Here is a 57671-nt window from a genome sequence, read left to right as displayed (position 1 = left end):
GCCGTGCTGCCGATCCTGCACCTGAACGGGTACAAGATCGCCAACCCGACGGTGCTCGCCCGGCTGCCCGAGGAGGAGCTGGACGCGCTGCTGCGCGGGTACGGACACGAGCCCGTCTACGTCACCGGCGACGACCCGGAGACCGTGCACCGCGAGCTGGCCGCCGCCATGGACCGTTCGCTGGACCGCATCGGCACCATCCAGCGCGCCGCCCGGGAGGGCTCCGCCGCCCCGCCCGCGCGGCAGCCCTGGCCGGTGATCGTGCTCCGTACGCCGAAGGGCTGGACCGGGCCGCGCGAGGTCGACGGCAAGCCCGTCGAGGGCACCTGGCGCGCCCACCAGGTCCCGCTGGCATCCACCCGCGAGAACCCCGACCACCTGCGCGAACTGGACCGCTGGCTGCGTTCCTACCGGCCCGAGGAGCTGTTCGACGAGCGGGGCGCGCCGCGCGAGCAGGTGCTGCGCTGGGTGCCGAAGGGCGCGCGCCGGCTGGGTTCCAACCCGCACACCAACGGCGGGCAGCTGACCCGCTCGCTGCCGATGCCGCCGCTGACCGAGTACGCGGTGCCGGTCAAGCGCCCCGGCACGGAGCTGCGCGAGCCGACCAAGGTGCTCGGCAAGCTGCTGCAACGGGTGATGGCCGACACCGCGGAGAGCCGGAACTTCCGGCTGGTGGGCCCGGACGAGACGGCTTCGAACCGGCTGCAGGCGGTGTACGAGGCCTCCGGCAAGAACTGGCAGGACAGGCTGCTGGACACCGACGAGGACCTGGACCGGCACGGCCGGGTGCTGGAGATCCTCTCCGAACACACCTGTCAGGGCTGGCTGGAGGGCTATCTGCTCACCGGCCGGCACGGCCTCTTCTCCTGCTACGAGGCCTTCGTGCACATCGTCGACTCGATGGTGAACCAGCACATCAAGTGGCTGAAGGTCACCCGCGACCTGGAGTGGCGGCGTCCCGTCCCGTCGCTGAACTACCTGCTCAGCTCGCACGTCTGGCGCCAGGACCACAACGGCTTCTCGCACCAGGACCCGGGCTTCGTCGACCACGTGCTCAACAAGTACCCGCCGGCCGTCCGGGTCTATCTGCCGCCGGACACCAACACCCTGCTCTCGGTGGCCGACCATGCGCTGCGCAGCCGGGACTACGTCAACGTCATCGTGGCGGGCAAGCAGCCCACCTTCGACTGGCTGGACATGGACCAGGCCATCGCACACTGCGCGCGGGGCGCGGGCGTGTGGGACTGGGCGGGCACCGAGCGCGGCGGCGACTCCCCTGACGTGGTGCTGGCCTGCGCGGGCGACGTGCCGACCCAGGAGGTGCTGGCGGCGGCCGCGCTGCTCCGCGAGCACCTGCCCGAGCTGGCCGTACGGGTGGTCAACGTGGTGGACATCGCGCGGCTGCTGCCCAGCGAGGACCATCCGCACGGGATGAAGGACGCCGAGTACGACGCGCTGTTCACCCCCGACAAGCCCGTGATCTTCGCGTACCACGGCTATCCGTGGCTGATCCACCGGCTGGCGTACCGCCGTACCGGCCACGCGAACCTGCACGTACGCGGCTACAAGGAGCGGGGCACCACGACGACCCCGTTCGACATGGTGGTCATCAACGACCTGGACCGGTTCCGGCTGGTCATGGACGTCATCGACCGGGTGCCGGGGCTCGCCGTACGGGCCACGGCGCTGCGCCAGGAGATGCAGGACGCGCGCCGGCGGCACCACGACCACATCCGGCAGCGCGGCACCGACATGCCGGAGGTCGCGGACTGGAAGTGGCCGTACGAGTGACCGGCACCATGACCCGCGCGTGACCGGCACCGTGGCCCACGCGTGACCGTCGGAAGGTGACGCGCCCGCCCGACGCCGCGGACCGCCGGATCCCGGCGAGCAGCCGCCGGCGCACCTGCGTTCCCGGGTGCGCGCCCGACACCGGCGGCTTCGTCGCGGAGCCGCCGGTGTCGGGCGCCTGACCGGCAGGACAGGGGCCGGCCGGGCGACGGGCGGGGCGGGCGCCGGACCGCAGTACTCCGGCGCCCGCCACCGCCCGGTCGACGGGAATGCCCGGCGAGGGCTGCCGGCCCGACGGGCATTCCCGAGTCCGGGCCGCCCGGGCGTACGGGTCCCCGGCGGGACCGGACGCCGGACGGCGCGCGGCGCATACCGGAACCGTAGCAGTTGATAATCATGTTCAACAAGGGTAGGTCGCGAACTGCGCAGATCCGGTGGAAGCGCACGTGAGGACAGAGCCGCGCTCCGGGTCCGGACACACATTCAAAAGTTCGTCCCTACGCGGAAGTTGCTCGCCGGTAGGAAGCGGATAGGGTGCAGTCGATCTTCGCTTGTCCTGCGCCCGCAGGGCTGTTTGCGACCCCGCGACCGCCCGAGGACCCGTTTGATGTCAGCTCAGACACCCACCCGTCCGCAGCCGGCGCGCTCGCCCCTGGCGGCGGCGCTCTACGCGCTCCTCGCCGCCCTCGTCGTGACCGGCGGGCTGGCGCTGTGGCCGGTGCTCGCCGGCCCGGCGGAGTCGCGGGCCTGGCTGGCGTGGTGCTGCGGCACGGCGGCGGTGGCGCTGAGCGTGCTGCTGGCGGCCACGGTGTACGCGTTCCGTACCGCCGCCCGGCACCGTGCGCGGCTCGCCGGGGTGGAGGCCGCGGCGGAGCAGCTCGCGTCCGAGACGCTGCCGGCGCTGGTGACCCGGCTGCGGGACGGCGCCTCGGTCGGCACCGCACTCGGCCACACCCCGATGCCGGAGTCCGCCGCGCACCGCCGCATCGTGGAGACGCTGGCCACCGAGGTCGGCCGGGGCGAGCGGATGCGGGCCGCCGCGATGTCCGCCTGCGCCAGCGCCGCCGGCCGGGTCCAGGCCCTGGCCACCAGCATGCTCGCCGACCTGCGCGAGATGGAGCACCGGCACGGCGAAGAGGTCCTGGGCGACCTGCTGAAGCTGGACCACAGCACCGCGCAGGCGGGCCGGCTGGCGGACAGCATCGCCGTACTGACCGGCTCCCGCTCCGGCCGCCGCTGGAACAAGCCGATCACCATGGAGAGCATCCTGCGCGGCGCGATGGGCCGGATCAGCGCCTACCGCCGTATCCGGCTGCACAGCAGCAGCACCGCGGCGGTCGCCGGGCACGCGGCCGAGGGCGTGATGCACGCGCTGGCCGAGATCATGGACAACGCCACCTCCTTCTCGCCGCCCACCTCGACGGTGCACGTGTACGTCGAGGAGGCGCAGGCCGGCGTCGTGATCAGCGTCGAGGACAGCGGCCTGGTCATGACCGAGACGGCGCTGCGCCGCGCCGAGGCGGCGGTCTCCGCGAAGACGCTGGACCTGATGTCGCTGTCCGGCACCCGTCTCGGCCTCGCCGTCGTCGGCTGCCTGGCCGGCAAGCACGGCCTGACCGTCTCCTTCCGGCCCTCGGCGCGCGGCGGCACGAGCGTCGTCGTGCTGGTCCCGCAGCACCTCATCTCCCAGCAGCCCCCGCACCGGCCGGACGACACCCGGACCGCGGCCGGCGAGGGGCGCGCCACGAGCCTGCGCGCCGCGCACGACCGGCAGGACCGCGAGGTGCACGAGCGTGACGTGCCCGAGCTGCCCGCCACCCGCGAGCGCGGCGACGCCACCGCGACGCGCGCCGTACGGGAGGCTACCGACGAGCGCTTCACCGTCCCCGACCGGGACGCGGGCACCGCGCGCGACGGGGGCGCGTCGCCGAGCCCGGACGACCCGCACGACCGGAGCACGCCCCACCGGGACGCGCCGGACGTGCCCGCGCCGCGCGGAGCCGGCCCGGCGCCCGCGACGGAGTACGGACCGAGCGGGCTGCCCAAGCGGCGGCGCGGCCAGACCCTGGCCGGCGCGCCCATCCCGCAGAACCCGTCGGCCACCGGACGCACCCGCGGCCGCTCCCACGCGGAGTCGGCGGCGCGCCTGCGCTCCTTCCGCCGGGCCGTGCAGGGCGAGGCCCCGCCCGCCCGGCCCACCACCCCCGAAGAAGCCCCGAAGGACGATCCCCGATGAACACCACCGACAACCGCCTGGACTGGATGCTGGAGAACCTCCTGCAGAAGACGCCGGGCGCGCGGCACGCACTGGTGCTGTCCCGTGACGGCCTGAAGCTCTGCCACTCCAAGGACCTCAGCGTCGACCAGGCCGATCAGCTGGCCGCCATCGCCTCCGGCATCCAGTCGCTGTCGCACGGTGCCTCCGTGGAATTCGGCGACGGCAGCGGCGGGGTGCGGCAGGCCATGACCGAGTTCCACGGCGGGATCCTCTTCATCGTCGAGGCGGGGCACGGCGCACATCTGGCCGTGGTCGCCGTCGAGGACGCCGACGTCGGCGTGATCGGCTTCAACATGAACGAACTGGTCGAGCAGATCGGCGAGTACCTCAGCGCCGCGCCCCGCGAGGACGGCGGCGCGCCGGGCCGACCGGCATGAGCCCGCTGGGCCCGGACGACGACCCGGACCGGCTCTATACCGTCACCGGCGGCCGCAGCCGGGCCACCGGCAGCTCCTTCGACCTGGTCACGCTGATCGTGGCCGAGTGCGAGCCGGCGCCCGGGATGCAGTCCGAGCACAGCCGCATCCTGGAGCTGGCGCGGCGCCCGACGGCGGTCGTCGAGCTGTCGGCGGAGCTGCGGCTGCCGGTGAGCGTCGTCCGGATCCTGCTCACCGACCTGCTCGACACGGGCCGGATCACCGCCCGCCATCCGCGCACGCCCGCCCGGGCCGAGCTGCCCGAACCCGACCTGCTGAAGGAGGTGCTCGATGCACTCCACCGCCTGTGACGACACGGCCGGGACCGCCGTGGACGAGAACGTACGGGCCCCGTTGCACCAGTCCGCCGAGAACGGCCTGAAGATCGTGATCGTCGGCGGCTTCGGCGTCGGCAAGACCACCATGGTCCGCTCGGTCAGCGAGATCCGTCCCCTCAACACCGAGGAGACGATGACCCAGGCGGGCGTGGGCGTGGACGACCCGGCCGGCGTCGAGGGCAAGTCGACGACCACCGTCGCCTTCGACTTCGGCCGCATCACGATCAACGAGCGCAACGTCCTGTACCTGTTCGGGGCGCCCGGCCAGGAGCGTTTCTGGTTCCTGTGGGACCGGCTCTTCTCCGGCACGCTGGGCGCGGTGGTGCTGGTCGACACCCGGCGGCTGGACGACTCCTGGTACGCGATAGACCGCCTGGAGGCCCACGGAATGCCGTTCGTGGTCGCGCACAACGACTTCGGCGGCGAGCGCCACACCCTGGAGCAGATACGGGACGCGCTGGACCTCTCCCCCGGCGTGCCGCTGATCGCCTGCGACGCCCGTGACCGGGAGTCCAGCAAGCAGGTGCTGATCTCCCTCGTCCGCCACCTGTACGCGCTCACCGCCCAGGAGACCACCGCATGACACATGTTCAGGAGGGTGCACCGTGACCGAAGCCCCGCAGACCGCCGGCTGCCCCGTCCCCGCCGGGGCCGTCCCGCTGTACGGCGAGGGGCTGAGCGGCGATCCGGCCCGGCTGTACCGGGAGATGCGCAGCCGGCACGGTGCGGTGGTGCCGATCCTGCTGGACGGCGGCTTCCCGGCCTGGTTCGTGATCGGCTACCGCGAGCTGCACCAGGTCACCTCCGACCCCGAGCTGTTCCCCCGCGACTCGCGCCGCTGGCACGCCTGGGACCGGGTGCCGGACGACTGGCCGCTGCTGCCGTTCGTCGGGTACCAGCCGTCGGTGATGTTCGCCGAGGGGCCCGAGCACCGGCGGCGGGCCGGCGCGATCAGCGACGCGCTGCTGGCGATCGACCAGTTCGAGCTGCGGCAGATCTGCGAGCGGGTCGCGGACCGGCTGGTCGACGCCTTCGCCGGGCGCGGCGAGGCGGACCTGGTGGCCGAGTACGCGGCGGGGCTCCCGCTGCGCGTCGTCGCCGAGCTGTACGGCGCCCCCACCGAGGAAGTCCCCGAACTGGTACGGGACATCGCCGAGTCGCTGGACGTCCACGAGGGCGCGATCGACGCGCACCGGCGGGTCGCGGAGCGGATGGCCCACCTGGTCACCGCCAAGCGCGGGCAGCCCGGACCCGACGTCCCCTCGCGGCTGCTCGCCCACACGGCGGGGCTGACCGAGGAGGAGGTGGTCATCGACCTGCTGGTGGTGATGGCCGCGGCGCAGCAGCCCACGGCCAACTGGATCGGCAACACGCTGCGGCTGATGCTGACCGACGACCGCTTCGCGGTCAGCCTGACCGGCGGGCGGCGCAGCGTCGGCCAGGCGCTGAACGAGGTGCTGTGGGAGGACACCCCCACGCAGAACTTCATCGGGCGCTTCGCGGCCCGGGACACCCAGCTCGGCGGCCACCGCATCAAGGCCGGTGACATGGTGGTCCTCGGCCTGGCGGCGGCCAACAACGACCCGCTGGTACGGCCCGACTTCACCGCGGCCGACGCCGACGGCAACCAGGCGCACATGGCGTTCAGCCACGGCGAGCACGCGTGCCCGTACCCGGCGCCGCAGCTGGCGGAGGTGATCGCGCGGGCGGCGGTGGAGGTGCTCCTGGACCGGCTGCCGGACGTGGTGCTGGCGGTGCCGGACAAGGACCTGGTCTGGCACCCGTCGGTGTGGATGCGCGGCCTGACGGGGCTGCCGGTCACCTTCACCCCGACGTACACGCCGGGGCCCGCCTGAGACACGGGACCGTACGGGGTCGCCCCCGTACGGTCCCTCGTGCTCAGCCCACCGGCGTGAACGTGACCGGCAGCGCGTCCAGGCCGCGGGTGAAGACGCCCTGCTCGCGCGGGGTGGCCCCGTCCTCGATCGCCGCGTCCGGCAGCGCGTCCAGCAGCTGCCCGATGCCGGCCGCCACCTCGGCCTTGGCCAGCAGCGCGCCGACGCAGAAGTGCCGGCCGAGCGCGAAGGCAAGGTGATCGGCGGCGGCGGAGAACGCCGTCGCCGACTTCAGGTCGTCGCGGAAGATGTCGAAGGTGTCCGGGTCCGCGTAACGCCGCTCGTCCCGTCCGGCCGCGCCGATCAGGCAGGTCACGGTGGCACCCGCCGGCACCTTGCCGCCGCCGATGAGGACGTCCTCCGCCGGCTGCCGCATGATCATGTGGACCGGGGGCGTGTACCGCAGCGTCTCGGCGAAGGCCCGCTCGATCAGCGACCGGTCCTCCCGCACGGCGGCCAGCTGCTCCGGGTGACGCAGCAGGTTGTGCATGACGCTGGATATCGCCTTGTCGGTGGTCTCCCCGCCCGCGGCCAGCAGCAGGCTGCAGAACGCCTTGATGTCCTCGTCGCTCATCGCCGTGCCGTCGATCTCCGCGGTGCACAGCGTGGAGAGCAGGTCGTCGCCGGGGTTCGCGCGCCGCTCCCGGATGATCGGCAGCATGTACGCGGCGAACTCCTGCTGCGTCCGCAGCCCCGCCTCGGCCACCTCCGGGTCCTGGCTCAGGTTGCCGAGGAAGCCGATGATCGCGGTGTACCAGCGGTGGAAACGGTCGTAGTCGCCGCGGTCCAGGCCGAGCATGTCGACGATGACGTTGACCGGGAAGCGGGTCGCGAACTGCGCGACGAGGTCGGCCCGGCCCGCGTCGCGGAAGCCGTCGATGAGCTCGCGCGCGTTGCGGTCGATGACCGGCTGGAAGGTCTCCTGGAGGGGCACGCCGCGGAAGGCGGGCGCCACCAGGGCCCGGCGTACGGAGTGTTCGCGGCCGCTCATCTGGAGGATGGTCCGGCCGTGCACCGGCTCCAGCTGCCAGTCGTAGTTGTCGGTGGTGAACGCCGGGTCCTTGAAAGCCCGCTCGACGTCCTCGTACCGGGAGACGATGTAGCTCTGGGTGGGCTCGTGGTGGAGCAGCGGGAAGTCGTCGCGCATGACGCGGTACGCGGCGTACGGGTCCGCCATGAACTCGGGCGACAGTATGTCCGGCGCTTCTCGGTTCGCGGCCAAGAACGCTCCCTGGGGGTGTGGATGGGGTTCCTGCGGTCCGTAACAAGATCGTCTCTGTCCGGCGCCCTTTCAAGACCGGCAGCGGAGATCCTTTTCGGTACGACGCGCGGGGCAGCCGCCCGCACAAGGCCCTGAGCTGCGGCGATACCCGGATGCCGGGGGAATGACAACGGGTACCGATGCAGCCTTTGGATCTTTCGCCGAAGTGCGGTTTCCTTCGGTCGAGGGCCCTTGCGGCAGCCACGCCGCCCGACCCAGGAGGGAGTGGGGCATGACGGGGCACGCCCACGCGCACGGTGATCACTCAGGCCACTCGCACGCCGTTGCGGCGGACGCGGACCGCCGCTGGCTGCGCGCCGCACTGATCCTGATCACCGCGTTCATGGCCATCGAGGTCGTGATCGGATTCATCGCCCGGTCCCTGGCCCTGATCTCGGACGCGGCACACATGCTCACCGACGCCGCCTCGATCGTCCTCGCGCTGATCGCGATGCGGCTGGCGGCCCGCCCGGCACGCGGCGGCTACACCTACGGCCTCAAGCGCGCCGAGATCCTCTCCGCCCAGGCCAACGGCGTCACGCTGCTGGTGCTGTCGGTCTGGCTCGCGTACGAGGCCATCCACCGGCTCATCGAGCCGCCCGAGGTCACCGGCGGGCTGGTGGTCGTCACCGCGCTCGCCGGAGTCGCGGTGAACCTCGTCGCGACCTGGTGCCTCTCCAAGGCCAACCGCTCCAGCCTGAACGTCGAGGGCGCCTACCAGCACATCCTCACCGACCTCTTCGGCTTCATCGCCACGGCGGTGTCCGGTGCGGTCGTGCTGACCACCGGCTTCGCCCGGGCTGACGCCATCGCGTCGCTGCTGGTGGTCGCGCTGATGCTCAAGGCGGGCATCGGACTGGTCCGCGACTCGGGCCGGATCTTCATGGAGGCCGCGCCCGCCGGCGTGGACCCGGACGCGCTGGGGGACCGGGTCGTCGCCGCCGACCGGGTCGTGGAGGTCCACGACCTGCACGTATGGGAGATCACCTCCGGCGATCCCGCGCTCTCCGCGCATGTCCTGGTCGAGCCCGGCGGCGACTGTCACAAGGTACGCCGCACGCTGCAGGAGCTGCTGGCGGCCGAGTACGGCATCACGCACGCCACGCTCCAGGTCGACCATCTCGGCGAGCAGGACGGCGAGGAACTGCTGCGCATAGGGCATCGGGCCGACCCCTCCGGCGCCCACTGTGCCGACACCCACGGGCCCGTGCACCGGGCGGGGCCGCACGACCACTGAGCCGGGAGCGACGCGACTCACGTGGCCGGATCGAGCGTCGGCGGGACGGGGCGCGGCACACTTGCGGGAGAACGGGCGCCCCTGGCGCGCCCGGGAGGTGCCGGTTTCACGTGAAACGGAGGAGACATGGCAGCGAGCGCACCGGCCCGCACCGGCGCTCCGACCGTCCTCGGACCACCGCCCCGCCACCGGCCTCGTGCCGCTCTGGCCGTCGTGCTGCTGGTGCTCGGCTGTCTCCTGGCGCCACCGGCCCTCGCCGCCGGCTGGGCACGTGCCGAACTGACCGACACGGCCCGCTACACCGCCACCACCGCGCCGCTCTCCCGCGACCCCGCCGTCCAGCGGAACATGGTCACCGCGATCACCGACGGCGTGATGCGCCGGGTGGACCTGTCGCCGCTGGTGGACGCCGTGCCACCGGCACAACGCCCCGCGGTGCGCGAGCGGTTCACCCATGGCGTCCGGGATTTCGTGGCCACCCAGATCCGCGGCGTGGTCACCTCGCGCGGCTTCCCCGCCCTGTGGAACCGCGTCAACGGCACCACCCACGCCTCCCTCGTCACCGCGCTCTCCTCGTCCGGTGAACGGACCGTGGAGCTCGACCTCCAGCCCGTCGTCGACCGTGCCCGGGCCCGCCTCGTGCACACCGTGCCGGCCGGCGCCCGGCTGATCCAGCGGGTCCATGTCTCCGGCACCACGCTCACGCTGCTGCGGTCCGACGAGGTGGCCGAGGTGCGCGGCCCGTACGCGGCGGTGCGTACGCTCGGCCGGCTGCTGCCCGTCGCCGCCGGTCTGTGCCTGGTGGCCGGGCTGCTGGTGGCGCCGCGCCGCCGCCGGGCGCTGATCGGTACCGGCCTGGGCTGTGCCGTGGGCGGCGCGCTGCTGCTCGCCGTGGTCGCCGTGGCCCGCGGCTACGCCCTGGACGTGCTGCCGCAGTCGGTGACCCCGGCGACGGGCGCCGCGGTCTTCGACACGCTCACGGCGAGCGCCCGGACCGGTGGCCTGCTGCTGGGCGCGGCGGGACTCGTCACCGCCCTGGCGGCCTGGCTGCCCGGCGTCCTCGCGGGGCGGCTGCGGGCCCGCCGGGGGCTCAGAGCCCGATGACCGTCTTGCCCTGCGCCCGGCCGCTGCGGCTGCGGGCGAGGGCCGCCGGGGCGTCCTCCAGCTGCACCTCACTGGTGATCAGCACGGTGAGCCGCCCGGCGTCGAGCTGATCGGCGAGGATCGACAGCAGCTGCGGCGAGGGCCGGTTGAGGAAGTTGAAGCCGCGCAGGTTGTGCTCGATGAGCATGTCCGTGTCGGCCGCGCCGACCGTGGACACGACCGTGCCCCCGTCCCGTACGACACCGGTCAGCTCCGCGAACGCCTCCGCCCCGCTGACCAGGTCGATCAGGATGTCCACGCCGTCCGGGTGGGCGGCCCGCACCTGATCGGCCACCGGGCCCTGGGTGTGGTCCACCGTGGCCGCCGCGCCGAACTGCCCCATCAGCTCCGCGCTGCCCGCCCGTGCGGTGGCGATCACCTCGGCGCCGCGCTGCGCGGCCAGTTGCGTGACGAAGGTGCCGACGCCGCCGGTCGCACCGACCACCAGCACCCGCTTGCCCTCCACGACCCGGGTCTCCTCGACGAGGTTGTACGCGCTCGTGCCGGCCGTCGGCACCGCGGCCGAGGTCGCGTACGTGACGTTCCGGGGCGCGGGCGCGACGGCGTCCTCCGCCGCCACGGCGTAGTCCGCGTACGAACCACCGCCCCTGCCCACCAGCTGGAACTGCCCGAACACCTGGTCACCGACCGTGCAGCGGCGCACGCCGGGCCCGATCGCGACCACCTCGCCCGCCCCGTCGGCCCCCAGGACCAGCGGGAAGGTGTGCGGCGCCGCGTCCTTGAGCATGCCGTCGGCGATCTTCCAGTCGACCGGGTTCAGGCCCGCGACCGCCATCGCGACCAGCACCTCGCCGGGCCCCGGCTCGGGCTGCGGCAGGTCCATCAGCTCGGGCTCGGCCCCGAAGGCGCTGACTGCTACGGCTCTCATCGCGGCGTCCCTTCCACTTCTCCGTACCCGGCACCTGTCCGGCCCCTGCCGCCAAGGATCGTAAGCACGCCGGTACCGCCCCGCACGGCAGGCGAACGGCCGTGGCCCGGAAGCAACTCGTACGGCCGTCCCCGGCGGCGGTCCGGGCACCGTGGCGGCGGGTTTGGCACACAGCCGGCGCGGTTACCCCTCCCCCTTATGAAGGGCGACAAGAAGGACGAGGAGACCGTACGGGCGGGCCGTCGTACTGTCGCGATCACCCGCCCCGGCAAAGTGCTCTTCCCGGACGACGGCCTCACGAAGCTGGACGTGGCCGAGCACTACCGGGCCGTCGCCCCGCGCGCGCTGCCGCACCTGCGCGGCCGCCCGCTGATGATGGAGCGCCATCCGGACGGCATCGGCGGCCGGCCCCTGATGCAGAAGAACGCGCCGGACTACTTCCCCGACTGGATCCGCACCTCCGTGCAGGAGAAGGCGGGCGGCAAGGTCACGCACGTCGTCTGCGACGAGGCCGCCACCCTCGTCTACCTCGCCGGGCAGGCCTCCCTCACCCAGCACCGCTGGCTCTCCCGGGAGGACACCCCCGACGACCCCGACCTCCTGATCTTCGACCTCGACCCCTCTGAGGGTGCGGACTTCGAGGACGTGCGCTGGGCGGCCGCCCGCGTCCGCGAACTGTGGGACGAGGTCGGGCTGCCCGTACGGCTGATGACCACCGGCTCGCGCGGCCTGCATGTCATCGCGCCGCTGGACGCCAAGCACGACTACGACACGGTGCGGGACTTCGCGCACCGCGCCGCCGGACTGCTCGCCGACCGCCACCCGGACCGGCTCACCACCGAGCAGCGCAAGGCCGACCGCCCTACGAAGGGCGGCCGGGGCCGTATCTACCTCGACGTACAGCGCAACGCCTACGCCCAGACCGCGGTCGCGCCCTACAGCGTGCGTGCCAAGCCGGGCGCGCCGGTGGCCATGCCCCTCACCCGCGACGAACTCGACGACCCCGACCTGACCGCCCAACGCTGGACGCTGCGGACCACCCCGGAACGCCTGGAGGCGGCCGATCCGTGGTCCGGTGACGGCTGGCGGGCCCGCTCGGTGAGCGCGGCGGCGAAGCGGCTGCCGGAGGAGTGAGGCGCGGCGAAGTGCCGGGCCGGGCGTACGCCGCGGAGGCGAACGCCCGGCCCGCTGTACGCCTCAGACGCCGATGTCGTCGCCGTCCTTGCGCCAGACGCTGATCACCGACGGACGGACCAGCTTGCCCGGGCCGTCCGGCCAGTGCGACGCCGGCTGCTCCACGCTCGCGCCGTCCACCTCGCCCGGGTGCTGCACCGCGACCAGTACCCGGCGCTCCTGCACGATCGGGCCGCAGGTCTCGGCGCCGGTCGGCACGGTCAGGAACTGCCGCACCTGGCCGCGCCGCGAGCCGGTGGTGGCCACGCCGAAGAGGCCGTCGTGGCTGCCCAGGGCGTTGCCGTCGGTGGAGATCCACAGGTTGCCGTGCACATCGAAGGTGATGTTGTCGGGGCAGGAGATCGGGCTGACCTGATCCTTGGGGAACCCGCCGAAGTACGTCGTCGGGTCCTCGGGGTCACCGCAGACCAGGAAGAGGTTCCACGTGAAACGTCCGGCCGCCGGGTCGTCGCGGTGCTCGGTCAGCTCCAGGATCTGGCCGTGCTTGTTGCCGTTGCGCGGGTTGGCCTCGTCGGCGGGGGCCTTGCCGTCCTTGCCCCGGTCGCTGTTGTTGGTCAGCGCCACGTAGACCTTGCCGGTACGGGGGCTGGGCTCGACGTCCTCGGGGCGGTCCATCTTCGTGGCACCCACCTTGTCGGCAGCCATCCGGGTGAAGACGTAGACCTCTTCCGCGGTCATGCCGGGCACGTGCGAGGTGGTGCCGGTGGCGAGCGGGATCCACTCGCCGTGGCCGTCGAACTCGCCGTCCGCCGGCAGCTTCCCCGATCCGTCGATCCCGTCCGCCGGGCTGTCGCCGGTGAACTTCGCGACGTACAGCGTTCCCTCGTCCAGCAGCGTGCGGTTGTGCTCACGGGCCGCCGCGCTGTTGCCGCGCTTCATCCGCTTGGCGGAGACGAACTTGTAGAAGTAGTCGAACTTTTCGTCATCACCCATGTAGAGCACAGGTCGGCCGTCAGGGGTCAGCCGCGGCTCGGCGGCCTCGTGCTTGAAGCGGCCGAGCGCGGTGAGCTTGCGCGGGGTGGAGTCGGGGTCGAACGGGTCGATCTCCACGACCCAGCCGAAGCGGTTGGTCTCGTTCGGCTCCTTCGCCACGTCGAAGCGCCGGTCGAACCGCTCCCACTTGCGCTCGCTGGCCGCGCCCTTGATGCCGTACCGCTTCAGCCGCTCCGCGGTCTTCGCGTCGCCGGCCGCGTCGCCGTTGGCGAAGTACTGGTTGAAGTTCTCCTCGCCGGACAGCACCGTGCCCCAAGGGGTGATGCCGCCGCCGCAGTTGTTGAGCGTGCCGAGGATGCGGGTGCCCTCGGGGTCGGCGGAGGTCTTCAGCAGGTCGCTGCCGGCCGCCGGGCCGGTCACCTCGAACGGCGTGGTGCCGGTGATCCGGCGGTTGAGGTGGTGGCGGCGTACCGCGGTGAGCCGGCCGCTGCGCCGCTCCTCCTGCGCGACGAGCACCGTCAGGCCGTGCGCCTGGAGGCCGATCTCCGCCTGTGCGCGGGTGGGGTTGTCCGCGTCGTACCCGGCGAACATCAGGGCCTCGTCGGTGTACTCGTGGTTGATCACCAGCAGTTGCCGGTCCCGCTCGCCCGGCAGGTCCAGCACGGCCATGTAGTCGTTGTTGTAACCGAACTGACCGGCCTGCGCCTTCGCGGACTGCCGGTCCGCGTCGAACGCCGGGGCCCCGCGCAGCACCGGGTCGCCCCAGCGGATCACGATGTTCTGCTCGTGGCCTGCCGGGACGGTCACGGAGTCGGCGGTGTTGGGCGCGACGGGCGCGAAGCGCAGGCCGCGGGCGGGGCGGCGGGCATGGCGGGTGGCGCCGGCCGCCGTGCCGGACGCGGCGCCGGACTCCGCCGCGGTGGCGGGGGCGGCGCCCGGGCCGACGAGTGCGGCACCGGTGGCCGCGGCGGCCGTGACGACGGCGCTCGCGCGCAGCACGGACCGGCGGGAGAGCGCACCTGCGATCACGTCACCGACGTAGGCGTTGTCGCTGGTGTTGGGTGTCTCGTGGAAGCAGGCGTCGCCGCAGCGGTAGCGGCAGGTCATGGCCGAACGGCCGCCGGGGTGCGAGCCGATCAACGGCAGCAGCTTGCGCACGGTGTTCCTTCCCTGGTCCGGCCGGTGTGCCGGTCCGTAGGCCTGTCGGCCGGTATGACGATGAGTCGTGTGATCAGCGGCGACGGTATGGGCACAGGTCCGACACGCGGCGACAAAAAGATGAACTGACGGTGAATCCGGGCGGCTTCGGCTCGTGCCGCAGCACGACGCGCGGGGTCCCACGATGCGATAGGGATAGGCCGCTACCCTTTGGTGTCCGTCCAGGTCAGGAACGCGCCTCGTTTTTCGGACATTCGCCGCACCCACACATGCACGACACCACACGCACGAGAGGTACGCCGATGGGCATTCGGAGTCTGCTGCGCAACGCTTTCGGTCGCTCCAAGGCGGCCCGTAACGAACCGAATGCCCCCGCGGCGACGGAGGCCACCGACGCGGCGGCCATTCCGGAGGCCCGCGAGGAGTCGGCCCCCGTGCCGGAGGCGGCGCCGGCCGCACCTGCCGCCGAGACCGAGGTACCGGCGGCCCGCACGGGACAGGAGCCGGCCCGTACGGAGGTGTACGCGGAGACCGCACCCGCCGCGGGCGCCGCGGTGGTGGCCGGCTCGGCCGCGCCCGCCACCACGGAGCCCGCCACCGGGTCCGCCGTCTCGGACGTGCCCGACGTCTCCGAACTGGTACGAGAGGCCTTCGACCGCCCGTCGCCGCAGAAGCAGGAGCGGAAGCCGGAGCCGAAGCCGGAGCCCGAGCCGAAGTCGGAGCCGGAGACGGAGACCGCGAAGGCCGCGGTCGCCGAGCCGGAGGTGGCGGAGACGGCGGTCGCCGAGCCCGAGGCCGCGGAGGATGCTGCGCCTGCTGAGGCTGCTGGGGCTGCTGACACCAAGGCCGAGGCCGCGCCTGTCGAGGCCGCGCCTGTCGAGGCCGCGCCCGAGACCAAGACCGTGATTGAGCCGGAGGCCGTGACCGAGCCGGAGGCCGAGACCAAGGTCGAGGCTGAGGACAAGGCTGAGGCCGAGCCCGAGATCGTGAGCGAGCCCGCGGCTGCCGCGCCGGTCGCAGAGCCCGAGGCCGAGCCGGTGGCCGCCGCAGCCGAGCCCGAGACGAAGCCCGAGCCCGAGGTCGAGGCCGAGGCCAAGGTCGAGGCCGAGGCCAAGGTCGAGATCGCGCCCGAGCCCGAGCCCGTGGCGCCCGCCGCCACCATCCCCGCCGCTCGTACCGAGGCCCCCGCCGAGCCGGCCACCGTCGACGAGCCGACCGCGGACCCCGAGCCCGAGCCCAAGCCCGAGCCCGTCGCAGCCACCGCCGCCGCCCCGGCGGACGGCGGGAGCGGTGCCGCGATCTCCCTCAGCAAGGTCGAGGAGGTCGCGCCCGGCCTGGTCAGCCTGTACAAGGACGCCGGTGCGGCGCTGGCGAAGCAGGGCCTCGGCACCCAGCGCGCCGCCGTCTACCTCGTGCTCGACCGCTCCGGCTCGATGCGCAACTACTACAAGGACGGCACCGTCCAGCACCTCGCCGAGCAGGCCCTCGGCCTCTCCGCGAACCTGGACGACGACGGCACCGTGCCCGTCGTCTTCTTCTCCACCGACATCGACGGCACCGCCGACATCGACCTGACCTCGTACGAGGGCCGGATCGAGGAGCTGCACGCCGGCCTCGGCCACATGGGCCGGACCAACTACCACTGGGCGATCAAGGCCGTCATCGACCACTACAAGAAGTCGAAGACGACCGCCCCGGCGTTCGTGATCTTCCAGACCGACGGCGCCCCCACCTCCAAGCCCGCCGCCGAGAAGGCGCTGTGCGAGGCGGCCGGGCTGCCGATCTTCTGGCAGTTCGTCGGCTTCGGCGACCCCGAGGCCAAGGGCTTCGACTTCCTGCGCAAGCTGGACGACCTCGCCGTGCCGGAGAAGCGCAAGGTCGACAACGCCGGCTTCTTCCACGCCGGCCGCGACCCGCGTGCCGTGGCCGACGCCGACCTCTACGCGCAGCTGATGATCGAGTTCCCGGAGTGGCTCGCCGACGCGCGCGCCGCGGGCGTGCTCAAGGACAGCTGACCGGCAGCGGGAAAGCTGACCTGCAACGGCGCGGAACCGACACGGCCCGGCGGCCCCTCACGGGGCGGCCGGGCCGTTCCGCTGCACCGGCCCACATCCGTTCATGGCTCAGTCCGCCGTCGTATGCGCGAGGAACAGCGTCCACGCCGCGACGGAGAACGTCAGCCGGGGCGCGTCCTCGTCCCCGCCCTGCCGCGAATCCCGCACGTGCACCCGTCCCGCCGCGATCGCCACTTCCACGCAGGTCGCGTCCGTGTCACAGCTGTAGCTCGACGAGACCCAGCTCCGTTGCTCTCCCATGGCCCGCCCCTCCCCCTGGCCCCTCCTTCTCACAGCATCCCCGGTCGTCCGCGCACCATGCGCACGGGCGTCCCAGCCGGTGAAAGGGGGCGCGGTGGCACCCGGTCGGGCGAGTACGATATTGGCGTTCCGTAGTGCAAAAAATCACTCACCGTAGCGACTTGGGAGCAGCCGGCAATGGCTCGACACCTCATCACCAGCGCCCTTCCGTACATCAACGGGATCAAGCACCTGGGCAACATGGTGGGGTCCATGCTCCCGGCCGACGTGTACTCCCGCTATATGCGCCAGCGCGGGCACGACGTGCTGTACATCTGCGCGACCGATGAGCACGGCACCCCCGCCGAGCTGGCCGCGAAGGACGCCGGCCAGTCCGTTGACGCGTTCTGTGCCGAGCAGCACGACGCGCAGAAGGCGATCTACGAGGGGTTCGGGCTGGCCTTCGACCACTTCGGCCGCAGCTCCTCTCAGCAGAACGTCGAGCTGACCCAGCACTTCGCGCGCAAGCTGCACGAGAACGGCTTCATCGAGGAGCGGGCGATCCGCCAGGTCTACTCGAAGGCCGACGAGCGCTTCCTGCCCGACCGCTACATCGTCGGCACGTGCCCGCACTGCGGCTACGACAAGGCCCGCGGCGACCAGTGCGAGAACTGCACCCGCGTGCTGGACCCGACCGACCTGATCGACGCCCGCTCGGCGATCAGCGGCAGCAGCGACCTGGAGGTGCGCGAGACCAAGCACCTCTTCCTGCTGCAGTCCAAACTCCAGGGCGAGGTCGAGAAGTTCATCGACGAGACCGGTGAGGAGTGGCCGACGCTGGCCTCCTCGATCGCCCGCAAGTGGCTGACCGAGGGCCTGCACGACCGCGCGATCACCCGCGACCTGGACTGGGGCGTACCGGTGCCGGCCGACGTCTGGCCGGACCTCGCCGCCGAGGGCAAGGTCTTCTACGTCTGGTTCGACGCCCCGATCGAGTACATCGGCTCGACGAAGGAGTGGGCGGACGCGGCCCCCGACGGCGAGACCCGCGACTGGAAGTCGTGGTGGTACGAGGCCGACGACGTCCGGTACACGGAGTTCATGGCCAAGGACAACGTCCCGTTCCACAGCGTGATGTTCCCGGCCACGCAGCTGGGCACCCGCGAGCCGTGGAAGAAGGTCGACTTCCTCAAGGCCTTCAACTGGCTGAACTACTACGGCGGCAAGTTCTCCACCTCGCAGCGGCGCGGCATCTTCACCGACGCGGCGCTGGAACTGCTGCCCGCCGACTACTGGCGCTACTTCCTGATCGCGAACGCGCCGGAGTCCGACGACACGTCCTTCACCTGGGAGCTGTTCTCCTCCTCGGTCAACAAGGACCTGGCCGACACCCTCGGCAACTTCGTCAACCGCGTGCTGTCCTTCTCGCGGAAGCGCTTCGGTGACGAGGTCCCGGCGGGTGCCGAGGCCGGCGAGGCCGAGGCGAAGCTGGGCGAGCAGATCGCCGAGCTGCTGGCTGAGTACGAGGGCCACATGGAGGCCCTCCAGTTCCGCAAGGCCGCCGCTTCGCTGCGCGCCCTGTGGAGCGCGGGCAACTCCTACCTGGAGGAGAAGGCCCCCTGGCTGGAGATCAAGACGGACAAGGACGCGGCCGCGCTGACGCTGCGTACGGCGATGAACCTCATCCACCTGTACTCGGTGGTCTCCGAGCCCTTCATCCCGGCGTCGGCGAAGGCGATGCGCGGCGCGTTCGACCTCGCCGACGACACGGCGCTCTGGGTCACGCAGGACGAGGCGAAGTCCCTCTCCTCCGTCCCGGCGGGCACGTCCTTCACCGTCCCCCCGGTCCTCTTCGCCAAGATCACCGAAGACGACCTGACCACCTACCGCGACCGCTTCGGCGGCGAGGAGTAAGCACGCAGTCATACTTGAGGGGCCCGGAACCGAACGGTTCCGGGCCCCTCGTTCAAGCTCGGGGTGTCAGTGCACCCAGTCCTTCAGCGGCTCAGTGTCCAGCTCGATGCCTACCGGGTCCGGGAGCGTGACAACCTTGCCGAACGGCACCGTCAGGACCATCTCGTAGCGCTTCCCATCGGGCTGTGAGTGCACCTTGACCTCACAGGTGTCCCGGTCGATCAGCAAGTACACCGGGATGCCGGACTCGGCGTACGCTCTCGGCTTCTCCTCACGGTCCCGGCGATCGGTGTCGTAGTCACGGGAAGTGACCTCGACCGTCATAAGTACTCCGTCGGCATTCGCCCACTCACCCTGACCAGTGAAGGTTCCGCGCGGAGCGAGGCAGCCGTCGGGACGAGCGTTGCCCTTGCGGTACGTTTCGACCCTCAGGCCCCGTTCCGGATAGAGCCACCAGCCCGCGTTCACCTGAATGCACATGCTGGCCAGCCATGCGATGACCTCATCGTGATCGCCATCCGGCAGAGCCTTCTCCCCGATTTTCCCGTCGATGAACTCAAGGCGTACGGCGTCGCTCAGCTGGTCCGCCATACGCGCGAGCTCCTCGAACCCGCCCTGGGTCATGGCACGTGTGCCCGGCCTGACAGCGCCCACGTCGGCCTCCTCCGGGATCGGTGGTGCCTTCCACGGTACGTGTTCCCTGTCCACCACGGCCGGATTCGCCTTGAGTCTCGTCGTGCCCGGAGCGTGGCACGCGAAAGGCCCGCGATCCGTGGATCGCGGGCCCATCACTCGTACGAACGAACTACTACTTCACCTGCGGCTTGCGGATCGAGAGGTGGAGTTCCTTCAGGCGGGACTCCTCGACCTCGCTCGGGGCGCCCATGAGGAGGTCCTGGGCGTTGCCGTTGAGCGGGAAGGCGATGGTCTCGCGGATGTTCGGCTCGTCCGCGAGGAGCATCACGATGCGGTCCACGCCCGGGGCGATGCCGCCGTGCGGCGGGGCGCCGAACTTGAACGCGCGGAGCATGCCGCCGAACTCCGCCTCGACGGTGTCCTTGTCGTAACCGGCGATCGAGAAGGCCTTGTACATGACCTCGGGCTCGTGGTTACGGATCGCGCCGGAGGACAGCTCGACGCCGTTGCAGACGATGTCGTACTGCCAGGCCAGGATGTCCAGCGGGTCCTTGGTCTCCAGCGCCTCCAGGCCGCCCTGGGGCATCGAGAAGGGGTTGTGGGAGAACTCGATCTTGCCGGTGTCCTCGTCCTTCTCGAACATCGGGAAGTCGACGATCCAGCAGAAGCGGAAGACGCCCTCCTCGAAGTGGCCGGCGCGCTTCGCGGCCTCGACGCGGACCGCGCCCATGATCTTCGAGACCTCGTCGAACTCGCCCGCGCCGAAGAAGACGGCGTGGCCGGGGGCCAGGTCCAGCTTGCTGACCAGGGCCTTCACGTCGTCCTCGGTGAGGAACTTGGCGATCGGGCCGGTCAGCGCGATGGGGGCACCTCCCTGACCCTCAAGGCCTTGGGGGACCTCGCCGACGCGGACCCAGGCCAGGCCCTTCGCGCCCTGCTCGACGGCGTAGTCGCCGAGCCCGTCGAAGAACTTGCGCGGCTGGTCGGCGGTGTCCGGCACGGCCAGCGCGCGGACGTGCTTGCCGGCGAACGCCTTGAAGCCCGAGCCCGCGAAGACGTCGGAGACGTCCACCAGCTCCAGCTTGGCGCGCAGGTCCGGCTTGTCGTTGCCGTACTTGAGCATCGACTCGCGGAACGGGATCCGCGGGAAGGGGGAGGTGACCTCGCGGCCGCCGCCGAACTCGGTGAAGAGCTCGGTCATCAGCTTCTCGACCGGGCCGAAGACGTCCTCCTGCTCGACGAAGGACATCTCGATGTCGAGCTGGTAGAACTCGCCCGGCGAGCGGTCGGCGCGGGCGTCCTCGTCGCGGAAGCACGGCGCGATCTGGAAGTACCGGTCGAAGCCCGCGATCATCAGCAGCTGCTTGAACTGCTGCGGGGCCTGCGGCAGGGCGTAGAACCGGCCGGCGTGCAGGCGCGAGGGGACCAGGAAGTCGCGCGCGCCCTCGGGGGAGGTCGCGGACAGGATCGGCGTCGCCATCTCGTTGAAGCCGAGGGAGACCATCTTGTGGCGGATGGCGGAGATGACGGCCGTGCGCAGCATGATGTTGCGGTGCATGCGCTCGCGGCGGAGGTCGAGGAAGCGGTACTCCAGGCGCTTCTCCTCGTTGACCCCGTCCTCGGCGTTGATCGTGAAGGGGATCTGCTCGGCGGCGCCGAGCACCTCGACGGCGGAGACCTCGATCTCGACCTCGCCGGTCGGCAGGTCGGGGTTGACGTTGTCCGTGCCGCGGGCGCTGACCTTGCCGTCGATGCGGACGACGGTCTCCTTGGTCAGGGAGCCGAGCGCTTCGTTGGCGGGGGTGCCGGGGCGGGCGACGAGCTGCGTGATGCCGTAGTGGTCGCGCAGATCGATGAAGAGGATGCCGCCCAGGTCACGTCGATTGTGCAGCCAGCCGCTGAGGCGGACGTCCGTGTCGACGTCCGCGGCCCGGAGCTCGCCGCAGTTATGGGACCGGTACCGATGCATCGCTCATCCAAGTCGTCGCGAGTCGAGGTGGGGCAACGGGGGCGGGAGGCCGGGTCGGCTCCCGGGCGACACCCGATGATCACCCCAGGATTGGCATAACCGCTCCAGGTTACCGCTCCGCCCCCTCGTCACGGGTTGCCATATACACGTCAAGAAACTCGCGGGGATCCCCCCGGGAAGTACCGGAGGACTTCCTGTCGGCACACCATGGGACCAGGGTCACGTCCTTCTCACTGGTGGGCCTCCGTGAAACCCACATAAAGTGATGCAATGCGCACCAAGGACGTCCTGGCCGCCATCGGCACGGGCCTGTGGCACTGGGACCACGCAGTCGGCAAGGTGACGCTGGACGCCGAGGCGGCCAGGCTGCTCGGCCTGCCCGAGGAGCCCGCCGACTTCAGCGAGGCATTCATCCGCTCCCGCTTCCACGCCGTCGACTTCGCCGAGATCAACGGCGTCGTCCACCTCGCGCTGACCGAGGGAACCCTCGCCGAGGGCCGGCTCCGCGTCATGCGCGACGACGGCAAGGTACAGCGCGTCGTCCGCTGCCGCGCCCGGGTCACCCCGCTGGACAACAGCTACGAGCTGGTCGGCACCCTCCAGGAGGTCCCCGAGCCGCAGCCGGGCACCTCCGCGGCGCGCACCCCCGTCACCGGCGACTGGCGCCGCTCCCGCGAGGCGTTCCTGCTGGACGCGGGGCGTGCGCTGGCCGAGGCCCGCTCCACCGCCGAGGTGCTGCGGGTGGCCGCCGGCCTGTCCATGCCCGGGTTCATGCCCGACGGGCTGGCCGTCTTCGGCATCAAGGGCGACCACATATCGGTGATCGGGCACCACGGCCACAAGCCCGGCGCCGAGCGCCCCTTCGTCGACATGCCGCTGCAGACCGACTACCCGGCCGCCGAGGTGATACGGACCGGGCGGGCGATCTACCTGCCCACGCCGGAGGAGTACCGCCGCCGGTTCCCCGCCACCTGGCCGATGGCCGAGCGCTTCGAGCGCCAGTCCTGGGCCTTTCTGCCGCTGATCAGCGCGGGCCGGACGGTCGGCGCCTGGATGGCCGCCTTCGGCCACCGCGTCGCCTTCACCCCCGACGAGCGCTCCGTGCTCACCACCGTCGCCCGGATGCTCGCGCAGGCCCTGCACCGCGCCGGGGACCAGGAATCGCAGCTGGAGCTGACGACCGGCCTGCAGCGCAGCATGATGCCGACGGTGCAGCCGGACATCCCGGGGATGGCGGTGGCCGCGCGGTACGTGCCCACCGGCGGCGGCCTGGAGGTCGGCGGCGACTGGTACGACATGATCACCCTGCCGTCGGGCCGGATCGCGCTGGTCATCGGGGACGTACAGGGCCACGACGTACGGGCCGCCGGCCTCATGGGCCAGCTGCGGATCGCGCTGCGCGCCTACGCCTCCGAGGGCCACCACCCCGACGCCGTGCTCTCCCGCGCCTCCCGCTTCCTCTCCGGCCTGAACGACACCGAGGCCGAGGGGATGGACCCGCGCTTCGCGACCTGCCTCTACATCGAGGTCGACCCGGCCACCGGACTGCTGGACATCGCGCGGGCCGGCCACCCCGACCCCGCCATCCGGATGACCGACGGCACGATGCTGGTACGGCCGACCGCGGGCGGGATGCCGCTGGGCATCGACCCGGACACGGACTACCCGACCACCCGGCTCGTCCTGGAGCCCGGCGAGACGATGCTGGTCTGCACGGACGGGCTCATCGAGACCGGCGGGCACGACCTGGAGAGCGGCTGGACGCGGCTGCGGGACGTCATGGAGGCCCACGAGGATCCGGACACCGACGACGGGCTGGAGCGGCTCGCGGACGCCCTGGTGCAGGCCGTGCACGGGCCGTCCTCGCACCACACCACCGGGCCGCTGGCGGACCGCCGCGAGGACGACATCGCGATGCTGCTGCTGTCCCGGGAGAGCGCCAGCTGCGCCATCGGCACCGGCGGCATGGAGCCCGGGCTGCCCGTCCGCCGTACGGTCCTGACCATCGCGCAGGCCGAGCCGGAGCGGATCGCCGAGGCCCGCGGCCAGATCCGCGACGTCCTGCACGACTGGACCGACGAGGACCAGGTCGACTCGGCCGTCCTGATGGTCTCCGAGATGGTCACCAACGTGCTGCTGCACACCGACGGCGACGCCCTGCTGGTCGCCGAGATCTCCGGTACGCGGGGTGCCCGGCGGATCCGGGTGGACGTGGCGGACAGCAGCGACGAGCTGCCGCACCGGCGCCGCCCCGGCGAGCTGGCCTCCTCCGGGCGCGGCCTGGTCCTGATGGAGCTGCTGGCCGGCGCGTGGGGCGTGGACCCGCGCGGGGACGGCAAGTCCATCTGGTTCGAGCTGTACGAGGACGCGGGGGACGCCGGCGGTCTCGTGGCGGACGCGGCTCAGGGCGGCGTTTCCGCGGAGGAGGAGCCCCCGGACGGCGGCCCCTCGCTGTCCGGCCCGCCGTTGTCCGAACCGGCGGCGTAGCGCTCGTGCAGCTCTGACAGGATCCCCGTCACCGCGGCCGCCAGCGGTACGGCCAGCAGCATGCCGAGGATGCCCGCCAGGCTCGCGCCCGCGGTGATCGCGATCAGCACGACGGCCGGGTGCATGTGGACGGTGCGGCTCTGGATGAGCGGCTGCAGGATGTGCCCCTCCAGGACCTGCACGAACAGCACCACGCCCAGCGCCCACAGTGCGATCACGAAGCCCCGGTCGGCCAGCGCCACCAGTACCGACACGGCACCGGAGAGGAACGCGCCCAGGTACGGGATGTACGCGCCGACGAAGACCAGCGCGCTCAGCCCGACCGCGCCCGGCACGCCCAGGATCAGCAGCCCGACGGTGATGCACACGGCGTCGATCAGCGCGATGACGGTCGTGCCGCGCATGAAGCCCTCCACGGCCTCGAAGCCGCGGCGCGCCATCCGCTCCAGCTGCGGTCCGGAGTCGCCCGGCGCCCAGGACCGCAGCACGCCCACCGCCTTGTCCGCGTCCCGCAGGAAGAAGAACGTCAGCAGCAGCGCCAGCACGGCGGCGGCCACGGTCTGGCCGACCAGGCTGATGCCGGAGAGCAGCCCGGTGGCGGCCCGGCCGCCGAACTTCTCCGCCAGCTGCTTGATGTTCCCCGTCAGGTCCCCGAGCGAGGCGCCGGAGGCGCCGAGGTACTTGCTCAGCTCCTTGGTCGCCTGCTGGACCGACGCCACGATCTGGTTGCCGGTGTCGATCAGCGCGGAGACCACGATGTACCCGGCCCCGCCGACGACCACCAGCAGTGCGGCGCAGGTCAGCGCGGACGCCAGCGAGCGGTTGAGTTTCATCGCGACGAGCCGCCGGTAGAGCGGTTCGAGCAGGGCACTGCCGAGCAGGGCCAGCAGGACGGGCGTCACGGCCGCCTTCAGGTGCACGGTCAGCCAGACGGCGACCGCGAGCACGGCGGCGACGAGCAGTGCCACTCCGCACCAGGCCGCGGTCCGGCGCGCACCGAGGGGAAGCAGAGCTTCCCGTTCATCCCTGTTCATCCGTTTCTGCACCCGCCCAGTCCACCACGCGGGGGCGCGTCACGGCCCGCACAGCACAGAGCCGGGCCCGGCGTTTCACGTGAAACGCCGGGCCCGGCCGGAGTGCGTTCGGGTCAGCCGGCAGCAGCCGGGATGGTGCCGAGGCGGCCCGCCTGGAAGTCCTCGAAGGCCTGGGCCAGCTCGGCGTGGGTGTTCATCACGAACGGGCCGTAGTGCATCATCGGCTCGCGGATGGGCTGCCCGCCGAGGAGGACGACCTCGAAGTTCGGGCTGCGCGACTCCTGGGTCGCGTCCGCCTTGATCGTGATCGAGTCTCCGGCGCCGAAGACGACCGACTGGCCCATGCGGAACGGACGGCCTTCGGGGCCCGCCGTGCCGCGACCGGCCAGCCCGTACGCCAGCGCGTTGAAGTCCGACCGCCAGGGCAGCGTCAGCTCGGCACCCGGGTTGATCGACACATGCATCATCGTGATCGGCGTGTGCGTGATGCCGGGACCCTCGTGCCCGTCGATGTCGCCCGCGATCAGCCGCAGCAGCGCACCGCCGTCGGACGAGGTCAGCAGCTTGACCTGACTGCCGCCGATGTCCTGGTAGCGGGGGGACATCATCTTGTCCTTCTTCGGCAGGTTCACCCACAGCTGGAGGCCGTGGAAGAGACCGCCGGACATCACCAGCGACTCCGGCGGCGCCTCGATGTGCAGCAGGCCGGAGCCCGCCGTCATCCACTGGGTGTCGCCGTCGTTGATGGTGCCGCCGCCCCCGTGCGAGTCCTGGTGCACGAAGGTGCCGTCGATCAGGTAGGTCACCGTCTCGAAGCCGCGGTGCGGGTGCCAGGGCGTGCCCTTGGGCTCGCCGGGCGCGTACTCCACCTCGCCCATCTGGTCCATCATGATGAACGGGTCGAGGTGCTTGTAGTCGATGCCGGCGAAGGCCCGGCGGACGGGAAAGCCCTCGCCCTCGAACCCGGTGGGTGCGGTCGATACGGCGAGCGCCGAGCGCTGCCGGGCGTCGGCGGGCGCCGCGACACGCGGCAGGGTCAGCGGGTTCTCAACGGTCACTGCGGGCATGACGGCCTCCTCGGTCGTTCGGCTTTCAATTTAGTTGAACTCTGAACAACCTGCAAGGCGCACTTCATTCCCGACTCGTTTCCGCAGGTCAAAAGGGAGAGAAAACCGGTGGGCCGGTCGCGTACGGACGCGACCGGCCCACCGGGACGGGACGGGCGGCACCTCGGCCACCCGGGAAGTGAGTGCTAGCCGTACATCCGCCGCATCGCGAAGTCGACCATCTGCTCCACGGCCTTGGCGTCGAAGACCATGCGGTGCTCGCCCTCCATGTCGAGCACGAAGCCGTACCCGGTGGGCAGCAGGTCCAGCACCTCGGCGCCAGTGATCACGAAGTACTTGGACTCCTTGCCGGCGTACGCGCGCAGCTCCTTGAGCGAGGTGAACATCGGGATCACCGGCTGCTGGGTGTTGTGCAGCGCCAGGAACCCCGGATTGTCGCCGCGCGGGCAGTACACCTTGGAGGTCGAGAAGATCCCTTGGAAGTCCTCGGCGGACATCGACCCGGTGGTGAAGGCACGCACCGCGTCGGCAAAGGAGGGCGGGGACGGCTCGGGGTACAGCGGCTGCCCGCCGTAACCGCCAGGAGCCTGCTGCGGCGGAGGCGGCGCAGCACCGTAACCCTGCTGACCCGCACCCACGTTCTGGTCGTAGCCGTACATAGCTGCAAAGCGTACTGAGTCACAGATGGGCCGTTAGGGGTTGCTTCTTATTACCGACGGGTAGCATCCTGGTAGCTACTACCTGGTATGCGTTTGAGGACCTCCTCACGAAGGATTACGGAGCCGTCGCCATGGGGCACTACAAGTCGAATCTCCGCGACATCGAGTTCAACCTCTTCGAGGTACTCGGCCGCGACAGCGTGTACGGCACCGGACCGTTCGCCGAGATGGACGTCGACACAGCCAAGAGCGTGCTGTCCGAGATCGCGCGGCTGGCGGAGAACGAGCTGGCCGAGTCGTACACCGATGCCGACCGGAACCCCCCGGTCTTCGACCCGGAGACCAACACCGCGCCGGTCCCGGCGTCCTTCAAGAAGAGCTACCAGGCGTACATGGACGCCGAGTGGTGGCGGCTGGGCGTGCCGGAGGAGATCGGCGGCACCACGACGCCGCGCTCCCTGCTGTGGGCCTTCGCCGAGTCCATCCTGGGCTCGAACCCGGCCGTGTGGATGTACGCCTCCGGCCCGGCCTTCGCCGGCGTGCTCTTCGAGGAGGGCACCGAGCAGCAGAAGCACATCGCCAAGGTCGCCACGGAGAAGGGCTGGGGCTCCACGATGGTGCTGACCGAGCCCGACGCGGGCTCGGACGTCGGCGCCGGCCGCACCAAGGCGATCAAGCAGGAGGACGGCTCCTGGCACATCGAGGGTGTGAAGCGCTTCATCACCTCCGGTGAGCACGACATGTCGGAGAACATCCTTCACTACGTGCTCGCGCGCCCCGAGGGCCACGGCCCGGGCACCAAGGGCCTCTCCCTCTTCCTCGTGCCGAAGTACGAGTTCGACTTCGAGACCGGTGAGCTGGGCGACCGCAACGGCGTCTACGCCACCAACGTCGAGCACAAGATGGGCCTGAAGGCCTCCAACACCTGCGAGATGACCTTCGGCGACAAGCACCCCGCCAAGGGCTGGCTCATCGGCGAGAAGCACGACGGCATCCGCCAGATGTTCCGCATCATCGAGTTCGCGCGGATGATGGTCGGCACGAAGGCCATCGCCACCCTGTCGACCGGCTACCTGAACGCCCTGGAGTACGCCAAGGAGCGCGTGCAGGGCCCGGACCTGGCGGCCTTCACCGACAAGACCGCGCCGCGCGTCACCATCACCCACCACCCCGACGTGCGCCGCTCGCTGATGACGCAGAAGTCGTACGCCGAGGGCATGCGCGCCCTCGTCCTCTACACGGCCACCGTGCAGGACGAGATCCTGATCAAGGAGAGCGCGGGCGAGGACGCCTCCGCCGAGCACGCGCTGAACGACCTGCTGCTGCCGATCGTGAAGGGCTACGGCTCGGAGAAGTCCTACGAGCAGCTGGCCCAGTCGCTGCAGACCTTCGGCGGCTCCGGCTACCTGCAGGAGTACCCGATCGAGCAGTACATCCGGGACTCCAAGATCGACACCCTCTACGAGGGCACCACCGCGATCCAGGGCCAGGACTTCTTCTTCCGGAAGATCGTCCGCAACCAGGGCGCGGCGCTGACCACCCTGTCCGAGACCATCAAGAAGTTCCTGGCCGAGGCGGTCGGCGGCGAGGAGCTGGAGGGCGCCCGCGGCGAGCTGGCCAAGGCGGCCGGTGACCTGGAGGCGATCGTCGGCGCGATGCTGACCGACCTCGCCGCCACCGAGAAGGACGTCAAGTCCATCTACAAGGTGGGCCTGAACACCACCCGCCTCCTGCTGGCCTCGGGTGACGTCGTCATCGGCTACCTGCTGCTCAAGGGCGCCGCGGTGGCCCAGGAGAAGCTGGCGACGGCTTCCTCCAAGGACAAGGCGTTCTACCAGGGCAAGATCGCGGCAGCGAAGTTCTTCGCGCACAACGTCCTGCCGAACGTCACCGTGCAGCGCGGGCTCGCCGAGTCCGTCGACCAGTCCCTGATGGAGCTGGACGAGGCGGCGTTCTGATCCGGGGCGGCGTTTCCCGCCGCTGAGGGCCCGTGCCGCCCGCCTGCCGCTCGTCGTGGCCCCGCCCGGTTCGCTCCGGGCGGGGCCGTCGGCGTACCGCTGCGGGCGGCGGGGCCTCCCGCGACGGCCTCGGGCCACCGGCGTGCCGCGGGCCCTGCCGCCGAATCCCTCCCGTCACACAGAGAACACCGGTCACGCGGGCGCCGTATTCCACTCATCCGTACGGCGTACCACCCACCCGGTGCGACGCCTCCTTATGCTGAATCCATGAGCACATCTGTCCGCTTCGACCGCGGCCACACCGACGACCTGATGTCCTTCCTCGCCGCGAGCCCGTCGCCGTACCACGCCGTGGCGAACGCGGCCGCCCGGCTGGAGAAGGCCGGCTTCCGGCAGGTCGCCGAGACCGACGCCTGGGACGGCGAGGCAGGCGGCAAGTACGTGCTCCGCGGCGGCGCGATCATCGCCTGGTACGTGCCCGAGGGGGCCACTCCGGCGACGCCCTACCGCATCGTCGGCGCGCACACCGACTCGCCCAACCTGCGGGTGAAGCCGCTCCCGGACACCGGGTCGCGCGGCTGGCGGCAGATCGCGGTCGAGATCTACGGCGGCACGCTGCTCAACACCTGGCTCGACCGGGACCTGGGCCTGTCCGGGCGGCTGACGCTGCGGGACGGCAGCCACCGGCTGGTCAACGTCGACCGGCCGCTGATGCGCGTACCGCAGCTGGCCGTCCACCTCGACCGCTCGGTCAACGCCGACGGCCTCAAGCTCGACAAGCAGCGGCACATGACGCCCGTCTGGGGCCTGGGCGAGGTCCAGGAGGGCGACCTGCTCTCCTTCGTCGAGCAGGAAGCGGGGGTCGCCGCGGGGGAGGTCCGCGGCTGGGACCTGATGGTGCACAGCGTCGAGCCGCCCGCCTACCTCGGCCGGGACCGGGAGCTGCTCGCCGGCCCCCGGATGGACAACCTGCTGTCCGTGCACGCCGGTGCGGCCGCGCTCGCCGCCGCCTCCGCACGCGACGACCTGACCTGCATCCCGGTGCTGGCCGCCTTCGACCACGAGGAGAACGGCAGCCAGTCCGACACCGGCGCCGACGGCCCGCTGCTGGGCACGGTGCTGGAGCGTTCGGTCTTCGCCCGCGGCGGTTCCTACGAGGACAAGGCCCGAGCCTTCGCAGGTACGGTGTGTCTGTCCTCCGACACCGGCCACGCCGTGCACCCGAACTACTCCGAGCGGCACGAGCCCGGCCACCACCCGATGCCGAACGGCGGCCCCATCCTGAAGGTCAACGTCAACCAGCGGTACGCCACCGACGGCGGCGGCCGCGCGGTCTTCGCCGACGCCTGCGAACGGGCCGGCGTGCCCTGGCAGTCGTTCGTCTCCAACAACTCCATGCCGTGCGGCACGACGATCGGCCCGATCACCGCCGCCCGGCACGGCATCACCACCGTCGACATCGGCGTCGCGATCCTGTCCATGCACTCGGCGCGCGAGCTGTGCGGTGCCGAGGACCCGCACCTGCTGGCCACCGCCCTGACGTCCTTCCTGGAGGGCTGAGTTGGAATTCTCCCTGCTCGGTCCGGTCGCCGTCACCACTGCCGCAGGTGAACTCCCGCTCGGGCCCGCCAAACGGCGCAGCGTGCTCGCGCTGCTGCTCCTGCGCCCCAACACCACGGTCCCGCTGGAGCAGTTGATCGACTCCCTGTGGGAGGACGAGCCGCCCGCGCATGCCCGTACGGTCGTGCAGGGACATGTCTCGCGGCTGCGCGCCACGCTCGCCGAGGGCGGCGCGGAGGCGTACGGCGTGGAGCTGGCCACCCATGGCTCGGCATACCTGCTGCGGCTCCCCGAGGAACTGATCGACGCCCACCGGTTCGGTGAACTGGTCTCGCTGGCCCGGCCGGAGTCGGCCCCCGCCGACGCCGTGCCGCTGCTGCGCGAGGCGCTCGGGCTGTGGCGCGGCCCGGCGCTGACCGGCACGGTCACCAGCCCGCCGTTCGCCGCCGCCACGCACGCGCTGGACGAACGGCGGCTGACCGCCGTGGAGGCGCTGGCCCGTGCCCACAGCGCGCTGGGCGAGCACGAGCAGGCCGCTTCGGTCCTCTACAACGCCGCCGTGGCGCACCCGCTGCGGGAAGGGCTGATCGCCGCCCTGATGCGGGCGCTGTTCCGTACGGGACGCCAGTCCGACGCGCTGGACTGGTACCACCGCACCCGGCGCCTGCTGAGCGAGGAGCTGGGCGTGGACCCGGGCGCCCGGCTGCGGGAGGCCTACGAGCAGATCCTGCGGGCCGAGGAGACGGCTTCAGGGGCCGACGCGGCACCGGCTGCCGACGCCGCGGCCGGTGCTCCCGCCGCCGGGTCCCGGATGCCCGGACAACGGGACGCGGACGCCACCGGGAGGCCGGACGCGGGGGTTTCACGTGAAACCGGCGCGGCGGAGCCCGGAGCGGACGGAGGCGCGAGCGGCGCGGCCACGGCCCCGCCGCGGCTGCTGCCCCGCCCGCCGGCCCGTTTCCTGGGCCGCGAGGCGGCGATGGGCCGGCTCACCACGGCGCTCACCGGCGACGCCGGTGACGGCGACAGCCCGCTGGCGGTCGTCACCGGACCGGCCGGGGTCGGCAAGACCGCATGTGCCGTGCAGTGGGCGCACCAGCACGCCGCCGAGTACCCGGACGGGCAACTCTTCGCCGACCTGCGGGGCTTCGGCGAGGGCGAAGCCACCGAACCGGCCGCCGTGCTGCGCTTCTTCCTCACCGCCCTGGGCACGCCGGAGCACGCCGTGCCGGCCTCCGCGACGGCCGCTTCCGCGCTCTTCCGGTCGCTCGTCGCGGACCGCAGGCTGCTGGTGGTGCTGGACAACGCGCACAGCTCCGCGCAGGTGCGGCCGCTGCTGCCGGGCGGGCCGGGCTGCGCCACGGTCGTCACCAGCCGCAGCAGGCTGGACGGGCTGGTGGCCACCGACTGCGCCCGGCCGGTGGGGCTCCAGGTGTTCGGCGTGGCCGAGGGCGTGGCCCTGCTCGGCGCGATGCTCGGCGCCGAGCGGGTGGACGAGGATCCGGAGGCCGCCCGCGAACTGGTCGAGCTCTGCGACGGGCTGCCGCTGGCGCTGCGCGCGGCGGTCGCCCAGCTGACCGCACGGCCCCGCTGGCGGCTGGCCCGGCTGGCGTCCGCGCTGCGCGACGAGCGGCGCCGGCTGTCCCTGCTGTCGGCGGAGGACACCGGGATCGCCTCGGCGCTGCGGATGTCCGTGGCCCGGCTGTCGGCGGACGACGCGCGGCTGCTGAGCGCCCTGGCGACCAGTGCGGACGGGCAGCTGAACGCCTCGGCGGCGGCCGCGCTGGCCGGCTCGGACCTGGAGCGCACGCAGGACGGACTGGCCCGGCTGGCCGAGATGCACCTGGTCGACGAGGCGGCCACGGACGTCTACACGATCAGCACGCTGACGCAGCTGTTCGCACGGGACGGGACCGGTGCGGCGGAAGGGACGGAACCGGGCGATTGAGGTGCCGCAACTCTTGTTGTGTGTCTCCTGATTGACAGCTTGACGGCCGGGTACCCGGGGCACGACCTGCCCGGAACCGCCGATCAAGAGGAGGCGCACATCATGGGCATCGGCTGGTGCATCGGTCTGCTCGCCGTCGGAGGGATCCTGACGTTCGCGGTGGACTGGCAGATGGCCGGGGTCAATCTCGATCTCGTGGGCCTGATCCTGATGGCGGTCGGCATCATCGGTATTGCCGCGTACGTCAGCATCTTCAAGCGTCGTCGGATGCAACCGCCGCCGCCCGCAGCCCCGGTGATCGAGGAGACTCACCGGCACGGCTACGAGTGACGGACCCGCGGCCATGTGACCTCATGTGACACTCGGACCTCATACGTACTTGCCTGAAGGGGCGCCCGCGCAACACCGCGCGGGCGCCCCTCTCGCGTGCGCGCACGGAAGGCCCTGCCGCATGTGCACAGGGGAGCCCTGCCGCGGGGCCCGCACGTCCCGTCATGTCCCGGAGCCGCCCGCGGGGCATCCCGCGCCGGCCCCGCCGCGTCCCACGTCCCAGCAGGTCAGCGGCGTCTCGTGGGCGTCCCGACGGGCGGAACGTCCCATGGGACACGGCAGCCCCGGAAAACCCCTTCTGCCCGCCCAATGATGGATCCCGTCGCCGAGGCCGACAGTGCGCCGCACCGGACAGCGCGGCGCTCACCGCCTCACAAACGAGGGGAATCCATCATGTCGCAGACCAAGCGCACCACATTCGGCACGACCACGCTGCGCCGCGTCCTGCCCGCGGTCGCCGCGGCGGGCATCGGCATCGCCGCCGTCACCGGCTGCTCCGGCGGGGAGGCGAAGGCCGACACCGGCAGCAAGGCCGCCGCGCAGACCACCGTCAAGACGCGGGACACCAAGGCGGACCTGAAGACTCAGGCAGGCGCCGCCGCCGCGCTCAAGACGACGGCCGCCGGCAGCACCTTCCCGACCTGGGGGACCCGCTGGGTGGTGCACGCCTCGCCCGACGCCAACTCGCCGTCCGTCGGCATGATCAACAAGGACACGGCCGGCCAGGACAAGATCACCGCGGACTACCAGGTCAACACCGGCAAGAAGGTCTGCGAGGGCAGCGCCTGCTCGACCTACATGGCCCACATCACGGGCCCGGTGACCGGCTTCCTCAGCGTGATCGCCGTCGACATCCCGCAGGACAAGCTGCCCGGTGTACCGGAGCAGGGCGGCCAGAACCCGCCCCCGCCGGCACCCGGTGGCACCCGCGGCGAGGCGCTGCAGCGCGCGGCCACCTGGCTGACCGCTAACAACGGCGCGCAGGTGCCCTACAGCCAGGCGAAGAACTGGAAGGACGGGTACCGCCAGGACTGCTCCGGCTACGTCTCCATGGCGCTGAACCTGGGCGCGCCCGGCACCAACACCGTGGGGCTCACCAGCTCCAAGATCACCCGGCCGGTCTCCGTCAACGAGCTGAAGCCCGGCGACCTGCTCATCGACGCGGCCGGTGACAACAACACCCGGCACGTCGTGATGTTCGAGAAGTGGGACAACGCGGCCCACACTTCCTACACCGCGTACGAGCAGCGCGGCGGCCACGGCACCGACCACCGGTCGCTCACCTACGGGCTCAACGGCGGGGAGTTCAAGCCCTACCGTCCCGTGAAGTTCACGGACTGATCCGGTCACCATCCGGATTCTGTAACGAGAGGCACTTCCGCCACAGGGGAGCGGAAGTGCCTCTCGCGGTGCGTGCCGCGGCTGTGCTGGAATGCCGTCCGTGCATGGGAATCCGAACCGCGCCACCAATCCCCGCCGTAAGCCGCTCGCCCCCTTGCCCGACCAACTCGACGGTCCGGTACGCGACTTCGTGTCCGGGCTGCGTCACATGCACGGCGAACTGGGACTGAGCCTGAAGGAACTGGAAGCCCGGCTGCCCGCCAGCAGATCCTCGCTCTCCCGCTACCTGCGCGGCCAGAGCCTGCCGGACGAACGGCTGTTGGTGCAGTGGTGCAAGCTCTCCTTCACCGGTGAGGACCGGCTGCCCGACCTGGTGCGGCTGCTGCATCTCGCCAACGAAGCGGCGCCCGCGAGCGCGACGGAGGGCACGGACGGTCCTGGGCCCGGGGAGGAGGCCGGCGAAGCGCCGGACCGGCCCCCGGCGTCCTCGCCCAGGCCGAAGTGGATCCTCGCGGTGGTGGGCACCGTGCTCGTCATCGGAGCGGCCACCGCCGTGGCCATTCACCTCGCCACCGGCTCGCCCCCCGACTCCCCGGCAGGGCAGGGTGTTTCACGTGAAACCGGCCCGGCCGCCAAGAACCACGAGACCGAGCGGATCACCATCCACAACATCGAGAAGGCCTGCCGGGACAGCCGCAGCAGAGAATGCGCCCTCGGCCTCGCGCTCGATCCCTACGTCCCCTACCGGCCCTCCAACATCGGCGGGCGGGCCTGGCACGGCGACCGGCTGACCGCCCACTGCCGCATCGCCAACGGCGTCACCGTCACCGACGAGGCAGGCGGCCACAGCAGCGTCTGGTACGAGGTCCGCAAGGACGGCAAGAAGCTGTGGGTGCCCGGCGTCCGGATCGACCCCGGGCAGCTGCAGTACTCCTCGCTCCGCAACTGCCCGGACTGATCCGCCGCCGGGGCTCAGCCCTCGCTGTCCATGCCCGCCAGGACCAGACCGAGCCGGGCGGTCCCGTCAGCGGTGACGGTGACCGGCACGCCCCAGTCCTGCTGGTGCACATGGCAGGCCGGGTACTCGATGTCCGGGTCGTCGTCGCAGGACGCGGCCATCGCCGAGACGTGCAGCACGCCCTCCGTGACCCCGTCCGCGAGGACCAGGTCACGGCTGAGGTCGGTGTCCGCGCCGTCGCCCTCGGCCAGCAGCTCCGGCGGGGTCGAGCTGACCAGCAGCCGGGTCGAGGGGCCGTAGCGGGTGTCCAGCTTCTGGCCGGCCGGCGCCTGGAAGACCACGTCCAGGCGGAGCCGGCCCGGGGCCACCTCGGTGGCGGCGCGCTGGGTGCGGTGCGCGACGGACTCGACCCGTACCGCCTCCTCGGGCAGCCGCAGCCGGGTCAGCCGGTGCCGCGCCGACTCCACGACCACGATGTCGTCGCCGACGAGCACCGCGTCCGACGGCTCCCGCAGGTCGGTGGCGAGCGTGGTCACCTCGCCGGTCGCCGGGTCGAAGCGGCGCAGCGCGTGGTTGTAGGTGTCGGAGACCGCGACCGAGCCGTCCGGCAGCGCGGTGACGCCCAGGGGGTGCTGGAGCAGCGCCTGGTCCGCAGCGCCGTCGCGGTGGCCGAAGTCGAAGAGCCCGGTGCCCACCGCCGTGTGCACGGTGCCCTCGCGGTCGATCCAGCGGACCGCGCTGGTCTCGGAGTCCGCGATCCACAGCCGGTCCTCGGTGGCCGCGAGGCCCGAGGGCTGCGCGAACCAGGCCTCGGCGGCCGGGCCGTCGACCAGGCCCTCGTTGGTCGTGCCCGCGGCGGCCCGTACGGTGCCGGCCTCCGGGTCGTACGTCCACAGCTGGTGCACGCCGGCCATGGCGATCCACACCCGGCCGTCGAAGTACGCCACGTCCCACGGCGAGGAGAGGTCCACCTCGCGGGCCGGGCCCTCGGTGGCCGAGCCCTGCCACCACTGCCGGCCGGTACCGGCGACGGTGGCGACCTCGCCGGTGGCGGGGTCGAAGGTGCGCAGCGCGTGGTTGACGGTGTCCGCGACGACCACCGTGCCCCCAGGCAACAGCGCCAGGCCCTGCGGCTCGCTGAAGGCGGCGGCCTCGGCGGGCCCGTCGGTCAGGCCGCGCTCGCCGGTGCCGATCCGGCGCAGCACGCTCTCGCCGTCCGCGTCCAGCTCCACCAGCTGGTGCCGGGTGGTGTCGGAGACCAGGAAGGACCCGCCGGGCAGCTGGAGCGCCTTGCCGGGGAAGCGGAGGTCGGTGGCCACCGGCTCGGGCGGTACGTACGGGCCGTCGCCGCGGCGCAGCGTGCCCTTCGCGTCGTGCTCGGCCTCCAGCTCCTCGACCAGCTTCTCGATGGCGTGGGCGTGGCCCTCACCGGCGTGCTGGGCGACGACGTAGCCCTCGGGGTCGATGACGACCAGCGTCGGCCAGGCGCGGACGGCGTACTGCTTCCACGTGGCCAGCTCGGGGTCGTCCAGCACGGGGTGCTCGACCTCGTACCGCTCGACGGCGTCGACGACCGCCTGGTGCTCCGCCTCGTGCACGAACTTCGGGGAGTGCACACCAATGATCACGACGGTGTCGCGGTGCCGCTCCTCCAGCTCCCGCAGCTCGTCCAGGACGTGCAGACAGTTCACGCAGCAGAACGTCCAGAAATCCAGGACGACGATGCGTCCCCGCAGGTCGGAGAGGGTCAGTTCCTTGTCGCCCGTATTGAGCCAGCCGCCCTTGCCGACCAGCTCGGGGGCCCGGACGCGTGCACGTGAAGCCATGTGCACATTCAACGCCACCCACCCGGTCGCGCATTCCGGCGGGGCCCGGGGGAAGGCGTCAGGGCATGAGATACCTGGTACGCGACCGGATCTTCGGCATCGGCGAGGACTACTGGATCGAGGACGAGACGGGACGCCACGTCTACCTCGTCGACGGCAAGGCGCTCCGCATGCGGGAGACCTTCGAGATCAAGGACCGCGAGGGCCGGGTCCTCATCACGCTGCGCAAAAAGGTGCTCAGCCTGCGCGACGCGATGACGATCGAGCGGGACGACGAGGCGCTGGCGACCATCCGCCGCAAGCGGCTGTCGCTGCTGCGCAACCACTACCGCGTGGAGCTGGTGGACGGCACGGAGCTGGACGTCAGCGGCAAGATCCTGGACCGGGAGTTCGCGGTCGAGTACGACGGCGAGCTGCTGGCGGAGATCTCCCGGCGCTGGCTGACCGTACGGGACACCTACGCGGTCAACGTGCTGCGCGAGGACGCGGACGCCCCGCTGCTGATCGCGATCGCGGTGTGCGTGATCCGGCTGGCGGAGCGGGAGCGCGAGGACTGAGCCGGACGCCCCACTGCTGATCGCGATCGCGGTGTGCGTGATCCGGCTGGCGGAGCGGGAGCGCGAGGACTGAGCGCGGGACCCGGGACGCGCACGGCGAGTACGTGCCCCGGGCCCCGCCCCCGTCACGGCGTCGGCAGGCCCAGTACCCGGTCCCGCAGGACGGGGAAGACGTGCCGGGTCTTCCCGACGAGCTCCGGGTCCAGCTCGGCGCTGATGATCTCCTCGTCGGGGCCCGCCTCCGCCAGCACCTCGCCCCACGGGTCGACGATCACGCTGTGTCCGGCCTGCTCGACCCCGCCGTGGGTGCCGCCCGTGCCGCAGGCGAGCACGTATGCCTGGTTCTCCACCGCGCGGGCGCGGGCCAGCAGCGACCAGTGCGCGCGGCGCCGCTCCGGCCAGCCGGCCGGGATCACCAGGGTCTGCGCGCCGGCGTCCACCAGCTGCCGGAACAGCTCGGGGAACCGGAGGTCGTAGCAGGTGGCCAGGCCCAGCGTGGTGGCCGGCAGCTCGACCGTCACCGGCTCGGTGCCGGCGCCCAGCAGGGTCGCCTCGCCCTTGTCGAAGCCGAAGCGGTGGATCTTGCGGTAGTGCGCGATCTGCTCGCCGTCGGGGGAGTACACCAGCGCGGTGTTGTAGAGCGCGCCGTCCGCTGCCCGCTCGATGACGGACCCGGCGTGCAGCCAGACGCCCGCGTCCCGCGCCGCCGCGGACATCAGCCGGTGGGTCGGGCCGTCCAGCGGCTCCGCCACCTCCTCGAACGCGTCGTACGCGAAGGCGCCGACCGGCCACAGTTCGGGCAACACCACGAGGTCGGACGCCGTTTGAGCACGCACGAGCGAAGCCACTCGCTCGCGACGGGAATTGACCGATTCCTGCTGGTCCACACCGACTTGGATCAGTGAAGCGCGCACAGTACCACCGCCTGGTCTTCGGAGCCGGTTCGCCGTCAAAAAATGCCTACGATGGTCACCCGAAAGCACTGCCGGGGTGCCCGTGCGCAGCGTAACTTAACTGCACAGACAGCAGCCCGCGTACGAACCGTCCGAGGGGTCCCGTGACCGTCCACCCAGTCCTTCAGCCCTCCATCGACGCCTGGACGCACTCCATCGAAGCAATATCCGAGCTGGTGACACCGCTCGTGGAAGGGGAGTGGAATCGCGCCACCGAATGCCCCGGCTGGTCGGTGCGGGACGTGGTGTCCCATCTCATCGGCCTGGACTGCGAGGCGCTGGGCGATCCGCGCCCCATCCACTCGCTGCCGCGCGATCTCTACCACGTACGCAGCGAGTTCGCGCGGTACATGGAGATGCAGGTCGACGTCCGGCGGCACCACACCGGCCCCGAGATGACGGCCGAGCTGGAGTACACGATCATCCGCCGGGCCCGGCAGCTGCGCAACGAGACGCGGGAGCCGGACGCCACCGTCCGCGGCCCCCAGGGCAAGGAGCAGACGCTCGAACACGCACTGAAGGTGCGGGCGTTCGACACCTGGGCGCACGAGCAGGACATCCGGCGGGCGCTGGGGCAGCCCGGCAACCTCGACTCCCCCGGCGCCCACGTCACGCGCGATTTCCTCATACCCTCGCTCGCCAAGGTCGTGGCCGAGAGCACGGGCGCCCCGGCCGGCACCGCCGTGGTGATCGACGTGACCGGCCCGGTGGAGTTCATGCGGACGGTACGGGTCGACGCTGAGGGCCGCGGCTCGGTCGACGGCAGCGTCTCGCTGGGCCCGGCGGTGACGCTCACCACGGACTGGGAGACCTACGTACGGCTGGCGTGCGGCCGGGTGCGGCCCGCCGCCGTCGCCGACCAGATCAAGATCGACGGTGACCGGGCGCTGGGCGAGGCGGTGCTGGACCACTTCGCGGTGACGCCGTAGCGGCCGTAGCGCGGGCGTGGCAGGAGACGGGAGAAGCGGGCGGGCCCGCCGCCGTGGAGCACGGCGGCGGGCCCTCGTACGTACCCGGGAGGCGCGCGCCGCGTGAACGCGCGCCGGACGGTCACACCGGTACGTGCACCGCCTCCACCCGGCTGGCGACCGTCCGCTCGCTCTCCCGGCGCGCCGCCCGCTTGCGCAGCCGCAGGATCTGGCTGAGGCCGAGCGCCTCCAGGACGAACACCGTCACGAAGGCGATGCGGTAGTTGTCGCCCGTGGCGTCCAGCAGGACGCCGACCGCGAGCAGGGTCGTCATCGAGGCGATGAAGCCGCCCATGTTGACGATGCCGGAGGCGGTGCCCTGGCGCTCCGGCGGGTTGGCCGGGCGGGCGAAGTCGAAGCCGATCATCGAGGCGGGGCCGCAGGTCCCGAGCACGAGGCAGGTGACGACCAGCAGTGCCATCGGCGCGTGCCCGGGCCAGCACAGCATGGCCGCCCAGAGCGTCGCCGTGGCGGCGACGGTGCCGAGCGCGAGCGGCAGCCGGGCCGCGTGGTGGCGGGCGATGACCTGCCCGTAGACCAGCCCGGAGGCCATGTTCGAGACCACGATGAGCGTCAGCAGGCCGCCGGCCGCGGTCTCGGTCAGGCCCTCCGCCTCGACCAGGAACGGCATCCCCCACAGCAGCAGGAAGAACATCGCGGGGAACTGGGTGGTGAAGTGCACCCACATGCCGAGCCGGGTGCCGGGCTCCCGCCAGCACTGGGAGATCTGCCGCCGTACGTAGCCGCCGCCGGCGGCCGGCTTGCTCGTGGGCACGGGGGCGAACCCCTCGGGGTGGTCCTTCAGGAAAAGCAGGACCAGCGCGATGACCACGATGCCGCAGACGGCGCTGCCCGCGAAGGTCGGCGTCCAGCCGAGGGTGTCCAGCAGCCGGGCGAGGACCAGGGTGGAGACGAGGTTGCCGGACATGCCGATCAGCGCGGCGACCTGAGCGATCAGCGGGCCGCGGCGGGCCGGGAACCAGCGGGTGCCCAGCCGCAGCACGCTGATGAACGTCATCGCGTCGCCGCAGCCCAGCAGCCCGCGGGAGACGAGCGCCATGACGTACGAGCTGGAGAGCGCGAAGCCGAGCTGGCCCACGGTGTAGAGCGTCGCGCCGAGGATCAGGACCTTCTTCGGGCCCATCTTGTCGACCATCAGGCCGACGGGTATCTGCATGCCGGCGTAGACCAGCAGTTGGAGGATGGAGAAGGTGGACAGCGCCGAGGCGTTGATGTGGAAGCGCTCGGCGGCGTCCAGTCCCGCGACGCCGAGGCTGGTGCGGTAGATGATCGCGACGAAGTAGACCGCGACGCCGATGCCCCAGACCCACACGGCCTTCCGGCCGCCGGGCGGATCACCGGGCAGTGCGACCGGGGCGCTCTGTGCGGTGGTCATCGCACGTCCCCCTGGGCCAGGTTCCGCACCCAGCTGACGTGCCGGTGCACGGCGGCCGTGGCCGCCTCCGGGTCACCGGCCCGCAGCGCTTCGAGGATCTCGGAGTGCTCGGCGATGTTCTTGGCGATCCGGTCCGGGTGCGCGTGCATCACCGCGACACCCATCCGCAGCTGGCGGTCGCGCAGCTGCTCGTAGAGCCGGTCCAGGATCCGGTTGCCCGCGCTGCGCACGATCGCGGCGTGGAAGCAGCGGTCGGTGACCGAGACGGCGGCCAGGTCACCGGCGGCGATCTGCTCCCGCATGGTCGCCAGCAGCGTCTCCAGCTCCTCGATCAGCGCGGCGGGCGCGGGCACGGCCTTGCGTGCCGCGTGCTCCTCGACCAGCAGCCGGGTCTCCACGACGTCCGCGATCTCCTGGGCGGAGACCGGCAGGACCATCGCGCCCTTCTTCGGATAGAGCTTGATCAGCCCCTCGACCTCCAGCCGCAGCAGCGCCTCCCGTACCGGGGTCCGCGACACGCCCACGGCCTCGGCGAGCTCGCCCTCGGTGAGGAGCATGCCGCCCTCGTAGCGGCGCTCCAGGACGCCTTGCTTGACGTGCGCGTACACCCGCTCCGCGGCGGGTGGCTGCTTGACGGTCTTCTCCGGGACTGGGGCTGGGGCTGAGGCAATTTCCGATGGGGGCATGCGAAGCATTCGATGAGGGGCGGTGGTCGGGTGACGGGCGGGCATGAGCACAGGATAGATACAACAGGTATGCGTCTGCAGAATCGGTCCATCATCCGGACGGGCCGAGGGCGGCGGGCGGACGATGCGAGGGCAGTGGCGGCCGAGGAAACTGCGTACGCCAACTACTCACACCCCACCTACGCTCCATGAGCAGAGCGCCACGTTTCTGTGTCCACCTCGTGACGCCCGGTGATCGAGATGGGGTGCGTTCGCATGTCCGTCAGGAAGAACCTCGCCGTGGACCGGACGGCGCTCGGCCACAAGGTCCGCTACGCCCTGGGCCATCCGGGACGGATACCGCCGTACGTCCGGCGGGCCGCCAGGGACCGCTGGCTGGCCCTCCACCACCCCGACCACGTGAGCTACTACCGCGCGGTCATGGCGTCCGACACCCGGCGCGACCCCGAGGGCGCGGTCGGCAGCCGGACCCACGACCGCTGGCTCGCGCTCGGCGCCATGCAATTCGACTACCTGCGGGAACACGGCCTCACCCGGCAGTCGCGGATGCTCGACATCGGCTGCGGCAACCTTCGCGCCGGGTGGCGCTTCATCGAGTACCTCGACGCCGGGAACTACTACGGCATCGACATCTCCCCCGACATCCTCATCGCGGCGAAGCGCACGCTGACGGACCAGGGGCTCCAGGCCAAGCTGCCGCACCTGACGCTGACCAGGGACCTCACCCTGGACTTCCTGCCCGAGGCGCACTTCGACGTCGTGCACGCGCACAGCGTCTTCTCGCACTCGCCGGTCGAGGTCATCGACGAATGCCTGGCGCACGTGGGGCGGGTGCTCGCCCCCGGCGGCTTCTTCGACTTCACCTTCGACCGCACCACGGGCACCGAACACCAGGTGCTGCGCGAGGACTTCTACTACCGCACCGAGACGCTCACCGGCCTCGCCGCGCGGCACGGCCTCATGGCCGACTTCATGGCCGACTGGGAGACCCGCGGCCACGGCCAGTCCAAGATCCGCGTCACCGCGGGCTGATCCCCCGGCGGGCTACCGGAGCCCGCCCGCCTCGGTGAGCCGCCGTACGACCTGCCGGAACGCCGGGGCGCATACGTCGAAGTCCTCCGCGTTGTGCCAGGCGACCTCGGCGATCTCACGGCCCGGTACCGGGTCCACCGTCGCCGGACCGCCCGTGAAGCAGGTCATCCGGAGGCGGCGGCCCGCGCGGCCGTGCGCCACGTCGTCGACGGTGAAGGCCTCGGTCAGCTCGCTCGCCGGGACGCGTACGCCGACCTCCTCGGCCAGCTCGCGGGAGAGCGCCTCCGCGGCCGTCTCACCGGGCTCGTACTTGCCGCCGGGGAGGTAGAAGGTGTCGTTGCCGCGGGTACGGACGCTCAGCAGCCGGCCGTCGCGGACGTGCAGCCAGGCGACGGACTTCAGGGGCGGGAGGCCGTCCGGGCCGACGTCAGCAGCGCTCTGTGTATCGGTCATGGCAGCGACCGTAGGCAGGGCGGCGCGGCGACACCAATCGGTTTTCGCCTGCGCCGCCCTGCCGGGCCGCTGCGCTGCGGGCTACGCCCAGGTGATCAGGCGCTTGGGGCGCTCCAGTATCGCCGCGGTGTCCGCGAGGACCTTGGAGCCCAGCTCGCCGTCGACCAGCCGGTGGTCGAAGGAGAGCGCCAGCGTCGTCACCTGACGCGGCTTGACCTTGCCCTTGTGGACCCAGGGCTGCTCCTTGACCGCGCCGAAGGCGAGGATCGCGGATTCGCCGGGGTTCAGGATGGGCGTACCGGTGTCGACGCCGAAGACGCCGACGTTGGTGATGGTGACCGTGCCGCCCGCCATGTCCGCCGGGGAGGTCTTGCCCTCCCTGGCCGTGGCGACCAGCTCACCGAGGGACTCGGCCAGCTGCGGCAGCGTCTTGGCGCCGGCGTCCTTGATGTTCGGGACGATCAGACCGCGCGGGGTGGCGGCCGCGATGCCCAGGTTCACGTAGTCCTTCTGGACGATCTCCTGGTTCTCCTCGTCCCAGGAGGCGTTGACCTCCGGGTGGCGCCTGATGGCGACCAGGAACGCCTTGGCGACGAGGAGCAGCGGGTTGACGCGGACGCCCGCCATGTCGGGGTCCTGCTTCAGCTCCTGCACGAGCTTCATCGTGCGGGTCACGTCGACGGTGATGAACTCCGTGACGTGCGGCGCGGTGAAGGCCGACTGCACCATAGCCTGGGCGGTGGCCTTGCGTACGCCCTTGACCGGCACCCGGGTCTCGCGCGCCGCCGCAACGGTCTCGGGGGCCGGCGCGGGCACGGCGGGGGCCGGCGCCACGTCGAACTCCGGTGCCGATGTCGGCGTGGGCGCGGGCGCGGCCGCCGCGTGCACGTCCTCGCGGGTGATGATCCCGTCGGGGCCGCTGGGAACGACCGTGGCCAGGTCGATGCCGAGGTCCTTGGCGAGCTTGCGCACCGGCGGCTTGGCCAGCGGGCGGCCATCGGTCACGGGCTCCGCCGCGGCGGGTGTTTCACGTGAAACCGGCTCGGGGGCCGGCTCCGGCGCGGCGTGACCGTTCAGCTCCGCCTGGACGGCGGCTCGGGCACCGTTCGCGGGAGCGGCACCGGGCTGCGCCTTGCGCGCCCGCCGCTTGGTCGAGGACGGCGCGGCGCCGTAACCCACCAGGACGGCCTTGCGGCCCTCCTCGCCGCCCTCGGCGGCCGGCTCGGCGGTCTCCGGCGCGGCCGCCGGAGCCTCGGCGGGACCCGCGCCCGGGTCGGTGTCCACGGCGATGATGACCGTGCCGACGTCGACCGTGGTGCCCTCGCCGAACCGCAGCTCGTGCACCACCCCGTCGTAGGGGATGGGGAGTTCGACGGCCGCCTTGGCGGTCTCGACCTCGCAGACGACCTGCCCGTCGGCGACGGTGTCGCCCTCGGCGACGTACCACTTGAGGATCTCGGCCTCGGTGAGCCCCTCGCCCACGTCGGGCATCTTGAACTCGCGGAAGCGCTGATCGGTTGCAGTCATGGTCACGACTCTCCTCAAGCCCCTCAGTACGCCAGCGACCGGTCGACCGCGTCGAGCACCCGGTCCAGGTTCGGAAGGTACTCGTCCTCCAGCCGGGACGGCGGATAGGGGGCGTGGTAGCCGCCCACCCGCAGCACCGGCGCCTCCAAGTGGTAGAAGCACCGCTCCGTGATGCGCGCGGCGATCTCCGCGCCGGAGCCGAGGAAGACCGGCGCCTCGTGCACGACGACCAGGCGGCGGGTCTTCTCGACGGAGGACTGGAGCGTGTCGAAGTCGATCGGGGAGAGCGAGCGCAGGTCGACGACCTCGACCGACTTGCCTTCCTCGGCGGCGACCTGGGCGACGTCCTGGCAGACCTTGACCATCGGGCCGTACGCGGCGAGCGTCAGGTCGCTGCCCTCCCGGGCCACCCGGGCCTTGTGCAGCGGGTGCGGGATGGCTTCGGTGTCCAGCGCGGACTTGTCGTGGTAGCGGCGCTTGGGCTCGAAGTAGATGACCGGGTCGTTGCCGGCGATGGCCTGCTGGAGCATCCAGTAGGCGTCCGAGGAGTTCGAAGGCGTGATCACCTTCAGGCCCGCGACGTGCGCGAACAGCGTCTCGGGGGACTCGGAGTGGTGCTCGACTGCGCCGATCGCGCCGCCGTAGGGGATGCGGATGACGATCGGCAGCTTGATCTTGCCGAGCGCGCGGGCGTGCATCTTGGCGAGCTGCGTGACGATCTGGTCGTACGCGGGGAAGACGAACCCGTCGAACTGGATCTCCAGGACCGGGCGGTAGCCGCGCAGGGCCATGCCGATCGCGGTGCCGACGATGCCGGACTCGGCGAGCGGGGTGTCGATCACCCGGTCCTCGCCGAAGTCCTTCTGCAGGCCGTCGGTGACGCGGAAGACGCCGCCCAGCTTGCCCACGTCCTCGCCCATGACGAGGACCTTGGGGTCGGCCTCCATGGCCGTGCGCAGCGATTCGTTGATCGCCTTGGCGATGGTGATCTTCTCGAAGACGGCCATGTCAGTTCTCCTCCGCGAACGAAGCCTGGTACGCGGCGAACTGGGCGCGCTCCTCGTCGACGAGCGCGTGCCCGTCGGCGTAGATGTGCTCGAACATCGCCATGTCGTCGGGGTTCGGCATGGTGCGGACCGCGTCCCGCACCCGCTTGCCGAGCGCCTCGTCCTCCTTCTCGACGGACGCGAAGAACGCCTCGTCGGCGATGCCCTCGGCCTCCAGGTACCGGCGGAGCCGCAGGATCGGGTCCTTGGCCTCCCACGCCAGCAGCTCGTCGTTGCCGCGGTAGCGCGTCGGGTCGTCGGAGGTGGTGTGGGCGCCCATGCGGTAGGTGTACGCCTCGACCAGCATCGGCCCCTGGCCGGTACGGGCGCGGTCCAGGGCCGCCTTGGTGACGGCGAGGACGGCGAGCACGTCGTTGCCGTCGACCCGTACGCCGGGGAAGCCGTAGCCGCGGGCGCGCTGGAAGAGCGGCACCCGGGTCTGCTTCTCGGTCGGCTCGGAGATCGCCCACTGGTTGTTCTGGCAGAAGAACACCACGGGGGCGTTGTAGACGGCCGCGAAGGTGAAGGATTCTGCGACGTCACCCTGGCTGGACGCGCCGTCACCGAAATAGGCGATGACGGCGGAGTCGGCACCGTCCTTCTGGACGCCCATGGCGTAACCCGTCGCGTGCAGCGTCTGGGAGCCGATCACGATCGTGTACAGGTGGAAGTTGTTGCTGTTGGGATCCCAGCCGCCGTGGTTCACGCCGCGGAACATGCCCAGCAGGTTCGTCGGGTCCACCCCGCGGCACCAGGCGACGCCGTGCTCGCGGTAGGTGGGGAAGACGTAGTCGTCGTCGCGCAGGGCGCGTCCCGAGCCGATCTGCGCGGCCTCCTGGCCCAGCAGCGAGGGCCACAGGCCCAGCTCGCCCTGGCGCTGCAGGGTGGTCGCCTCGGCGTCGAACTTCCGCGTGAGCACCATGTCGCGGTACAGGCCGCGCAGCTCGTCGGCGGACAGGTCGATCCCGTACTCCGGGTGCTCGACGCGCTCCCCTTCGGGGGTCAGCAGCTGGACGAACTGGTCCGGGTCCTGCTCCGCCGAAGCCGGTGCGCCGGCGGCCGGGCCGGTGCCGGCCTTGCCCGCCTTGGCCTTCGCCGCGGTCCCGCCGGGCGCTTTCTTCGCGGTCGTGCGCTTGCCGCTACTGCGCGTAGCTTTCCGTGCGGCAGTGCTGTCCACGGTCACGTGCTGCTCCTCCGTCTGTCCGGCCCCCGGGGTCCGCCGGTGGCCGTATTGCGGCTCACCCGGTATCCGATACGGCGCACGGGGTGTGTGCGAACGCGGTCAGGCCCGGGTGGAACAAAACTGCCCCGGACGTGGCCTGCCCATGCACGTTACCCATTTCCCGAGCCTAAGCGAAAACGGCCCTGACCTGCGATTTTGCTTGGATTTCCAAGTAAATCGCGAAGGGTGGGAACAACTCCTGGTCACAGCGTCGCAGGCCGCCGGAACAACGGCACGTTATATCGCCGGACCGGAGCACGGGAAGGGTTCGTGTGTGAGACTGAGGCCGTGCACGAAGACGGAAAAATCACGGTATTCCTGCTCGACGATCATGAGGTCGTACGGCGTGGCGTTCACGACATGCTCACGGTCGAGAGCGACATCGAGGTGGTCGGCGAGGCAGGTACCGCCGCAGATGCCCTGGTCAGGATCCCTGCGACGCGTCCCGACGTGGCCGTGCTGGACGTCCGGCTGCCGGACGGCAGCGGCGTCGAGGTGTGCCGGGAGATCCGGTCGCAGAACGAGGACATCAAGTGCCTGATGCTCACGTCTTTCGCCGATGACGAGGCACTTTTTGACGCGATCATGGCCGGTGCCTCCGGGTATGTGCTCAAGGCGATCCGCGGCAACGAACTGCTCTCGGCCGTCCGCGACGTGGCGGCCGGCAAGTCCCTGCTGGACCCCGTGGCCACGCAACGTGTCCTGGAACGGCTGCGGGACGGCGGCGCCAAGGGCGACGACCGGCTGGCGAGCCTCACCGAACAGGAACGGCGGATCCTCGATCTGATCGGCGAGGGACTGACCAATCGGGCCATCGGAGAACGGCTGCATCTCGCCGAGAAAACCATCAAGAATTACGTCTCCAGCCTGCTCGCCAAACTCGGCATGGAACGCCGTTCCCAGGCGGCCGCATACGTCGCGAGAATGCAGGCGGAAGGCCGCTGAACGACATCACCCGACGGCGATTGCCGCCTATTCAATGGGCTGACCTGCGGAATCATCGATTTCGGGACCAACGTCCCGGTGGCGCGGGGGCGGCCGCCCCTACAGCCGTGCCCGCACCGCCGGGCAGGGTGGTTCTCATGCCCGACGAATTCCGCGCACTGGAGCTGCTCGGCCGTACGCCCTACGGCCGGGTCTCGGCGAGCCTGCGGGCGCTGCCCTTCACGACGATCGCCCGGCACGTGGTGACCGAGGAGGGACGCCTGCTGCTGCGCCTGCACCGCGGCTACGGCTACCACCGCGCCCTCGACGGCAGCGTGGTCTCGTACCAGGCGGACAACGTCACCGACGGCGAGCCCGAGACCTGGGCCGTCCAGTTCACCGGCACGGCCGGCGTCATCCGCCCGGAGCCCGCCGACCACGACGCCTTCGGGCGCACCCCGGCGCTCGCCGACGGCGAGCCGTTCGACCCGGTCTTCCTGCACATCGAACCGGTCTTCGCGAAGGTGCACACGCTGACCGATGTACCGCTCTTCCGGTACGCCCATTCAGGCTGACCGATAGCCGACCGGTACGGGAAACCGGCCCGATCGAAGTGATCTAACATCTGACGGGTGCTCCGCTCATCTGCGGTCCGGACGGCAACGGCGCCCGACGGCCACACTCTCGGCTCCCTGCTGCGCCGCTACGAAGGCGCCGGGGAGCCGCTGACGTGCGAGCCGGTCGCCGAGGGCCTGCTCAACCACGGCTACCGGCTGACCACCACGCGCGGCCGCTTCTTCCTCAAGCACCACCTCGAAGCCGACCACGGCGCCCTGGTCCGGCAGCACCGCGCCACCCGCCTGCTGGGCGCCATGGGCCTGCCCGTCGCGCCGCCCGTACGCGCCGCCGACGGCCGCACCGTCGCCGTCCTCGACGACCGCAGCTACGCCCTGCACCCCTGGGTCGACGGCCGCCACCTGGACGGCGCGGCCCTCAGCCCCGCCCAGTGCCGGCGGCTCGGCACGCTGCTCGGCCGGGTGCACGTGGCCCTCTCCCAGGTCATGCCCGAGGCGCCGCCGGAGCCGGGCCAGGAGAGCGCCGACCCCGCCGCCACCTTCGTGGGCATCGACGAGCTGCTGGCGCTGGCCCGGGACGCCCGCCCGCACGACAGCTTCGACGCGCTCGCCGAGCACCGGCTCCTGGAACGCCGCGCCCTGCTGGCAGCGCACGCCCACCACCGCCCGGCACGGGCGGCCCCGGCGGGCTGGGTGCACGGCGACTTCCACCCCCTGAACCTGCTCTACCGGGGCGCCGAGCCGGCCGCGATCGTCGACTGGGACCGGCTGGCGGTCGCGCCGCGCGCCGAGGAGACCGTACGGGCCGCCGCGATCTTCTTCGTACGGCCCTCGGGCAGCCTGGACCTGGCGAAGGTGGCGGCGTACGCGCGTGCCTACCGGCGCGCCTCGGGCGTCGGCCCGGACGAGCTGGCGGCCGCCGTGCACCGCGTCTGGTGGGAACGCCTGAACGACTTCTGGATGCTGGACTGGCGGTACCGGCTGGGCGACCGGCGCGCCGACGGCCTCTTCCCGCCCGCGGCGGCGCTGGCGGTGTGGTGGACGGACGAGTACGCGGCGGTCCGGCAGGCATTCACGGGCTGAAGGGCCCCGGCCGCTACGCGAACGAGCGAGGCACCATGTCGGTGCCTCGCTCGTTCAGGTCAGATACCGGACCGGCTCACTCGCCGCTGTCCTCGTCCCCCGGCGGCGGGATGATCGGCGACGAGTCGTCGGTCGGCTCCGTCGTCGGCGCGGTCGGCTCGTCCGTCGGCTCGCCCGTGTCGGTCGCCGTGGGGGTCGGGTCGTCGGTCGGCTCGCTCGTCGTCGGCTCGGTGTCCGTCGGCGTCGGGTTCCCGGTCTCCGTCGGCGTCTGGGTGTAGTCACCGGTGTTGCCGCCCGTACCGCCGGGCAGCGTCGCCTCCGTCGTCGGGTCCTCCGACGGCGGCTCGGAGGTCTTCTCGTCCTTGCTCTCCGTCGCCGTGGGCGTCGGCTTCGGGTTCTTGTCGGGCTTGTCGTCGCCGGTGTTCTGCAGCGCGAAGACGACGCCCGCCACGACGGCGATCAGCGCGAGCGCGGCGATCAGCCAGACCTTGCCGCGGCCGCCGCCCTTGGAGCCGCGCGGACCGCCCTCGTAACCGCCGTCGTCGTCCCTGCCCTGCGGGAGGATCGGCTGCGCGGCCGTCGCGCCGTGCGCCGGGTGCGGCATCGCCGTCGTGGCCGCCACGCCCATGGCGGGCGTCGAGCCGCCCTCGTGCACGGCGACCGGCCCGGTGCTCCAGGTACCGGTGTGGCCGCCCTGCTCGTGCAGCATCTGGAGTGCGTACTGGACCAGGCCGCGCATCTCCTCGGCGGTCTGGAACCGGTCGTCCGGGTCCTTCGCCAGCGCGCGCATGACCAGCCCGTCCAGCTCCGGCGGCACCTCGTCGGAGACCTCCGACGGCACCTTCGGCATGTCCTGCACGTGCTGGTACACCACGGACAGCGGCGTCTCGCCGACGAAGGGCGGGCGCAGCGCGAGCAGTTCGTACAGCAGGCAGCCGGTCGCGTACAGGTCGGAGCGGGTGTCGACGGTCTTGCCGAGCGCCTGCTCCGGCGACAGGTACTGCGGCGTGCCCATGACCATGCCGGTCTGGGTCATCGTGTTCGACGCGCCGTGCAGGGCACGCGCGATGCCGAAGTCCATCACCTTGACCGCGCCGCTGTTCGTGATGATCACGTTCGCGGGCTTGATGTCGCGGTGCACGATGCCGTGCTGGTGGCTGTAGGCCAGCGCCTCCAGCACCCCGGAGACGATGATCAGCGCCTGGTCCGGCGGCGGCGCGTCGGCGTTGAGCAGCAGATCGCGGATGGTGTGGCCCTCGACCAGCTCCATCACGATGTACGGGATGGTGTTGCCGCCGACCAGGTCCTCGCCGGAGTCGTACACGGCGACCACCGCGTGGTGGTTCAGGCCCGCGACGGACTGCGCCTCACGGGTGAAGCGGGCCTTGGAGACCGGATCCTCGGCGAGGTCGGAGCGCAGCAGCTTCACCGCGACCGTACGGCCCAGCCGTACGTCCTCGGCCGCGAACACCTCCGCCATGCCGCCTCGGCCCAGACGGCGCGTCAGGCGGTAGCGCCCGTCACCGACCAGACCGCCGTTGCCCCACATCTCCGGTGCGTCGGGGATATTGGAGCCGGTGGCTTCAGGATCGGACGGGCCCTGGGGGCTCTGCGTCTGTGCCATCGGTCCTCGCCGTCGAATCGATCCGCGTGTACGCGGTTATAAGTCTCGGTCTTCGCAAGAGCACGCTACAGGCTCCGCGGGGCGCACCGGTTTTGTGAGGGACCGGCCATCAAAGCGTGCACCGCTCACATGTCGCAAGTTCACTACGAGTGACCCTTTTGCCCTCCCGATGCTGACAGAGTCGTGACGTGTTTCTGACACGCTCGCGACAACCCGCGCGGGTGTTCCTGGCAGGCTCCTGACACGCGGCACGTCCGTGCGGGGTTGTTGCCCATCTGGTCACGGAACGGGCACGCGGCTTGACTGGCCGGAGGCCTGAGGCACACTTGGCTGCGGAATTCCAGAACCTGGCCCGCCGGTCGCATACCGGTCCCGGCCAGCAACAGAACAGCCCGACCAGTGCCGCGTACGGGTCAGTGCGGGCAGTGCGCCGAGGGGGAAACGGAAAGATGAGCCAGGACGGCGCACAGGGCCATGGCGCGGGCCGTGCGGTGGGGCGGGGACGCTACCAGCTTCGTGATCTTCTCGGCGCCGGCGGCATGGCCTCCGTGCACCTCGCGTACGACAGCGTGCTGGACCGCGAGGTCGCGATCAAGACGCTGCACACCGAGCTCGGCCGCGAGCAGGCCTTCCGCGAGCGCTTCCGCCGCGAGGCCCAGTCCGTGGCGAAGCTGTCGCACACCAACATCGTCTCGGTCTTCGACTCCGGCGAGGACGAGCTCGACGGCGGCATGACGCCCTACATCGTCATGGAGTACGTCTCCGGGCAGCCGCTGCGCTCGGTGCTGGACGCCGACATCGCGCAGTTCGGCGCCATGCCCACCGACAAGGCGCTGAAGGTCACCGCCGATGTGCTGGCCGCCCTCGAGGTCAGCCACGAGATGGGCCTGGTCCACCGGGACATCAAGCCCGGCAACGTCATGATGACCAAGCGCAACGTCGTGAAGGTCATGGACTTCGGCATCGCCCGCGCCATGCAGTCCGGCGTCACCTCGATGACCCAGACCGGCATGGTCGTCGGCACCCCGCAGTACCTCTCGCCCGAGCAGGCCCTGGGCCGCGGCGTGGACGCCCGCTCCGACCTGTACTCCGTCGGCATCATGCTCTTCGAGCTGCTGACCGGGCAGCTGCCCTTCGAGGCGGACTCGCCGCTGGCCATCGCGTACGCGCACGTGCAGGAGGAGCCTCCGGTGCCCTCCAGCATCAACCGCTCGGTGCCGCCGGCGGTGGACGCGCTGGTCGCCCGGGCGCTGAAGAAGAACCCCAACGAGCGCTTCCCGACCGCCCAGGCGATGCAGGACGAGTGCCTGCGCATCGCCCAGGCCGGGCAGTCCGGCGCCTCGCCGATGATCGTCGGCGGCCAGGGCCCGCGCACCAGCGGCGCCTCGGTGGCCTCCGCGGTCTTCCCCTCGGCGACCGGCACCCCGGGGACGGGCACGCCGAACGTGCAGAGCCCGTACACCCCGCCGCCCGCGAGCGGCCAGTACGGCGGCTTCGGCCCGTCCACCCCGCCGCCGCCGAGCCACGCGTACCAGACGCCGGCCCCCGGCCCGTACAACGGCGGCATGCAGACTCCGCCGCCGTACACCATCGCGCCGCAGGGCGGCGGGCAGCAGGGCGGCGGCAAGAGCAACAAGCCGGTGCTCATCGGCTCCGCCGTGGTCGCCCTGATCGCCGTCGTCGCGGTGGTCATGGTCATCGCGCTCAGCGGCGGCGACCCGGACGAGCCCGGCCCGCAGGCCAACGGCGGCGAATCCCCGCAGCCCGCCGCCTCCGCCACCGAGGACTCGGCGAACAAGGTCCAGCCCGAGCAGAAGGACCGGATCGTCGAGGCGAAGGAGTGCACGGAAGCGGTCAAGAGCTTCGACGACAAGTCGAAGATCATGATGCCGAACTTCTACAGCAAGAACCTGGCTTCGGTGAAGAACTGCATGCAGAAGGCCGGCTGGCAGTGGGACATCACCTACGAGAACAGCGAACCCATGTGGGGCAAGAACGCCGTCATCCGGCAGACGCCGGGCGAGAACGACAGCTACGACCCCAAGGGTGACCAGAAGATCCAGCTCGTCGTCTCGACGGGCAAGGCCGGCTGACACCCGCGCCCGAACGCACCTGCACCGAGGGGCCCTTCGCGCACGCCGCGCGCGGGGCCCCTCGGTGCAGGTGGGATCAGAGGTACGGGCCGGAGCGGGCGCTGCCGCGGCCGGGGTGCTGGAGGTCGTCGTCCTCGGCGGGTACGGCGCCGGGCGGGAGGGCGCGGCGCATCTGCTCCAACTGGGCGCGGGCGGCCATCTGCTGGGCGAACAGCGCGGTCTGGATGCCGTGGAACAAGCCTTCCAGCCAGCCGACCAACTGGGCCTGCGCGATACGCAGTTCGGCCTCGGTGGGCACGGAGTCGTCGGTGAACGGCAGGGACAGCCGCTCCAGCTCCTCCACCAGCTCGGGGGCCAGCCCGTCCTCCAGCTCCTTCACGGAGCCGGCGTGGATCTCCTTGAGGCGAACCCGGCTCGCCTCGTCGAGCGGGGCGGCCTTCACCTCTTCCAGCAGCTGCTTGATCATGCTGCCGATGCGCATGACCTTCGCCGGCTGTTCGACCATCTCCGTCACCGGAACCTCGCGTGGCTCGTCGTCGCCGTCTCCGCCACCGGAGCCGCCTGCGCTGCCGAGAGCCATGCCGTCCGGGCCGACAACCAGGACGTGCGGGCTCTCCTGCGACCGTTCGTTCATCGGCATATCCATGCCGCCATTCTCTCGTACATGCACTTAAGAACAGTTGTGCCCCGGCGAACTATTGATCCACCCTCGTCCGGCGGGGCAGTCTCCGTACTTCCGCGCACATCCATGGACATCACGCAAGTTGGCCAACCTTTTAGGTGTTCTTTCTCTCTTTCCTGAGATGCCGTAATTGTCGGCTCATGTGAACCTGAAGACGTCACTCGAGGCTCGGCACGGGAGGGCACGGCGTGGGTTCAGGACTCCGCTCACTCATCGCCGCCGGACTGCTGACGGCAACCACGCTGTTCACCGCCGTTCCCGCGGCCGCCGTTGCCGCCGGAGCGCCACCGGGCCAGTCGCACGAGACACGGCCGGGCGATCTGCCGCAGCCACAGATCACGGACGGGCGGTCCGCCGCCGGCCGGCTCCCGAGCGCCACCTCCACCGGCCGCGGAACGGTCCCGGGCGTACCGGCCGATCCGACCGCCGAGGACACGCCGGGGGACGGCTCCGCGGGTGACGGCTCCGCCGGACGGTCGCAGGACCCCGGCTCCTCCTCGCCCTCCGGGTCGTCGGCGGTGCCGACAGGACCGGGGCAGAGCCCCTCGCCGTCCTCGACCGCCACCGGCCCGAGCCCGTCCGCGAGCACCGGCTCGGCCACGCCGTCACCCACGCGGCCCACACCGAGTCACTCGGCCTCCGACAGCCCGCCCGGCCGCACGAGCTCCCCGGCCCGGCCCAGCGGCTCGGCCCCGGCCGGTACCGAGGGGACCAGCGGACTCGGCACGCCGCAGGACTCCGGCTCCGGCGCGGCACTGCAGAGCCCCGGTACGTCGGACCGGCCGTCCGGCGAACGGCCCGGCAGCCCGCACCCGCCGCTGTCGCCGCACGGCCAGGGGATGCGCAACTGGCAGTCGCTGAGCCCGCCGGACGGCTCGCCGGCCACCGGGCCCACGGCGACCGACCGCGAGACCGCCGGCGCCCTCCGCCCGCCCTACGCCGCCGAACGGGCCGCCCGGGTCGCCCGCGTCCTGCCCTTCGGCGCGGGGCTCGCGCTCACGGGCCTGGGGCTGGCGTTCATCGGGCTCCGGCTGCGGCGGCGGTGAGGGGCGGAGCAGCGGGCTCACAGGGGACGGGGCGGGCTTGCGGGGCGGTCCCGGTCAGTCGGTCAGTCGACCGTCAGGACGACCTTGCCGATGTGGCCGGACTCCTCCAGGATCCGGTGGCCCTCGGCGGCCTCCGCCATCGGCAGCGTACGGTCCACGATCGGCCGGACCTGGCCGTTCTCGATCAGCGGCCAGACGTGCTCCCGCACGGCGGCGACGATCGCGGCCTTCTCCTCGACGGGCCGGCCGCGCAGCGACGTCGCGGTGACCGCGGCGCGCTTGGCCAGCAGCGCGCCCAGGTTCAGCTCGCCCTTCCGGCCGCCCTGCAGACCGATGACGGCCAGCCGCCCGTTGGTGGCCAGCGCCCGCACGTTCTGGTCCAGGTACTTCGCGCCGATGATGTCCAGGATGACGTCCGCGCCCCGGCCGTCGGTGGCGTTGCGGATCTCCTCGACGAAGTCCTGCTCGCGGTAGTTGATGAGCACGTCGGCGCCCAGTTCGCGGCAGCTCTCCAGCTTCTCGGCGCTGCCCGCGGTCACCGCGACCCGCGCGCCGACCGCCTTGGCCAGCTGGATCGCCATGGTGCCGATGCCGCTGGACCCGCCGTGCACCAGCAGGGTCTCGCCGGGCCGCAGGTGGGCCACCATGAAGACGTTCGACCAGACCGTGCAGGTCACCTCGGGCAGCGCGGCGGCCTGCGTGACGTCGATGCCCTTCGGGAGCGGCAGCAGCTGCCCGGACGGCACCGCCACCTGTTCGGCGTAACCGCCGCCCGCCAGCAGGGCGCAGACCTCGTCGCCGACCGCCCAGCCGCTCACGCCCGGGCCGATCTCGGTGATCGTGCCGGCGCACTCCAGGCCGGGGTAGGGGGAGGCGCCGGGCGGCGGGTCGTAGAAGCCCTGTCGCTGCATCACGTCGGCGCGGTTGACGGCGCTGGCCGCGACCCGGACCAGCACCTCGCCCTCGGAAAGTTGCGGCGCGGGCACCTCGGCCCACACCAGGGCCTCGGGTCCGCCGGGTTCGGGAATGGTGATCGCACGCATGGCCGCGAGGCTACTCGCCTCCTCGGGCCGAGGTGGAGGGCGCTCCGGTGGGGGCGGGCCGAAAGCCGGCGCCGGATTCTTGTGGCGGCCTGATGCCTGCCGTCGGCGCCGGTTCCCGGTCAGTTGCCCGTACCGTTCGGTTCCCTGCACCGGTCAGTCGCCGCGGTCCTGTTCGTCCGCGCGGCGGATCACGCGGTCCTTCTCGTCGGCCCGGCGCATCGGCTTCACTCCGCTGCCCGGCAGCCCCTGCCCGGCCGGGCGACCCAGCTCAGCGCGGTCCTCGCCGGGCATCGCACGGACGATCGTGATCAGCCGGTCGGCGTGCTGCAGCGGGCTCGCCGCCGGGTCGTCGTACGCCAGCAGCCGGTGGCCGCGCAGTACGGAAACGACCAGGTCACCGGTGTCCCGTACCGACTTGCCGACCTCCGCCTTCACCACCGGGCGCTCGATCAGGTCCAGGCCGCTGCCCTGCTGGATCAGGTCCTCCATGACCGTGCTCGCGCTCGGGCTGTTCACCGACAGGCCCAGCAGCCGGCCCGCCGCGCTCGCCGAGGTGATCACGGAGTCGGCGCCGGACTGCCGCAGCAGCGGGGCGTTCTCCTCCTCCCGCACGGCCGCCACGATCGTCGCCTTCTTGTTCAGCTGACGGGCGGTCAGCGAGACCAGGACGGCGGTGTCGTCGCGCTGCGTGGCGATGATGATCTGCCGGGCTCGCTGCACCTCGGCACGCAGAAGTACGTCGCTGCGCGTGGCGTCGCCGAGTACGCCCGCGAAGCCCTCGGCCACGGCCGAGTCGATCACCTTGGGGCTCGGGTCCACGATGACGATGCGGTCCCGGCCGGCGCCCGTGGCGCGCAGCGTCTGCACGGCCGACCGGCCCTTCGTACCGAAGCCGACGATGACGGTGTGGTCGCGCAAGGCGGTCCTCCAGCGGTTGAGCCGCCACTGTTCACGGGTCCGCTCGGTGAGGACCTCCAGAGTGGTGCCGACCAGGATGATCAGAAACAGGACGCGGAGCGGCGTGATGAGCAGGATGTTCAGCAGCCGTGCGGTGTCTCCGTACGGGACGATGTCGCCGTACCCGGTCGTGGAGAGCGTGACGGTGGCGTAGTAGACGCAGTCGAGGAAGTCGACCGCGTTGTCGGCGTTGTCGTGGTACTCGTCGCGGTCCACCCAGACGATCAGGACCGTCAGCACCAGCACTATCAACGCCATCAGAAGCCGGCGAATCACCTGGCGCAGCGGAGCCTCGGGGGCGCGGCGCGGCAGCTGCACGCGGTGCGACACGTCCTCGGGGAGCTGCTGATCACGCGCCGCGGCATCGTGCATGGGGAGTTTCACGCGTGGCCTCCGTGGGCTCCGTGGGCGCCCGTGTCCGGAGCCGTGGCGGTGTCCGATGCCGTGGCGGCGTCGGTGTCCGATGCCGTGGCAGTGACCGTGTGCGATGCCGTGGCAGTGAACGATTCCGGTGCCGTGGTCGCAGCTGACCAGGGCAGGTCCAGCAGCACGGCCGGTTCGCCCGCGGCGGCGCCGCCCGGCGGGATCACGGCCAGCGCGTCGGCGGCGGCGATGCCGCGCAGCATGGCGGGACCGTTGAAGTGGAGGGGGAGCGCCACGGCGCCTCCCTTCTCGTCGGTGCGGCAGGCCACGGGGACCAGGCGGGTGTCATGCGGATGTCCGTGCACACCGTCGGCGAGGCACACCCGGCGGGGCTCGGAACGCGTACGGCCGGAGAGCGTACCGAGCAGCGGTTCGGCGAGCGTCAGCAGGCCCGAGACTGCGGCGAGTGGATTGCCGGGGAGGCCCACCAGGTGGCGTGGAGCGGGTGTTTCACGTGAAACACCCGCGGTGGCCTTCCGGGCGGCGCGCCGGGCGGACCGTCCGCGCGCCGCGGCACCGTCCGCCGGACCGAGCCGAGCGAGCAGCATCGGGTGGCCGGGGCGTACCTGTACGCCGTCCACGAGCAGTTCGGCCCCGAGGCGCCGCAGCACCGGGTGTACGTGGTCGACCGGTCCCGCCGCCGTCCCGCCGGTCGTGATCACCACGTCGGCCGTGGAGCCGGCGATGGCTTCGTACAACGTCGCCTCGTCGTCCGCGAGATGGCGCGGGCCGATGGTCTCCGCGCCCATGGCATGCAGCCACGGCGCGAGCATCGGGCCGAGGGCGTCCCGGATGCGCCCGTCCTGCGGCAGCCCGCCGTGCAGCAACTCGTCGCCCAGGACGAGGATCTCCACCACCGGGCGGCGG

Annotated in this window: 48 protein-coding genes (2 of these 48 running past the window's edge); 26 read left to right on the top strand and 22 right to left on the bottom strand. The window is 71.6% G+C overall.

The features are described from left to right. The 6 genes from ABZ840_RS05395 to ABZ840_RS05370 form a co-directional block, all read left to right on the top strand. Positions 1-1791, top strand: partial view of a phosphoketolase family protein gene (locus tag ABZ840_RS05395; protein ID WP_361553614.1) — the 3' portion only. The gene continues 630 nt to the left of window position 1, outside the view; the window shows 1791 of its 2421 coding nt (coding positions 631-2421); its start codon lies beyond the left edge, outside the window; it ends in the stop codon at positions 1789-1791. Positions 1792-2398: 607 nt separating this feature from the next. Then, positions 2399-4027: an ATP-binding protein gene (locus ABZ840_RS05390; protein ID WP_361553611.1), complete on the top strand. Its 1629-nt coding sequence runs from the start codon at positions 2399-2401 to the stop codon at positions 4025-4027. Further along, a complete protein-coding gene (locus tag ABZ840_RS05385) occupies positions 4024-4446 on the top strand; it encodes a roadblock/LC7 domain-containing protein (protein ID WP_361553608.1) in 423 nt (140 codons plus the stop codon). The genes ABZ840_RS05390 and ABZ840_RS05385 overlap by 4 nt, the downstream gene beginning before the upstream one ends. Further along, positions 4443-4796, top strand: coding sequence for a DUF742 domain-containing protein (locus tag ABZ840_RS05380; protein ID WP_361553605.1), 354 nt, complete (start codon positions 4443-4445; stop codon positions 4794-4796). Before ABZ840_RS05385 ends, ABZ840_RS05380 begins: the two co-directional genes overlap by 4 nt. Further along, positions 4777-5406, top strand: a complete 630-nt coding sequence (locus tag ABZ840_RS05375; protein ID WP_361553602.1) for an ATP/GTP-binding protein — start codon at positions 4777-4779, stop codon at positions 5404-5406. Before ABZ840_RS05380 ends, ABZ840_RS05375 begins: the two co-directional genes overlap by 20 nt. 76 nt (positions 5407-5482) lie before the next feature. After that, a complete protein-coding gene (locus ABZ840_RS05370) occupies positions 5483-6679 on the top strand; it encodes a cytochrome P450 (RefSeq protein ID WP_361553933.1) in 1197 nt (398 codons plus the stop codon). A 43-nt stretch (positions 6680-6722) separates the two neighbouring features. Here ABZ840_RS05370 and ABZ840_RS05365 read toward each other — a convergent pair whose 3' ends face one another. Continuing rightward, a complete protein-coding gene (locus ABZ840_RS05365) occupies positions 6723-7940 on the bottom strand; it encodes a cytochrome P450 (RefSeq protein ID WP_361553599.1) in 1218 nt (405 codons plus the stop codon). Between the two features lie 271 nt (positions 7941-8211). Between ABZ840_RS05365 and ABZ840_RS05360 the strand changes: the two genes are divergently transcribed. Continuing rightward, complete coding sequence (locus tag ABZ840_RS05360; RefSeq protein WP_361553596.1) at positions 8212-9216, top strand: cation diffusion facilitator family transporter; 1005 nt, start codon at positions 8212-8214, stop codon at positions 9214-9216. 126 nt (positions 9217-9342) lie between these two features. Then, positions 9343-10320: a hypothetical protein gene (locus ABZ840_RS05355; protein WP_361553593.1), complete on the top strand. Its 978-nt coding sequence runs from the start codon at positions 9343-9345 to the stop codon at positions 10318-10320. Here the strand turns inward: ABZ840_RS05355 and ABZ840_RS05350 are convergent. Next, on the bottom strand, positions 10307-11248 hold the full coding sequence (locus ABZ840_RS05350; protein ID WP_361553590.1) for an NADP-dependent oxidoreductase: 942 nt from the start codon (positions 11246-11248) through the stop codon (positions 10307-10309). The genes ABZ840_RS05355 and ABZ840_RS05350 overlap by 14 nt on opposite strands. Positions 11249-11446: 198 nt before the next feature. On the opposite strand from ABZ840_RS05350, the gene ligD reads away from it, so the two are divergent. Further along, positions 11447-12382, top strand: coding sequence for a non-homologous end-joining DNA ligase (gene ligD, locus ABZ840_RS05345; protein ID WP_361553587.1), 936 nt, complete (start codon positions 11447-11449; stop codon positions 12380-12382). 63 nt (positions 12383-12445) lie between these two features. On the opposite strand, the gene ABZ840_RS05340 is transcribed toward ligD, so the two are convergent. Continuing rightward, positions 12446-14533: a PhoX family phosphatase gene (locus ABZ840_RS05340; protein WP_361553584.1), complete on the bottom strand. Its 2088-nt coding sequence runs from the start codon at positions 14531-14533 to the stop codon at positions 12446-12448. Between the two features lie 302 nt (positions 14534-14835). Between ABZ840_RS05340 and ABZ840_RS05335 the strand changes: the two genes are divergently transcribed. Next, positions 14836-16548, top strand: coding sequence for a VWA domain-containing protein (locus ABZ840_RS05335; protein ID WP_361553581.1), 1713 nt, complete (start codon positions 14836-14838; stop codon positions 16546-16548). Positions 16549-16656: 108 nt separating this feature from the next. On the opposite strand, the gene ABZ840_RS05330 is transcribed toward ABZ840_RS05335, so the two are convergent. Next, positions 16657-16848, bottom strand: coding sequence for a DUF397 domain-containing protein (locus ABZ840_RS05330; RefSeq protein WP_361553578.1), 192 nt, complete (start codon positions 16846-16848; stop codon positions 16657-16659). A 177-nt stretch (positions 16849-17025) separates the two neighbouring features. On the opposite strand from ABZ840_RS05330, the gene metG reads away from it, so the two are divergent. Further along, on the top strand, positions 17026-18741 hold the full coding sequence (gene metG / locus ABZ840_RS05325) for a methionine--tRNA ligase (protein WP_361553575.1): 1716 nt from the start codon (positions 17026-17028) through the stop codon (positions 18739-18741). A gap of 66 nt (positions 18742-18807) precedes the next feature. Here the strand turns inward: metG and ABZ840_RS05320 are convergent, their stop codons facing one another. Continuing rightward, a complete protein-coding gene (locus ABZ840_RS05320) occupies positions 18808-19365 on the bottom strand; it encodes a Uma2 family endonuclease (protein WP_361553930.1) in 558 nt (185 codons plus the stop codon). Positions 19366-19549: 184 nt separating this feature from the next. Beyond that, complete coding sequence (aspS, locus tag ABZ840_RS05315) at positions 19550-21346, bottom strand: aspartate--tRNA ligase (protein ID WP_361553572.1); 1797 nt, start codon at positions 21344-21346, stop codon at positions 19550-19552. Between the two features lie 270 nt (positions 21347-21616). On the opposite strand from aspS, the gene ABZ840_RS05310 reads away from it, so the two are divergent. Further along, complete coding sequence (locus ABZ840_RS05310) at positions 21617-23833, top strand: SpoIIE family protein phosphatase (RefSeq protein WP_361553569.1); 2217 nt, start codon at positions 21617-21619, stop codon at positions 23831-23833. On the opposite strand, the gene ABZ840_RS05305 is transcribed toward ABZ840_RS05310, so the two are convergent. From ABZ840_RS05305 to ABZ840_RS05295, 3 genes are all read right to left on the bottom strand, one after another. Then, positions 23749-24867 carry an AI-2E family transporter gene (locus ABZ840_RS05305; protein ID WP_361553566.1) on the bottom strand — a complete coding sequence of 373 codons (1119 nt, stop codon included), beginning with the start codon at positions 24865-24867 and terminating at the stop codon, positions 23749-23751. The two genes, ABZ840_RS05310 and ABZ840_RS05305, sit on opposite strands and share 85 nt — an antisense overlap. Before the next feature lie 113 nt (positions 24868-24980). After that, the gene (locus tag ABZ840_RS05300) at positions 24981-25934 is read right to left on the bottom strand and encodes a pirin family protein (RefSeq protein ID WP_361553562.1); all 954 of its coding nucleotides are present in this window, start codon (positions 25932-25934) and stop codon (positions 24981-24983) included. Positions 25935-26119: 185 nt separating this feature from the next. Continuing rightward, positions 26120-26593 carry an SseB family protein gene (locus tag ABZ840_RS05295; protein ID WP_361553559.1) on the bottom strand — a complete coding sequence of 158 codons (474 nt, stop codon included), beginning with the start codon at positions 26591-26593 and terminating at the stop codon, positions 26120-26122. A 131-nt stretch (positions 26594-26724) separates the two neighbouring features. Between ABZ840_RS05295 and ABZ840_RS05290 the strand changes: the two genes are divergently transcribed. The 6 genes from ABZ840_RS05290 to ABZ840_RS05265 all read left to right on the top strand — a co-directional run bounded on the left by ABZ840_RS05290 (position 26725) and on the right by ABZ840_RS05265 (position 34688). Next, complete coding sequence (locus ABZ840_RS05290) at positions 26725-28551, top strand: acyl-CoA dehydrogenase (protein ID WP_361553556.1); 1827 nt, start codon at positions 26725-26727, stop codon at positions 28549-28551. Positions 28552-28818: 267 nt separating this feature from the next. After that, positions 28819-30111, top strand: coding sequence for a M18 family aminopeptidase (locus ABZ840_RS05285; protein WP_361553553.1), 1293 nt, complete (start codon positions 28819-28821; stop codon positions 30109-30111). Between the two features lies 1 nt (position 30112). Then, complete coding sequence (locus tag ABZ840_RS05280; protein ID WP_361553550.1) at positions 30113-32059, top strand: BTAD domain-containing putative transcriptional regulator; 1947 nt, start codon at positions 30113-30115, stop codon at positions 32057-32059. Positions 32060-32161: 102 nt separating this feature from the next. Beyond that, the gene (locus ABZ840_RS05275) at positions 32162-32389 is read left to right on the top strand and encodes a DUF6458 family protein (RefSeq protein WP_030621558.1); all 228 of its coding nucleotides are present in this window, start codon (positions 32162-32164) and stop codon (positions 32387-32389) included. A gap of 393 nt (positions 32390-32782) precedes the next feature. After that, positions 32783-33730 carry a hypothetical protein gene (locus ABZ840_RS05270; protein ID WP_361553546.1) on the top strand — a complete coding sequence of 316 codons (948 nt, stop codon included), beginning with the start codon at positions 32783-32785 and terminating at the stop codon, positions 33728-33730. 154 nt (positions 33731-33884) lie between these two features. Beyond that, positions 33885-34688, top strand: coding sequence for an XRE family transcriptional regulator (locus ABZ840_RS05265; protein ID WP_361553543.1), 804 nt, complete (start codon positions 33885-33887; stop codon positions 34686-34688). A 14-nt stretch (positions 34689-34702) separates the two neighbouring features. Here the strand turns inward: ABZ840_RS05265 and ABZ840_RS05260 are convergent, their stop codons facing one another. Then, positions 34703-36514: an NHL domain-containing thioredoxin family protein gene (locus ABZ840_RS05260; protein ID WP_361553540.1), complete on the bottom strand. Its 1812-nt coding sequence runs from the start codon at positions 36512-36514 to the stop codon at positions 34703-34705. Between the two features lie 65 nt (positions 36515-36579). Here ABZ840_RS05260 and ABZ840_RS05255 point away from each other — a divergent pair, with 65 nt between their 5' ends. Then, positions 36580-37071 (top strand): LURP-one-related family protein, encoded by a 492-nt coding sequence (locus tag ABZ840_RS05255; protein ID WP_361553537.1) that lies wholly within the window; start codon positions 36580-36582, stop codon positions 37069-37071. Between the two features lie 125 nt (positions 37072-37196). Here the strand turns inward: ABZ840_RS05255 and ABZ840_RS05250 are convergent, their stop codons facing one another. Then, positions 37197-37985: a carbon-nitrogen family hydrolase gene (locus tag ABZ840_RS05250; protein WP_361553534.1), complete on the bottom strand. Its 789-nt coding sequence runs from the start codon at positions 37983-37985 to the stop codon at positions 37197-37199. Between the two features lie 143 nt (positions 37986-38128). Between ABZ840_RS05250 and ABZ840_RS05245 the strand changes: the two genes are divergently transcribed. Further along, the gene (locus ABZ840_RS05245) at positions 38129-38953 is read left to right on the top strand and encodes a maleylpyruvate isomerase family mycothiol-dependent enzyme (RefSeq protein ID WP_361553531.1); all 825 of its coding nucleotides are present in this window, start codon (positions 38129-38131) and stop codon (positions 38951-38953) included. Positions 38954-39074: 121 nt separating this feature from the next. Here ABZ840_RS05245 and ABZ840_RS05240 read toward each other — a convergent pair whose 3' ends face one another. Together ABZ840_RS05240 and ABZ840_RS05235 are read right to left on the bottom strand one after the other, a co-directional pair. Beyond that, on the bottom strand, positions 39075-40388 hold the full coding sequence (locus ABZ840_RS05240) for an MFS transporter (RefSeq protein WP_361553528.1): 1314 nt from the start codon (positions 40386-40388) through the stop codon (positions 39075-39077). After that, on the bottom strand, positions 40385-41074 hold the full coding sequence (locus tag ABZ840_RS05235; RefSeq protein ID WP_361553525.1) for a GntR family transcriptional regulator: 690 nt from the start codon (positions 41072-41074) through the stop codon (positions 40385-40387). Before ABZ840_RS05235 ends, ABZ840_RS05240 begins: the two co-directional genes overlap by 4 nt. A gap of 255 nt (positions 41075-41329) precedes the next feature. On the opposite strand from ABZ840_RS05235, the gene ABZ840_RS05230 reads away from it, so the two are divergent. Continuing rightward, positions 41330-42106: a class I SAM-dependent methyltransferase gene (locus ABZ840_RS05230; protein WP_361553522.1), complete on the top strand. Its 777-nt coding sequence runs from the start codon at positions 41330-41332 to the stop codon at positions 42104-42106. A gap of 12 nt (positions 42107-42118) precedes the next feature. Here the strand turns inward: ABZ840_RS05230 and ABZ840_RS05225 are convergent, their stop codons facing one another. The 4 genes from ABZ840_RS05225 to pdhA all read right to left on the bottom strand — a co-directional run bounded on the left by ABZ840_RS05225 (position 42119) and on the right by pdhA (position 46315). Further along, positions 42119-42559 carry an NUDIX domain-containing protein gene (locus ABZ840_RS05225; protein WP_361553519.1) on the bottom strand — a complete coding sequence of 147 codons (441 nt, stop codon included), beginning with the start codon at positions 42557-42559 and terminating at the stop codon, positions 42119-42121. 81 nt (positions 42560-42640) lie between these two features. Next, entirely contained in the window at positions 42641-44086 is a 1446-nt protein-coding gene (locus ABZ840_RS05220; RefSeq protein ID WP_361553516.1) for a dihydrolipoamide acetyltransferase family protein, read from the bottom strand. 23 nt (positions 44087-44109) lie between these two features. Then, complete coding sequence (locus ABZ840_RS05215; protein WP_361553513.1) at positions 44110-45093, bottom strand: alpha-ketoacid dehydrogenase subunit beta; 984 nt, start codon at positions 45091-45093, stop codon at positions 44110-44112. Between the two features lies 1 nt (position 45094). After that, on the bottom strand, positions 45095-46315 hold the full coding sequence (gene pdhA, locus ABZ840_RS05210; RefSeq protein WP_361553511.1) for a pyruvate dehydrogenase (acetyl-transferring) E1 component subunit alpha: 1221 nt from the start codon (positions 46313-46315) through the stop codon (positions 45095-45097). Between the two features lie 327 nt (positions 46316-46642). Between pdhA and ABZ840_RS05205 the strand changes: the two genes are divergently transcribed. The 3 genes from ABZ840_RS05205 (at position 46643) to ABZ840_RS05195 (ending at position 48936) form a co-directional block, all read left to right on the top strand. Next, complete coding sequence (locus ABZ840_RS05205) at positions 46643-47299, top strand: response regulator transcription factor (protein ID WP_361553927.1); 657 nt, start codon at positions 46643-46645, stop codon at positions 47297-47299. A gap of 137 nt (positions 47300-47436) precedes the next feature. Next, a complete protein-coding gene (locus tag ABZ840_RS05200) occupies positions 47437-47853 on the top strand; it encodes a pyridoxamine 5'-phosphate oxidase family protein (protein ID WP_361553508.1) in 417 nt (138 codons plus the stop codon). Between the two features lie 57 nt (positions 47854-47910). Beyond that, on the top strand, positions 47911-48936 hold the full coding sequence (locus ABZ840_RS05195) for a phosphotransferase (RefSeq protein ID WP_361553505.1): 1026 nt from the start codon (positions 47911-47913) through the stop codon (positions 48934-48936). Positions 48937-49012: 76 nt separating this feature from the next. Here the strand turns inward: ABZ840_RS05195 and ABZ840_RS05190 are convergent, their stop codons facing one another. After that, a complete protein-coding gene (locus ABZ840_RS05190) occupies positions 49013-50560 on the bottom strand; it encodes a protein kinase (RefSeq protein ID WP_361553502.1) in 1548 nt (515 codons plus the stop codon). A 449-nt stretch (positions 50561-51009) separates the two neighbouring features. Between ABZ840_RS05190 and ABZ840_RS05185 the strand changes: the two genes are divergently transcribed. Next, positions 51010-52653, top strand: a complete 1644-nt coding sequence (locus ABZ840_RS05185; RefSeq protein WP_361553499.1) for a protein kinase — start codon at positions 51010-51012, stop codon at positions 52651-52653. A gap of 76 nt (positions 52654-52729) precedes the next feature. On the opposite strand, the gene ABZ840_RS05180 is transcribed toward ABZ840_RS05185, so the two are convergent. Next, positions 52730-53299, bottom strand: coding sequence for a bacterial proteasome activator family protein (locus ABZ840_RS05180; RefSeq protein ID WP_361553497.1), 570 nt, complete (start codon positions 53297-53299; stop codon positions 52730-52732). A 224-nt stretch (positions 53300-53523) separates the two neighbouring features. On the opposite strand from ABZ840_RS05180, the gene ABZ840_RS05175 reads away from it, so the two are divergent. After that, positions 53524-54381, top strand: a complete 858-nt coding sequence (locus tag ABZ840_RS05175; RefSeq protein ID WP_361553494.1) for a hypothetical protein — start codon at positions 53524-53526, stop codon at positions 54379-54381. Between the two features lie 62 nt (positions 54382-54443). On the opposite strand, the gene ABZ840_RS05170 is transcribed toward ABZ840_RS05175, so the two are convergent. From ABZ840_RS05170 to ABZ840_RS05160, 3 genes are all read right to left on the bottom strand, one after another. Then, the gene (locus ABZ840_RS05170; protein ID WP_361553491.1) at positions 54444-55424 is read right to left on the bottom strand and encodes an NAD(P)H-quinone oxidoreductase; all 981 of its coding nucleotides are present in this window, start codon (positions 55422-55424) and stop codon (positions 54444-54446) included. Between the two features lie 153 nt (positions 55425-55577). Further along, on the bottom strand, positions 55578-56765 hold the full coding sequence (locus ABZ840_RS05165; protein WP_361553488.1) for a potassium channel family protein: 1188 nt from the start codon (positions 56763-56765) through the stop codon (positions 55578-55580). Beyond that, a protein-coding gene (locus ABZ840_RS05160; RefSeq protein WP_361553486.1) for a molybdopterin-binding protein crosses the window boundary here: on the bottom strand, positions 56762-57671 show its 3' end. 1178 nt of this gene lie beyond the right edge of the window; the window shows 910 of its 2088 coding nt (coding positions 1179-2088); its start codon lies beyond the right edge, outside the window; it ends in the stop codon at positions 56762-56764. The genes ABZ840_RS05165 and ABZ840_RS05160 overlap by 4 nt, the downstream gene beginning before the upstream one ends.

Origin of the sequence: Streptomyces sp. NPDC047117 (assembly GCF_040643545.1) — a bacterium.
In the GTDB taxonomy this organism is placed as follows: Bacteria; Actinomycetota; Actinomycetes; order Streptomycetales; family Streptomycetaceae; genus Streptomyces.
This window is presented reverse-complemented; position numbering and strand designations above follow the sequence as displayed.

What these genes read in the sequence shown, in the direction of transcription:
- ABZ840_RS05390 (WP_361553611.1), top strand. Translation starts at nt 2,399, where the DNA reads ATGTCAGCTCAGACACCCACCCGTCCGCAGCCGGCGCGCTCGCCCCTG.
- ABZ840_RS05385 (WP_361553608.1), top strand. Translation starts at nt 4,024, where the DNA reads ATGAACACCACCGACAACCGCCTGGACTGGATGCTGGAGAACCTCCTG.
- ABZ840_RS05380 (WP_361553605.1), top strand. Translation starts at nt 4,443, where the DNA reads ATGAGCCCGCTGGGCCCGGACGACGACCCGGACCGGCTCTATACCGTC.
- ABZ840_RS05375 (WP_361553602.1), top strand. Translation starts at nt 4,777, where the DNA reads ATGCACTCCACCGCCTGTGACGACACGGCCGGGACCGCCGTGGACGAG.
- ABZ840_RS05360 (WP_361553596.1), top strand. Translation starts at nt 8,212, where the DNA reads ATGACGGGGCACGCCCACGCGCACGGTGATCACTCAGGCCACTCGCAC.
- ABZ840_RS05355 (WP_361553593.1), top strand. Translation starts at nt 9,343, where the DNA reads ATGGCAGCGAGCGCACCGGCCCGCACCGGCGCTCCGACCGTCCTCGGA.
- ABZ840_RS05350 (WP_361553590.1), bottom strand. Translation starts at nt 11,248, where the DNA reads ATGAGAGCCGTAGCAGTCAGCGCCTTCGGGGCCGAGCCCGAGCTGATG.
- ligD (WP_361553587.1), top strand. Translation starts at nt 11,447, where the DNA reads ATGAAGGGCGACAAGAAGGACGAGGAGACCGTACGGGCGGGCCGTCGT.
- ABZ840_RS05335 (WP_361553581.1), top strand. Translation starts at nt 14,836, where the DNA reads ATGGGCATTCGGAGTCTGCTGCGCAACGCTTTCGGTCGCTCCAAGGCG.
- ABZ840_RS05330 (WP_361553578.1), bottom strand. Translation starts at nt 16,848, where the DNA reads ATGGGAGAGCAACGGAGCTGGGTCTCGTCGAGCTACAGCTGTGACACG.
- metG (WP_361553575.1), top strand. Translation starts at nt 17,026, where the DNA reads ATGGCTCGACACCTCATCACCAGCGCCCTTCCGTACATCAACGGGATC.
- ABZ840_RS05320 (WP_361553930.1), bottom strand. Translation starts at nt 19,365, where the DNA reads ATGACCCAGGGCGGGTTCGAGGAGCTCGCGCGTATGGCGGACCAGCTG.
- aspS (WP_361553572.1), bottom strand. Translation starts at nt 21,346, where the DNA reads ATGCATCGGTACCGGTCCCATAACTGCGGCGAGCTCCGGGCCGCGGAC.
- ABZ840_RS05310 (WP_361553569.1), top strand. Translation starts at nt 21,617, where the DNA reads ATGCGCACCAAGGACGTCCTGGCCGCCATCGGCACGGGCCTGTGGCAC.
- ABZ840_RS05305 (WP_361553566.1), bottom strand. Translation starts at nt 24,867, where the DNA reads ATGAACAGGGATGAACGGGAAGCTCTGCTTCCCCTCGGTGCGCGCCGG.
- ABZ840_RS05300 (WP_361553562.1), bottom strand. Translation starts at nt 25,934, where the DNA reads ATGCCCGCAGTGACCGTTGAGAACCCGCTGACCCTGCCGCGTGTCGCG.
- ABZ840_RS05295 (WP_361553559.1), bottom strand. Translation starts at nt 26,593, where the DNA reads ATGTACGGCTACGACCAGAACGTGGGTGCGGGTCAGCAGGGTTACGGT.
- ABZ840_RS05290 (WP_361553556.1), top strand. Translation starts at nt 26,725, where the DNA reads ATGGGGCACTACAAGTCGAATCTCCGCGACATCGAGTTCAACCTCTTC.
- ABZ840_RS05285 (WP_361553553.1), top strand. Translation starts at nt 28,819, where the DNA reads ATGAGCACATCTGTCCGCTTCGACCGCGGCCACACCGACGACCTGATG.
- ABZ840_RS05275 (WP_030621558.1), top strand. Translation starts at nt 32,162, where the DNA reads ATGGGCATCGGCTGGTGCATCGGTCTGCTCGCCGTCGGAGGGATCCTG.
- ABZ840_RS05270 (WP_361553546.1), top strand. Translation starts at nt 32,783, where the DNA reads ATGTCGCAGACCAAGCGCACCACATTCGGCACGACCACGCTGCGCCGC.
- ABZ840_RS05260 (WP_361553540.1), bottom strand. Translation starts at nt 36,514, where the DNA reads ATGGCTTCACGTGCACGCGTCCGGGCCCCCGAGCTGGTCGGCAAGGGC.
- ABZ840_RS05255 (WP_361553537.1), top strand. Translation starts at nt 36,580, where the DNA reads ATGAGATACCTGGTACGCGACCGGATCTTCGGCATCGGCGAGGACTAC.
- ABZ840_RS05240 (WP_361553528.1), bottom strand. Translation starts at nt 40,388, where the DNA reads ATGACCACCGCACAGAGCGCCCCGGTCGCACTGCCCGGTGATCCGCCC.
- ABZ840_RS05235 (WP_361553525.1), bottom strand. Translation starts at nt 41,074, where the DNA reads ATGCCCCCATCGGAAATTGCCTCAGCCCCAGCCCCAGTCCCGGAGAAG.
- ABZ840_RS05230 (WP_361553522.1), top strand. Translation starts at nt 41,330, where the DNA reads ATGTCCGTCAGGAAGAACCTCGCCGTGGACCGGACGGCGCTCGGCCAC.
- ABZ840_RS05225 (WP_361553519.1), bottom strand. Translation starts at nt 42,559, where the DNA reads ATGACCGATACACAGAGCGCTGCTGACGTCGGCCCGGACGGCCTCCCG.
- ABZ840_RS05220 (WP_361553516.1), bottom strand. Translation starts at nt 44,086, where the DNA reads ATGACTGCAACCGATCAGCGCTTCCGCGAGTTCAAGATGCCCGACGTG.
- ABZ840_RS05215 (WP_361553513.1), bottom strand. Translation starts at nt 45,093, where the DNA reads ATGGCCGTCTTCGAGAAGATCACCATCGCCAAGGCGATCAACGAATCG.
- ABZ840_RS05200 (WP_361553508.1), top strand. Translation starts at nt 47,437, where the DNA reads ATGCCCGACGAATTCCGCGCACTGGAGCTGCTCGGCCGTACGCCCTAC.
- ABZ840_RS05190 (WP_361553502.1), bottom strand. Translation starts at nt 50,560, where the DNA reads ATGGCACAGACGCAGAGCCCCCAGGGCCCGTCCGATCCTGAAGCCACC.
- ABZ840_RS05185 (WP_361553499.1), top strand. Translation starts at nt 51,010, where the DNA reads ATGAGCCAGGACGGCGCACAGGGCCATGGCGCGGGCCGTGCGGTGGGG.
- ABZ840_RS05180 (WP_361553497.1), bottom strand. Translation starts at nt 53,299, where the DNA reads ATGGATATGCCGATGAACGAACGGTCGCAGGAGAGCCCGCACGTCCTG.
- ABZ840_RS05170 (WP_361553491.1), bottom strand. Translation starts at nt 55,424, where the DNA reads ATGCGTGCGATCACCATTCCCGAACCCGGCGGACCCGAGGCCCTGGTG.